Origin of the sequence: Aurantibacter crassamenti, assembly GCF_016811105.1 — a bacterium.
GTDB classification, from domain to species: Bacteria; Bacteroidota; Bacteroidia; order Flavobacteriales; family Flavobacteriaceae; genus Aurantibacter_A; species Aurantibacter_A crassamenti.
This window is the reverse complement of sequence record NZ_JAFBGM010000001.1, coordinates 1,233,154-1,290,824: the sequence shown is the minus strand read 5'-3', so window position 1 is coordinate 1,290,824 and position 57,671 is coordinate 1,233,154. Positions and strand designations below refer to the sequence as shown.

Sequence of the window (57,671 nt, the reverse complement as noted above, 5' to 3'; positions counted from 1 at the left end):
ATCAGGGATCAACAAGATACCCGATTAGAGTCGCTCTTGAGCGAGGTGCATTATGCCGATGTTGCCGAAATAGCAAATGAACTAGATAATGATCAAGCTACTTATCTAATTAAACTATTAGAGAGCGACAAAACCTCTGACGTTCTTACAGAGCTTGATGAAGATGTGCGTGAAGCTATTCTAGCCAATTTCTCATCAAAAGAGATTGCTGAAGAACTAGATGAATTAGATACCGATGATGCCGCAGATATTGTAGCAGAATTACCAGACAATATAGTTCAGCAGGTTATCTCTGAAATAGAAGACCGTGAACATGCCAAAGATATTGTTGACCTTTTACGTTATGATGAAAATTCGGCTGGTGGATTAATGGCGAAAGAGCTCGTTAAGGTTTATGAACATTGGAATGTAACTACCTGTGTTACCGAAATGCGTGCTCAGGCAGAAAATGTGACTCGGGTTCACTCCATTTACGTAGTTGATAATGAAGAAAAACTAATAGGTAGACTTTCGCTTAAAGATTTATTGACCACTTCAGCAAGCTCACATATTCGCGATGTATATATTCCTAAAGTGGATTTTGTTTATGTGAATGATAAACCAGAAGATGTAGCAAAAATAATGTCTAAATATGACCTTGAAGCTATTCCTGTAGTTGACGAAATAGGACGACTCGTTGGTCGAATTACTATTGATGATATTGTTGATGTCATCAAAGAAGAGGCTGAAAAAGATTACCAAATGGCTGCAGGTATCTCACAAGATGTTGAGGCAGATGATACCATTTGGGAACTAACTCGCGCTCGATTACCATGGCTCTTTTTAGGCCTTGTTGGCGGCGTTGGTGCGGCCGTAATTATGGGTGGTTTTGAAGAAATGATTAGCAAACATGCAGTTTTATTCTTTTTCACACCTTTGATTGCTGCAATGGCGGGTAACGTTGGTGTGCAGTCAAGTGCTATTATTGTTCAAGGACTTGCAAATGACGATTTAAAAGGAAGCATTGGCAATAGACTTATCAAAGAAATGTTACTCGCACTTTTAAATGGAGTAATATTAGCCGCAATACTTTTACTTTTTACCTGGGCCTATAAAGGTCATTTCTTAACAGCATTAGCCATTTCGATCTCCTTAATTGTAGTAATCGTAGTAGCAGGTTTCATTGGCACTTTTACTCCTTTGTTTTTAAACAAACGCGGTATAGACCCTGCCATTGCTACGGGTCCTTTTATCACTACGAGCAATGACATTTTTGGTATTCTAATTTATTTTAGCATTGCTAAAATATTATTGGGTATTTAATCCTATTAAAAGCCGCCTCAATAAATTTCTGAAATTAGATCCCTAAAATGGGTGAACCGTTAGAATTAACTAAATTGGGGTTCACTCAAAATTACAATCATAACTTATGAAAGTATTACATGTTGATGTTAATCACCCATTAATTATTGAGCAATTTAATTCCTTCGGATTTGAAAATCACGAAGATTACACTTCTTCAAAAGAAGAAATTGAAAATAAAATTCATGAATATGACGGACTAATTATTCGAAGTCGGTTTTCAATTGATAAAGAATTTCTTGATAAAGCCGTAAACCTAAAATTTATAGGAAGACTTGGCGCGGGGCTTGAAAACATTGACACTAATTATGCGACATCATTAGGTGTTTTTCTAGCTGCAGCACCAGAAGGCAACCGAAACGCAGTAGGTGAACATGCATTAGGCATGTTACTTTCTTTATTCAATAATTTAAATAAGGCTGATCGAGAAGTTCGTTCTGGCAAATGGGATCGCGAAGGTAACCGTGGTTGTGAATTAGATGGCAAAACTGTCGGTATTATTGGTTATGGAAACATGGGTAAAGCTTTTGCTAAAAAACTACGTGGTTTTGATGTAGAAGTTATCTGCTTTGATATTAAAGGTGGCATTGAAGATGAAAATGCGCGGCAAGTAGGTATTATGGAATTCCATCAAAAATCGGATGTTGTAAGCTTACATATTCCGCAAACAGAACTAACAATTGGAATGATTAATTCTGATTTTATTGAAAAATTTCCCAAACCTATTTGGCTACTAAATACTGCTCGCGGAAAAAGCGTGGTCACTAAAGATTTAGTAGATGCCTTAAAATCTGGTAAAATTTTAGGTGCCGGCTTAGATGTGCTTGAATACGAAAAGGCATCATTTGAAAATATGTTTTCTGATAATAAGTTACCCGCTGCTTTCGAATATTTAATCAATGCCGAAAATGTAATTCTTTCACCGCATGTTGCAGGCTGGACAGAAGAAAGCCTTGTAAAATTAGCGCAAACGGTGGTTGACAAAATTAAAGTAGAATTTTGCTAAATTTGAGGTACTATGAACTACAAAGCCAATTCACCTGAAGCCTATATTGAACAATTACCAGACGAACGAAAAAAGGTAATTTCAAAAATTCGTGAAAGTATCAATAGTAATATTCCAAAAGGTTTTGAAGAACAAATGAGTTATGGAATGTTAGGTTGGCTGGTGCCACATTCAATATATCCTGACGGTTATCATTGCGACCCCAAACTACCATTGCCTTTTATCAATTTAGCCTCTCAAAAAAACTATATCGCACTATATCATACTGGTATGTACGCTGATCAAAAATTATACGATTGGTTTGTTGCTGAATATCCAAAACATTGTAGTAGCAAATTAGACATGGGTAAAAGTTGTATTCGTTTCAAAAAAATGGATGACATACCTTATGATCTAATCAAAAAACTCTGCTCTAAAATGACTGTAAAAGATTGGATTGCTTTGTACGAAAAAAACATCAAAAAGAAATAAAATTGCAATACAAGCATTGCTTAATTAATGCATTCAGCTACAGCGAACTAAGTCTTTTTTTTGATATCTAAATAATGATTACTTTTAATTCTCTATAAATAACCAAAACTAAAATACAATGTCAGAAAATAACAAAGATTTAGGCGATATGGCCGATGATGCCATGGACGGTGCTAAAAAAAGCGCTGATAATTTAGGAGATAAAACTAAAGATGCTGTTGATAATGCAAAAGAAGCTGCAGATGAATTTAGCGAAAAGGCTAGTGAAAAATTTGATGATGCTAAAGAAGCTACAAAAGAATTTGCTGAAGATGCCAAAGAGGCTGCAAGTGATTTTGCAGATGAGGCAAAGAAAACAGCCAATGAATTTACAGAAAATGCCAAAGAGGCTTTTAATGAAATTGGTGGCGAAAACAAAAAACTACTCGCTGGTATCATAGCTGTTGTTTTGGGTTCGTTAGGAATACACAAGTTTATTCTTGGATATCAAAAAGAAGGAATAATAATGCTTGTAGTAACTTTATTAGTTGGGGGAATCACCTGCGGTATTGGAGCATCACTAATGGGAATCATCGGTTTAATAGAAGGAATTATCTACTTAACTAAGTCTGATGAAGAGTTCTACCAAACCTATCAAGTAGGTAAGAAAACCTGGTTTTAAGTAATCACCAAAAGTCAAATTTTAACGATTTGGCTTTTTTGTTTTAATTTATTATCGTAATATTGCGATATATAAATATGTTATGGGAATTACCAAATCACAGATATTTTCTAGCAAGCAAAATCAACTGGCTTCTATATTTAAGGTACTAGCCCACCCAGGCCGTATTGCAATTTTGCAGTACATCAGCAGACAAGAAGCTTGTATCTGCAATGATATTGTAGAAGAAATTGGCTTAGCACAACCCACTATTTCACAACATCTTAAAGAATTAAAAAACATTGGTTTAATTCATGGAGAAATAGAAGGAAAAAAAGTTTGTTACTGTATTAATCTCGCAACTTGGAAAGAAGTTCAAGAACTCATGAACTCTTTCTTTAACACTACTAAATTTAATTGCTGTTAAAAACAAAATAATATGAAAACACAAGAATTCTTATCGTTATTAAACGAACACCCAAATAAAGATTTAGTTTTTGAATATGAAAAGGGTAAAACGGTTCAGCCCAATTATCATATTACAGAAGTTAAAAATATCACCATAGATTCAGTTGATTGTGGCGCTGGCACCGATTCTTGGCAAGAAACTATCATTCAACTATGGGAAAGTCCGAGTGAAATAGGTAAAAGAGATTATATCTCAACCTCTAAAGCGCTTTCAATTCTGAATAAGGTTGACAAACTAAAGCCAATGCAGAGAAATGTTGAAGTTAAATTTGAATACAGCAATGCTAACTTTCATACCGCCCAACTTTTCGTAAACGACTTTGAAATTGATTCAGAGAAACTATTTTTCAAACTAGGTGTTGAGAAAACCGATTGCAAGGCTAAAGAAACCTGTGGGGTACCATTAGAGATTATCGGTAGCAAAAATGAAGCTGCTAGTTGCTCACCTGCAAGTGGTTGTTGCTAAAATCGATAAACATTAATCTTTTGTAACTAAAATGTCAGCTAAATCAAATATTTCTATTAGACCAATGGAAACTTCCGACTGGAAAGCTGTAGCTGACATTTACACCAAAGGTATAGCTACTGGGTATGCTACTTTCGAAAAAACTACACCATCATACGAATCTTGGAATGCTGCACACTTAAATACCTGTCGTTTAATAGCAGAACAAGACAATGCTATCTTAGGATGGGCAGCTCTTTCACCTGTATCTAGTAGATGCGTTTATGGTGGTGTTGCTGAAGTCAGCATTTATATTGATGCCAATTTTAGAGGTATGGGTATCGGAAAATTATTGATGCACGCATTAATCAACGCTAGCGAAAAAGAAGCATTATGGACGCTACAATCTGGCATTTTTCCGGAAAACACAAGCAGTATTAAGCTTCATGAAAATTCAGGGTTTAGATATATTGGCAAGCGTGAACATATTGGTAAGTTAGATGGGGTTTGGAAAGACAATCTTCTGTATGAACGAAGAAGTAAAATTATTGGAATTGATTAATAATAACAGTCAAAACAAACTAAATTTTGACTTCCAATAGATATTAAAAAATGAAAAAAATATTAGTACCATGCACCGGAAATTCTTGTAGAAGTCAGATGGCACACGGTTATCTTGAAACACTACAAACTGACAAGGCAAAAATTTATAGCGCAGGTATTGAAACACACGGCTTAAACCCTGGCGCGGTTTCTATTATGAATGAAGATGACATTGATATTACCCAACATACATCAAATAATGTTGGGTAATATTCAGGAATTGAATGGGACTTTATCATTACCGTTTGTGATCATGCCAAAGAAAATTGTCCGTTTATTCCATCTAAAAATGCGAAGCCTATTCATCATAATTTCTTCGACCCCTCAAAAGTTGTTGGCTCAGAAATTGAAAAACATGCAGCATTTGAAAAGGCTAGAAATGAGATTAAAGAATTTTGCAGCACTTTTGTAAGCAACGAATTGTCTTAGCCTTCGTTCTGATTCGATTCAGCGAATTTGCGCTCTAATTCTGCTTGAAATTCTTCCATAACAGGCTTTACAGTGCTTTCTGGTAAATCAGCTATTTTGATATACATTAATCCGTCTACGGCATTATTGAACAATGGATCCACATTAAACGCAATTACTTTTGCATTTTGTTTAATGTATTTTTTTATCAATACTGGCAGTCTTAAATTACCGGGCTCAACTTCATCAATTAATCTATCAAACTTGTTTAAATCAGCTGCAGTTTCATCAAAAACAAAGTCTTTATCTGCATCATTCAACTTAACCTTGAATTCTTTTTTAGGACGAATGTATTGCGCTACATAAGGATCCCAATAGTTAGACTTCATAAACTCAATCATCAAGGACTTCGAAAAATTTGAAAACTGATTGCTAATACTCACACCCCCAATTAAGTATTTATGCTCCGGATGTCTTAAAGTGGTGTGCACAATTCCTTTCCACAACAAAAACAATGGCATTGGCTTTTGTTGATATTCCTTTACAATGTAAGCCCTACCCATTTCAATAGATTGCGACATCATTCCGAACAACTCAGGCTCAAAACGAAAGAGGTCTTGAAGATAAAAACCATCAATACCGTATTTTTTGAATATTTCAGAGCCCAATCCCATACGATAGGCACCTACCAGCGCCTTATTATTTCCATCCCATAGAAAAAGATGATGGTAATACGCATCAAACTTGTCTAAATCAATTGAATTATTAGTACCCTCACCTATCGCTCTAAAAGTAACTTCACGTTGACGACCAATTTCTTTAAGCGTAAATGGCATCTCATTTGCTGGCGCTAAGAAAACCTCATAATTCTTGCTTTGCAATAGACGTCTATCTTTATCACGTAGCTTTTCAATTTCCCCTTCAATAACCTCTATTGGAACAGCTGTTGCTATTTTACGAGGTAACTTAGGAAGTTTTAAAGACGAAGGAAGTTGATCTATCAATCGCTCTTTTTCATATGCATTTGAAAGGATGTATGTTTTTCTACGCAGTAATTCAGTAAAGTCTTCTAATGTTTCTTGCTCACGTTGACTATCTACTGAAATAGGCTGCCCAATTCGAACTTTTATTGGCCTATTTCGTTGCGAATATACTTCTGATGGAATTTTCGCTGTTCTAAAAATATCATTCCATTTAGCCATCCGATAAAAAAGCTTGCTATTCTTGGCATGAAAATATATTGGAACCACGGGCACCTCTGCCTTTCGAATCAATTTCATTGCAGCATCTTCCCAGGCTTTATCTACAATCAGCTTACCCTCTTTTTTAGTAGAAACTTCTCCTGCAGGAAAAATTCCTAAAGGATGACCATCTTTTAAATGCTGTAAGGCCATTTTAAATCCGGCAAGGCTACTTTTAACATCTTTTCTATCTTCAAATGGATTTACCGGAATTATATAAGGCTCGATAGGAACCATTCGTTGCAGCAAAAAATTTGCCATAATTTTATAATCAGAACGCTGCGCATTTAACAACTTAAAAAGGAGAATACCATCAATAGCACCTAACGGATGGTTTGAAATGGTTATAAAAGGGCCTTTTTTTGGTAAACGTCTAAAATCTTCTTCAGGAATCTCAAAGTCGATTTCGAAATGTTTAAGAATAGCATCTGAATATTCGGGTGCCTCAAGATGTTTTATAGTATCATAGTACTTATTAATACTAGAAATTCTTGTGACTTTCATTAGTAACCAACTCATAAAGGTTCCGAAGAACCCATATCTGTTGAGATTAATAGCCTTGGCCACCTCTTTTGCGGTCACTAAACCCATACTAATTGTAAATTTTAGGTAATCGTAAATATAGGAAAATAGAAAGATTAGCCCTTTATTTTAACAATAACCTATCAGATAATCTACAACTACTTCACTACCAACTGAACTGTCTCAGTTCCACGTTGCTCTAGCAATACTTGTCTGCCATTTTGAAGCGAATCAATAGCCTTATCTGTAAAGTGACGAATTGTATATAGCGAAACGCCTTCATAATGAACCACTTTAAACCTACCCTTTAAAAGTGGTAATAATTCATTCAGCCGACCAAATCTATTATCAACACAAACGGAAAAACTAATAGCAGAATTTTGAATCAAATCTACTTTCATTTTATATTCATGAAATAGTTTAAAAAGCTCACTTATACTATCTTCTACTATAAAAGAAAAATCTAAAGAGGAAAGCTTCATTAAGACTTGGTCTTTTTTAACAATAAAACAAGGCACTTCTGGCTCAATGCCTACTCCCTTACCCACAGTAGTTCCTGGGTTTTTTGGATTCATAAATGATTTTACGTGCAACGGAATTTCTTTCTGCTGTAGTGGTTGCAACGTTTTCGGATGAATTACCGAGGCACCATAAAACGCCAATTCAATTGCTTCTCGATATGATATATTGTTCAACAATTGTGTTTCTTTAAAATACCGTGGATCTGCATTTAACACTCCAGGCACATCTTTCCATATTGTAACTGAATTTGCATTTAAACAATAGGCCAAAATTGCAGCGGAATAATCTGAACCTTCACGCCCTAAAGTTGTCGTGAAATTATTATCATCACTTCCTAAAAATCCCTGCGTTATATTTAATTTTTTTTGATCGATGCCTGCTGATACTTTTTGCTGTGTTTTCTCCCAATTCACTGAAACATCACGGTAACTATTATCAGTCTTAATAAAATCACGAACGTCAAGCCAATTGTTTTCAATACCTATTTCATTCAAATAGGCACTAATAATAGTTGTAGAAATTAATTCACCATAACCTACAACTTGATCATAGACAAAATTGTACTTCGGTGATTTGTTCCAAGCTAGAAACCCTAAAACCTCGTCAAACAAAGCTTTTACTTTCTCAAAAATTGGGTGCTGCTCATTATCAAAAAGATTAATAAGAATAGAATTATGATAATCAATTGATTCTTGTATGTTCGATTTTATTTGCTCTTTGTCATCAAAATAGGCGTTTACAATTGCCTCCATGGCATTTGTTGTTTTACCCATAGCAGAAACAACCAAAATTGTATTTTCATGGCCCGTTTCTTTTAAAACACTTACCAAATTTTTCACTGCTTCTGCGTCCTTTACGGATGCACCACCAAATTTAAAAACCCTCATTTGTGATTTCTTTATTGAACTCGTTTATATATTTTTTAAATAATTGTCGATGCCTACTTCATCTAATTGTACTACATCCCAATCACGTAAAACCTTTGCACCTTTTTTCTCATAGAACTTAACTGCCGGCTCATTCCAATCAATAACTTCCCAATTGATGCGCTTCACACCCAATTGTTTTCCGTATTTGACAACTTCATTTAGCAATGCCGTACCTAAACCACTACCGCGCATTCTTTCGGAAACAATTAAATCTTCTAAATGTATAATAGGACCTTTCCAGGTTGAATACCTAGGAAATATCAGAGCAATACCCACAACAGCATCATCTAATTCACCTACGAAACAATGAAACAACTTTTTACTACCAAAGCCATCTCTTACTAAATCATCAACTGTTACCTCTACTGCATCTTCCTCTTTTTCAAAAGTTGCAAGTTCTTGAATTAGCTCTAGAATTTGTGGGCAATCTTTTTGTTGCGCCTCTCGAATTTCAAAATTTTTCATTGTTATAAATAAAACACAAAGTTATAAATCTAAATATTCAAAATAAAACGAATATTAACGAGTTAACAAAATAGGCGATATTTGTAAAAAACACACAAAGCGTAAAAACTATGGTCAAAAAAAACCAAACCCTCGGAGAATTTATTATTGAAAACCAAGACTCGTTTCAATATTCTTCAGGTGAGCTATCTAAACTAATTAATGCTATACGCCTTGCTGCCAAGGTAGTAAATCATGAGGTGAATAAAGCTGGTTTAGTTGATGTGTTAGGTGCTGCAGGTGACACCAATATACAAGGTGAAGACCAACAAAAACTTGATGTTTTTGCAAATGAAAAATTCATACAAACTTTAACGAACCGTGAAATTGTTTGCGGTATAGCCTCTGAAGAAGAAGATGATTTTATTTCAATTAATAGTAATGATGAAAAGCATCAAAATAAATATGTTGTTTTAATAGATCCTTTAGATGGGTCTTCAAATATTGATGTTAATGTTTCGGTGGGCACCATATTCTCAATTTATAGAAGAATTACACCAGTAGGCACACCTGTTACTTTAGCAGACTTCTTGCAACCAGGCCACCAACAAGTCGCTGCTGGCTACATTGTTTACGGCACATCTACCATGTTGGTTTACACAACTGGTGATGGTGTAAACGGTTTTACGCTAAACCCAGCACTAGGTACATTCTATCTTTCACATCCAAACATGCAATTCCCAGAAGAAGGCAAAATATATTCTGTTAATGAAGGAAATTATGTTCACTTTCATCAAGGCGTAAAAGATTACATAAAATACTGTCAACAAGAAGAAGGAGACCGACCTTATACGTCAAGATATATTGGATCACTTGTTTCTGATTTTCATAGAAATATGATAAAAGGCGGAATTTATATGTATCCGAAAAGCAGTGTTACAGAAAGTGGAAAACTTCGTTTGCTGTATGAATGCAACCCAATCGCTTTTATAGCTGAGCAAGCTAATGGATTGGCTGTTGGTGGTAGAAGTAGAATTATGGATATAGAACCTAATGAATTACATCAACGAGTTCCTTTTTTCTGTGGAAGTAAAAAAATGGTAGAAAAACTTCAAGAATTCTTAAACAAATATCATTGAATAGAATATGCAGTTCATAAAAAAAGGAGGCAATTGCCTCCTTTTTTATTATAAATTGAACTGAACTATCTGTTCATATTTTTTATTTCATCAATAAAATTATCTTCATCTACCCCAGCTTGCACCAATTTTAAGGCCTTATCAACCACATACGAAACATTGATGGGATTAAAACCTAACCCAACACCCATACGCTCTAACATTGAAACTTGTCTATCACCAAGTTCATGATCCGCATAAACCATACGAGTTAAATCAAAAAGTCGCTCTAATCGTTGGTCGTAACTTGTTGGCGGATTAATTGGGTGAGTAGCATAATCTTTCAATATCTCCTTATAATCATTCTCTGAAATATCAAGTTTACGAGCTAAACGATCTAAAAAAGCTCGCTCATCATCAGTAATAACTCCATCACTCATTGCTACTCTTACTATCGCTGCAAAATGATCTTGATTTCTTTTTTGAAATCCACTATCAAACAAATCTGAAATTGACATATATAATAAACTTTTATTGGGGCAAAGATAATTTTTTTAAAGGTCATTTTTTGGCTATCCTTCAATTATTTTTAACAAGAAATAGTAACTTCAAATCACCATGAAAACTCCACTTTTAGAGTTCACAAGCAAAGGAATTTATTGCAGTATAGCAAAGGTTTACCTAGACCCATGGAAACCTGTTGATAAAGCTATTATTTCTCATGGCCATGCCGATCATAGTCGCTGGGGACACAAAGCATATATTACACATCACAGAAATGTGCCTATCATTTTGCATCGCCTTGGCGAAATAAATGTTTCTGGCAAAGAATGGGGTGAAACGTTTTTTATAAATAATGTAAAGTTTAGCCTTCATCCTGCAGGCCACATTATAGGATCATCTCAAATACGTGTTGAACACAAAGGTGAAGTCTGGGTTTTTACGGGTGATTATAAAGTTCAAGATGATGGCATTTCAACACCATATGAGCCTATCAAATGCAATACTTTCATTACAGAATGCACTTTCGGTTTACCTGCATTTAAATGGGTCGCTCAAAAAGAGGTTTTTGAAAATATTAACCGGTGGTGGTCCGAAAATAAATCAGAGGGTAAAACCTCCATATTATTTGGCTATTCTCTTGGAAAGGCACAAAGACTACTAAAATATTTAGAAACTGATATTGGCAAAATATATACCCACGGAGCCATAGAGAATATGACACAAGTTTTGCGACCCTTAATTGATTTTCCTAAAACCACCTTAATCACTCGTGATACAAAAAAGGAAGAATTGCTTGGAAATATTGTGCTAGCCCCACCTAGTGCACATGGCAGTACATGGATTCGAAAAATGGTGCCATACGTAACTGCTTCCGCCAGTGGATGGATGACTTTTAGAGGTGCTCGCCGAAGAAGAGCAATAGACAAAGGCTTTGTGCTTAGCGATCATTGTGATTGGCAAGGCTTACTTAATAGTATCGAAGCGACTGGAGCTGAAAAAATTATTTGCACACATGGATATACAGAAATTTTTTCACGCTACCTTCAAGAACAGGGTTATGATGCTCGTACAGAAGAAACTCAATATGAAGGTGAACTGAATGAATTAAATCCGACATCTAAAGAAGAAGTTGAAGCATGAAAAATTTCGCACAACTTATAAAAACACTTGATAGCACAAATAAGACTACTACAAAAGTACAGGCTCTCGCTAATTATTTTTCAGTGGCAACCGACAAAGATAAAGTTTGGACAATAGCTATACTATCACATCGCAGACCACCAAGACCTGTAAATACTACCCTCTTGCGCAAATGGGCTTCTGAATTGGCAAATATTCCATTATGGCTTTTTGAAGAAAGTTATCATATCGTAGGTGATTTAGCTGAAACAATAGCTTTGGTAGTGCCAGCTACAAAATCTTCCACAGAAAAAACACTTACACAGTTTTTAGAGGAAATGATTGCACTGAAAAAGAAAACCGATGAGCAAAAAAAAGCATATCTCTTTGAAAATTGGAAAATACTAGATTACTATGAGCGTTTTGTTTTTACAAAATTAATTACCGGTGGTTTTCGTATTGGGGTTAGTCAAAAATTAATGACTCGTGCATTGGCCAAGTCGACTGCAATTGATCAAGACATATTAGCCTATAAACTTATGGGTAATTGGAACCCTGATAAAATTACATTTCAACAATTGATATTAGAAGAGAATGAAAGTGACTATTTATCTAAACCTTATCCTTTCTATTTAGCCTACCCTATTGAAAACGAAATTGCAAACTTAGGTGATATTAACCTCTGGTCTGCTGAACATAAATGGGACGGTATTCGATCGCAAACCATTATAAGAAATAATGAGCTTTTTATTTGGAGTAGAGGTGAAGAATTAGTCACTGATAAATACCCAGAATTTCAAGCTCTTGTAGATACCATTCCTAATGGAACAGTAATAGATGCCGAAATATTACCGTTTCCTAATGGTCAAATCGGCACATTTAATGACCTGCAAAGTCGAATTGGCAGAAAAACCATCTCCAAAAATTTACTTCAAAAAGTACCTGTAATTCTGAAAGCCTATGATTTGTTAGAATGGAAGGGCGAAGATATACGCAATCGACCTTTTTCATACCGTAGAGACTTACTTGAGAAAGTAGTTAAATCTGCAGCATTAAATGTATTGCAACTCTCCAAAACCATGTATTGTAATTCATGGGAAGAAGTTGCTAAAGAACGAGAACAATCACGAGAAGTGCATAGCGAAGGATTAATGTTAAAACGAAAAGACTCACCATATTTAGTGGGTAGAAAAAAAGGGGATTGGTGGAAATGGAAAGTTGATCCTTTAACGATAGATGGAGTATTAACCTACGCAATGCGAGGTCACGGACGCAGAAGTAATCTCTTCACAGACTACACGTTTGCACTTTGGAAAGAGAATGAAAAAGGAGAAAAAGAATTGGTCACTTTTGCAAAGGCCTATTCCGGACTAACCGATGCTGAATTTAGAAAAATAGATAATTGGATAAAAAAAAACACATTAGAACGTTTTGGCCCTGTACGCTCTGTTACACCGCATCATGTTTTTGAAATTGCATTTGAAGGAATTGCTCTTTCTAGCCGACATAAAAGTGGAGTTGCAACTCGTTTTCCTCGTATATTAAGGTGGCGAAAAGATAAAAGTATTCATGAAGCGAATAGTATTTCTGATTTAAAGCAAATGATAATCTAGCTAGCTTTTATGACTAGAGAAGAACTATACCGAATTGCAGAAACATGGTTTCAACAACAGAATTGGAAACCTTTTAAATTTCAAAAAGAAACGTGGAAAGCATTTTTGCAAGGCAAACATGGCCTTTTAAATGCACCAACTGGTAGCGGAAAAACATACGCACTTTGGTTCCCAATAGTTTTAAACTACATCAAAAAAAATCCTGATTATAAGACCAAACATAAAAAGGGTCTTAAAGCTGTTTGGATTACCCCATTAAGAGCACTTTCCGAAGAAATTAGACAATCGGCTGAACGAGTTACCATTGACTTAGATACACAAATGACCGTTGGTATTCGAACAGGTGACACCTCTGCCAAAGCTAGATTAGCAATGAAAAAACAAATGCCCGATTTATTAATTACAACACCTGAGAGTTTACAATTACTCTTAGCATCAAAAGGCTATGATAAAATTTTCAAGGATTGCACGGCAATTGTAGTAGATGAATGGCATGAGCTTTTAGGTACCAAACGCGGGGTACAAATGGAGCTTGCTATTTCTCGTTTAAAATCTATTTCAAAGCAATTACGCATATGGGGTATTTCTGCAACAATTGGCAATTTAGATCAAGCCAGAAATGTACTTCTCGGCCCGCAAACTAAAGCATTAGAGAACTCCGTAATGATTAAGGCTAACGTTAAAAAGAAAATTACCGTAAAAAGTATAATACCTAAAAAAATGGAAACCTTTCCTTGGCGCGGTCATCTTGGTCTTAGATTACTTGAAGATGTGATTCCTATAATTAAAAATAGTAAAACGACATTGCTTTTTACAAATACCCGAAGTCAATGTGAAATTTGGTTTCAAAAAATTTTAGAGAAGCACCCGGAATTGGCTGGTGAAATTGCAATGCATCATGGAAGCATTAATAAAGAAACCCGGAGTTGGGTAGAACAGGCTATTCGAAATGAAAGCTTAAAAGCCGTAGTATGCACTTCTAGTTTAGATTTGGGCGTTGACTTTGCTCCTGTTGAAACAGTAGTTCAAATTGGTGGACCCAAAGGCGTAGCACGATTTTTACAGCGTGCAGGCCGTAGCGGACATAGACCCGGAAAAGAGAGTGTAATCTACTTTATGCCAACTCACGCAATTGAACTAATAGAAGCCTCCGCGTTACAAAAAGCAGTGAAGCAGAATACTGTAGAAGATCGAATTCCATATTTAAATAGTTGGGATGTACTACTACAGTACATGACCACTTTAGCAATCTCTGACGGATTTTATCCTGATGAAATCTACAAAGAGGTAAGCCAAACCTTTTGTTACCAAACGCTGACTAAAGATCAATGGCAATGGCTACTCAACTTTTTGGTTATGGGCAGCCAAAGTTTACAATCTTATGATGAATATAAAAAATTAACAATTGAAGAAGATGGTAAATTCAAAGTCAACGATCGAGGTGTTGCTATGCGACATCGTTTTCAAATTGGCACAATAGTGGGCGACACAAATTTGACAGTCCGCTATCAAAAAGGTGGCTACATTGGCTCGATAGAAGAATTTTTTATTTCTAAATTGAACAGAGGTGATGTTTTTACTTTTGCCGGAAGGAATTTAGAATTTATTCGCATTAAAGGAATGCAGGTGCATGTTCGAAACTCAACAAAAAAAACGAATCGAATATCAAGTTGGATGGGAAGTCGCTTAACACTATCTGCACAAATGTCTGAATTATTGCGAGTAGAACTATACTCTTCATACAATGACAAGAAAGACCAATCTAAAGAGATTAGATCATTAGCCCATATTTTTGAGCGGCAACGCCGCGAAAGCATTGTACCTAAACCGAATGAATTTTTAATAGAAACTTTTAAAACCCGTGAAGGATATCATCATATTTTTTATCCGTTTGAAGGCCGATTTGTGCATGAAGCCATGGGTAGCTTACTTGGTTATAGAATAAGCCTACTCTCACCGATTACGTTTTCTTTAGCTTTTAATGATTACGGATTTGAACTTCTTTCTGACAAACCAATTAACATGCAACAGGTTATTGATAATGATTTGTTCACAACAGATTATTTATTAGATGATCTTCAAAAAAGTTTAAACGCTACTGAAATGGCTCGACGTAAATTTCGTGATATCGCAATTATTAGCGGAATGGTTTTTACAGGTTATCCGAACAAGGCAATCAAAATGAAACATTTACAAAGTAATTCCCAATTATTATTTGAAGTATTTCGCGACTATGAACCCGAAAATTTACTTTTTCAACAAGCCTTTACTGAAACTTTTCAACACCAACTAGAAGAAGGCAGATTACGATTATCAATGTTACGAATTGCAACACAAGAAATCGTTTGGAAACAATGCCAAAAGGCAACACCTTTTTCATTCCCATTAATTACAGACCGACTAAGTCGTGAAAAATTATCTAGTGAAAAATGGGAAGACAGAATTAAACGTATGGCCGCACTATTGATGAAAAAGTAAATAAATTTGACTTGTATGAGTACCAAATCCATTCAGATTAGAAATCAAAATTTTATAATGCACTACTCTGGTGCACTATATTGGAATGAAAAGTCGTCGCTTCTTATAAGTGATGTTCATCTAGGAAAGATTTCTCACTTTAGAAAATTTGGTGCCGCAGTGCCACAAGCTGCTATTCATAAAAATTTTCAAACGATGGATACCGCCATCGATTTCTTCAAACCAAAAACCTTAATATTTATGGGTGATTTGTTCCATTCTTCTTTAAATAATGAATGGGATATTTTTGAAGATTGGGTTCGCTTAATTGCTGCCGAAATTATCTTAATTAGTGGTAATCATGATATTATATCACCCTTAAAATATGAAGCACTAGGCATAAAGGTTATTTCTGAGTTAATTTTGGACACATTTTTACTCACGCATCACCCCGAAGAACGTGATGAACTATTTAATTTTTCAGGCCACATTCATCCTGCTATACGATTAAGTGGTGTTGGCAGACAGACAGTTCGATTGCCTTGCTTTTATAAAACTAAAAGTCAAATAATTCTTCCTGCTTTTGGCGAATTCACAGGTTCACATACAATGCATCCGATTGAAGAATGTGAGATTTTTGCTTTATTGGGAGATGCTGTTTTACCTGTACCCATAAAAGAAGTAAAACAGAAGCGATATTTTCGAAACAGTTAGTTTAAAACTCAATTGAACACAATAGTCATTCATTATGACGCTAAATTTAATTGTTATGCAGAAAAAACTTTCAATATTAAACTTAGCCTCCGTTATTTTAGTAATTGTAGTGAATTACATATCACAGGCGATTAGAATTAATGAAACTACCATTGGTGAAGTAAGCAACAAATACTATAACTTATTCACGCCTGCGGGCTATGCATTTGCGATATGGGGACTAGTTTTTACAGCACTTATTGCCTATGGAATCTATCAAGTCAGAATTGCTTTTTACAGCGAAAAATCAGAAAAATTAATTAATGAAACAGGTTATTGGCTCATTATTACCAATATTTTAAACTGCGTTTGGGTATTCGTTTTCGCCCATGAGTATACCGGACTATCTGTATTAGTCATGTTAGGAATTCTTTTCTCTCTGATAAAAATAATAATGAATACCAACATGGAAAGAGAAACAGTTTCGCGTTCAACTTATATTTTTGGATGGCTACCAATAGGTATATATTGTGGATGGATAGCAGTGGCAACAATCGCTAACATATCTGCTTATTTATCAAAATTAAATTTTGATGGAGGTTTTCTCTCTGAATCAAATTGGACTATAATAATGATAGCTATTGCGACTTCACTGAATCTAATCATGATTTTAAAGCGAAAAATGTATGAATTTGCCACAGTTGGCATTTGGGCTTTGTTTGCCATTTATATGCGCCATCAAAATGATCATGAAAGCATTGCCCACGTTGCACTTGCAGGTTGTGCTATTATTCTGATTACCATAATTTGGAAGATTTTAAAAACCAAAAAAAAGCTTGAATATAAACTCTACTAATTAGATTTAAATTCATTACTTCAATTTTATTTCTTCTGAGTTTGATTGAACTTAAAGAACAGGCTATCTTTGCATTTCAAAATTCAACGGTTGACCCAAAATAGCATTCAACAACTGTTTACAGAGTCTCCGAAATCTCGGAAACTTAGAGATTTTATTGCCCAATCTCAACCTACCGCCCCTATAAAAGTACATTTAAAAGGACTTTCAGGATCTTCACTATCGTTTGTATTAGCAGATGCCTTTACTAATTCTGACAAACCCTTTTTGTTGATTTTTGATGACAAAGAAGAGGCTGCCTATTATTTGAATGATTTAGAACAATTGGTAAGCTCAAAAGATGTACTCTTCTACCCAGGCAGCTACAGAAGACCTTATCAAATTGAAGAAACTGACAATGCGAATGTTTTACTTCGTGCAGAAGTATTGAATCGTATTAATTCGCGTAAAAAACCAGCAATAATTGTCACTTACCCTGATGCTCTTTTTGAAAAAGTAGTAACACGTAGAGAATTAGAAAAGAATACACTTAAGATTAAAATAGATGACTCACTTTCTTTAGATTTCTTAAATGAAGTTCTTTTCGAGTATCATTTTAAAAGAGTCGATTTTGTTACCGAGCCTGGAGAATTTTCAGTGCGTGGTGGTATTGTAGATGTTTTTTCGTTTTCACATGACGAACCGTATCGAATTGAGTTTTTTGGCGATGAAGTTGATAGTATTCGAACTTTTGATGTTGAAACACAATTGTCAACTGAAAAAGTGAAAAAAATAAGCATTATACCCAATGTGGCAAATAAATTAATGGAAGAAAAACGAGAGAGCTTCCTGAAATATATCGCTTCTGAAACGGTCATTTTTGCTAAAAATACAGACTTTCTTTTCGCACGATTAGATGATTTCTTTGCGAAGGCCGAATTGGCTTTCACAAAACTATCCGAAGACATAAAACACGCAGAGCCAGAAGAACTATTTTTAAATTCAGCCCAGTTTAAGCAACAAATAGCTAAATTTCTTTTACTCGAAACAAAAACCCAGCAAATAGAATCAGAATTCACAATTGAGTTCGCTACAAAACCACAGCCTTCATTCAATAAAAAATTTGACTTACTTATTGAAAATTTAAACGAATACAAAGAATTAGGCTACACCAATCATATTTTCTGCGGAAGCGAGCAACAAGCTAAACGCTTTCATGCAATTTTTGAAGATACAAGTAAAAATGTACACTATGAAACTCTGGTTCTACCTTTGTATCAAGGTTTCATCAATGATGATTTAAAAGTCATTTGTTATACCGATCATCAAATATTTGAGCGCTACCATAAGTTTCAACTTAAAAATGGGTACGCTAAAAAACAAGCAATCACCCTTAAAGAACTTAATAAATTAGAGATTGGTGATTATGTAACACATATTGACCACGGTATTGGAAAATTTGGTGGATTACAGAAAATAGAAGTAGAAGGTAAAAAACAAGAAGCCATAAAACTAATGTATGGTGATCGCGACACCCTTTATGTAAGTATTCATTCATTACATAAAATTTCTAAGTTTAACGGTAAAGATGGTGCACCGCCAAAAATCTATAAATTAGGTTCTGGAGCTTGGAAAAAACTGAAGCAAAAAACAAAATCACGTGTTAAGAAAATCGCTTTTAATCTCATTAAAATCTATGCAAAACGCCGATTAGAGAAAGGTTTTCAATATGACCCTGACAGCTATTTGCAGAACGAACTAGAAGCGTCATTTATTTATGAAGACACTCCTGATCAAAGTAAGTCTACTGAAGATGTAAAGCGTGATATGGAGAGTGAACGCCCAATGGATCGATTGATTTGCGGTGATGTTGGTTTTGGAAAAACAGAAGTAGCAATTCGGGCAGCATTTAAAGCTGTAGACAATGGCAAACAAGTAGCTGTTTTGGTGCCTACCACAATTTTGGCTTTTCAACATCATAAAACCTTTTCAGAACGTTTGAATGAAATGCCGGTTACTGTAGATTATTTGAATCGTTTTCGCAGCACAAAAGAGCGGCGTGAAACTCTTGAAAAGTTAGAATCTGGCAAAGTTGATATTATCATTGGCACACATCAATTGGTAAATAAAAATGTGAAATTCAAAGACCTTGGACTATTAATAGTTGATGAAGAGCAGAAATTTGGAGTTGCTGTAAAAGACAAATTAAAATCAATTAAAGAGAATGTCGATGTTTTAACCTTAACAGCAACACCGATTCCGCGTACACTGCAATTCAGTCTTATGGCAGCTCGTGATTTATCTGTAATTAATACACCACCTGCGAATAGATACCCTATAGAGAGCAGAGTAGTTAGACTTAATGAAGAAGTCATTCGTGATGCTATCAGCTATGAAATACAACGTGGCGGACAGGTGTTTTTCATTCACAATCGAATAGAAAACATTAAAGAAGTTGCTGGCATGATTCAACGACTTGTACCCGACGCTAAAGTGGGTATTGGTCACGGTCAAATGGAAGGTAAAAAATTAGAAAATTTAATGCTTAGTTTTATGAATGGCGAGTTTGACGTACTCGTCTCTACAACTATTATTGAAAGTGGTTTAGATGTAACTAATGCCAATACTATTTTCATAAATAATGCGAATAATTTTGGACTAAGTGATTTACACCAAATGCGAGGGCGAGTAGGGCGAAGTAACAAAAAGGCCTTTTGCTATTTTATCACTCCGCCCTACGAAGTTATGACGCCAGATGCGCGCAAGCGTATTGAGGCACTTGAACAATTTACAGCATTAGGCAGTGGCTTTAACATTGCTATGAAAGATCTGGAAATCAGAGGCGCCGGTGACCTATTAGGCGGCGAACAAAGTGGTTTTATAAATGAAATTGGATTTGAAACGTATCAAAAAATATTAGCCGAAGCAATTGATGAACTTAAAGAAAATGAGTTTAAAGAACTTTATAATGAAGTTGAAGGACATCAAGAAAAGGTTTTTGTAAAAGAAACTCAAATCGACACTGATTTTCAATTACAATTTCCTGATGACTACATAAATAATATTACAGAACGTCTCAACCTATACACTGAACTTAATAAAATTAAGGACGACACTGGTTTACGCAACTATGAAAATCAATTGATTGATCGATTTGGCGAGTTACCTTCTGAGGCAGAAGATTTATTAAATTCTGTTCGAATTAAATGGATTGCCAACAGTATAGGATTAGAAAAAATAGTGCTTAAAAAAGGAAAGCTAATTGGGTATTTTATCAGCGACCAACAGTCTGAATTTTATCAAAGTGCTGCGTTCACAAAAGTGCTGCATTTTGCGCAATCAAACCCGAAAAAATGTAAGTTGAAAGAAAAGCAAACTCGCAACGGATTGCGATTACTATTAGTGTTTGAAGGAATCAACACCATTGAGAAGGCATTGGATGCGCTAACTCCTTTCAACAACAGTTACACCGAGGTTTTAGCATCTTAAAACGGATAATTTTGTGTTTTTCAACCATTATTATGTAACTTCGTTCCTTTCTAAACCCCACAATTAGAAATATGAAAATTTCAACTCTAGGTTTTTCTCTTGTAGAAAAATTTGCTATTGTACAGGCCGTTGATGCAGTAATTGTTGCAGATGGCACTATTCACCAAGGAGAAATCAACGCCTTAAGTCAACTTATGAGGCGCATTGATTTTGAAACCAATTTCATTTTACAAGCTAGAAACATGAGTCTCGATCAAGGTCGTGCTGTTTTGCGTGAAATGTCATATCAAAAGAAACAAGAAATTGCCTCAATTTTAGAGGAAATTGCTCTTTCTGATGGTTTTATTCATGAAACGGAATCTAAATTAATTGCTTCCATTTTTGAATATATTGGTGTGCGTCAAGGTGCTGTAGCTGCCAAGTAATTATTAGTATTCGAATTATTTCAACTAAAATAATTCACTCGCATTTTTGAAAGTATAGGTAGGCATGGGTTTCTTAAAACCCATTTATTCCACTATATTAGTTTGATAAACCTCATTCAGAGGTAACTAATCGAGAATTACAAAGCCTTTTCAAAAATGAAACAAAAGAATTACGCCTTCTTAATCGCTACTTTGCTATTAAGTTTCTACCTAACAGCCCAACCCAGTAAACAATTAGTAAATGTTATTATTAGTCCTGATCATTCTGATTGGACATACAATATTGGTGAACAAGCTGAATTTACTATCAATGTATTACAAAACAATGTTCAGTTAAAAGGCATTGAAATAAACTACAAAATTGAACCTGATTCGGGTTATCGTCAAATCAAAACCTTAAGTGAAGGCACACTTACTTTATCTAATAACACAAAAGTAAAAGCCCCTAAATTCAAACAGGCCGGTTTCTTGCGTTGTACTGCAACTGTTATTGTAGATGGTAAAGAATATTCATCGTATACCACAGTTGGATTTTCTCCTGATAAAATAAAACCAACCACCACATTACCCGATGATTTTGAATCTTTCTGGAAAAATGGAAAAGCTGAATTAGCCGAAGTAGCCATGAAGCCCGTACTTACTTTAATGCCTGAACGCTGTACTGATAAGGTAAATGTGTACCATGTAAAACTTGACAACATTAAAGGAAAGATTTACGGTATTTTAACAACACCAAAAAAAGCAGGAAAATATCCTGCCATACTACATGTTCCTGGTGCTGGTATTAGACCCTATTATGGTGAAATAAATGAAGCCGCTGAAGGATTTGTATCCTTTACCATTGGCATTCACGGAATTCCAGTAAATTTAGACAAAAGTGTTTATGATGATTTAAGAGCCGGCCCACTCAACAATTACCAAACTTTCAATCTTGATGATAAAGATAATATGTACTATCGCCGTGTATATTTAGGATGCATTAGAGCCGTAGATTTCATAGAAAGCTTAGATCAATTTAATGGCGAGGATATTGGCGTTACCGGTGGCAGCCAAGGCGGTGCACTTTCAATAGTTGTTGCTGGACTAGATGAGCGTATTGATTACCTGGCTGCATTTTATCCTGCGCTTTCTGACATGACTGGATTTTTACATGGAAGAGCTGGTGGATGGCCTCAAATTTTTGTAGATGATTTTACAAATAAGCCTGAAAAAATAGAAGTTTCAAAGTACTATGACGTGGTTAACTTTGCAAGATTCGTAAAAGCAGACGGCTGGTACAGTTGGGGGTATAATGACAATGTGTGTTCACCCGTCTCTACTTTTTCCGCTTACAATGTAATTCCTGCAAAAAAAGAGCTTCATGTTTTTCAAGAAACCCAGCATTGGACCTTTCCTGAACAGCGTGAACAACGTAACGTATGGCTATATAATAAGTTAAGACAATAATACTACAATCAACTATTATGAAAAGAAACATTCTTTATTGCGCATTCACGCTATTGATCTTTCTGTCATCTTGTAAAGAACAGAACAGCAAAGCAGACAATAACGCTTCTGAAATCATCACAGACAGTGTAGTAACCCGAATCAACGCTACCTTAAAAGGTTTTGTTGATTCAGGAAATATTGCAGGTGTTTCTGCCTTAGTGTATGAAAATGGGAAAGAAGTATATTACAATGCTTTCGGATATGCTGATCGAGAAACCAAAAAACCAATGGACAGGAATACTATTGTTCAAATTTATTCAATGACGAAGCCGATTACAGGTACGGCCCTGATGACTTTATATGAGCAAGGTAAATTTGAATTAGATGACCCTGTAGAAAAATATGCTCCAGAATTCTCAAACATGACTGTCTATACAGGTGTTGACGACTCAGGAAATATTTTAACTGAACCATTAATTCGGCCCATCACAATTCGCGATTTGACTAGGCACACAGCGGGTTTTCCAAATCGAGGTGAAATTCCAGGTCTAAGTGAGGTTTTAAACAAAGCCAACATCTATGATAGAGAAACTTCACTAACAACATTTGCAGAAAAGTTAGGAAATATTCCACTTTGGTTTCAACCAGGCGCACAATGGGAATATGGCCCTTGTGTAGATGCTCAAGCATTTTTAGTAGAACGAATATCAGGCATACCCTATAATGAGTATGTCAGAAAAAATGTTTTAGACAAACTAGGCATGCACGAGACGCGATATTTTATTCCTGAAAAAGATCGTTCAAGATTTGCTGCTCTTTACAGAAGAACGGGTGAAGGCGTCATAGAACGAGATACAATAACATACAGTAACTACACTAACAAATGGCCCTTTACACGTGGAGGCTCAGGCCTAACCTCAACGCTTGATGATTATATGCGATTTGCCCAAATGTTGGTAAATAAAGGCAGTCTTGATTCAGTTAGCGTTTTAAAACCAGAGACCATAGAACTAATGGCTACAAATCAATTAGCAGATAGTATCACAGAACGAAATTGGTTACCCAACAAAGGGCAAGTTGGTTTTGGAATTGATTTTGCAGTTCGCATAGCACCACCAGCTGATAGTGAAGAAAATAATGGTGTAGTAGGTGAATTCTTTTGGGATGGAGCCGCGAGTACTTTATTTTGGGTAGACCCTGTGAATAAAATCACAGCTGTTCTCTTTGTTCAATTATTCCCATACGATCAAATCGGACTACATAAAGATTTTCGAGATGCCATTTATGGACCTTATACCGGAACTAATTAAACTTGGTTCAATTATTGTTTTTATTAGATTATGAAAAAAACGTTACTATTTATTCTTTGCTTCTTAGGATATTTCTCATATGCGCAACATACTATTTCAGGTACATTTTCACCTGCTGATGAGTACTCATGGATAATTGCTTATCGCCTTACTCCTACTTCACAGGCTTATGTTGCGGATACCTCAATAAAAAAAGGACAGTTTAACTTAGAAATACCAAAAAGTGCCCTGCCAGGAACATACCGAATAGTATATGCTGTGCCGCAAGATGAATTTTATTTTGACATTTTATACAGCGGAAATGAAGACATAATTTTAGACTTTAAATCAGACGAAGTTCTAACTTTTTCGGCATCTAAAGAAAATATACTGTTCAGTACATATTTTAATGAAATTGCAGATTCCGAACAAGGAATAATCAACTATTATTCCGAAGGTAATAAAAATACTAATAAGTATAATAAACTCAATGAAGATCTACTTAATATTCAAAATTCATACGAAAACAAGGCGAATAATTTACTTGTATCGAATTTAATTAAAGCAAATCGTCCTTTTATTTCAACAAAATATCTAACGCCAACACAATATATTGAAAGCAAAAAAAAGAGTTATTTCGAGTATATAGATTTAAATAATTCAATTCTTCAAAGCTCACAATTTATAAAGAATAAGTTGGTGAATTATGTATTTACGGCCTTACCCTTAAAAACACTAACTGATGTTGAGACCGAAAATGAAATTCAACTCAACATTAAACTGATAGCAACTAAAATTCAAGAATTACCTGAAAATTATCAATTTGTTCTTCTTCACGCAGTTTGGGAAAATGCAATAGCTCTACAGTTAAACAATACAGCAGATTTTATTTTAAATGAATACCTAACCTCAAAAGCTAAATCAGAAGAAAATAAAAAGACACTTGAAAAAATTGTAGCTGAGAATCGCTTAAGAATTGGTGCCATAGCGCCAGAAATAGAATGGCAATCAAAAGGTGAAGTGAAAAAACTTAGCACAATAAAAAATACCACTAACTATTTAGTAATCTTCTGGAGCAGTACATGCTCACATTGTTTACATGAATTACCGGCAATGCATAAAGAATTAAAAAAACACCCCAATGTTAAGGTTATTGCTGTTGGTCTTGAAGATGATGAAGTAACCTGGAGATTAGAGTCTGAAAAACTAGCTGATTTTGAACACGCAATAGCTTTAGGAAAATGGGAAAGTAAGTATGCCAAACTATATGATATTCACCAAACACCAACATACTATATTCTTGACAATCAAAAAAGAATTATAGCAAAACCAGAAAGCGATAAAGAGGTTATAAAATTCTTAGAACACTAAAGTGTTTTTAAGTCTTTGATAGTTCTAAAAGCCACATCTACTTGTTCATCATCAACTAATATGGTAAACTCATTGGTAGTTGAAATTACTTCGTAAAGAACAATACCTTCCCATGCTAGTCTCTGAAAAATAAAATAATAAATACCAGGTACTGATACGTTCTCGGCAGGTAACTTAACAGTAATAGATGAAAGGTTCTCTGCTTTTTGGGTACACTTCTCAGCTCTAAATAATTCTTCAACAATATTATCAATGATATTACTTACAACAATATTGATTTCATTTACACCTCTTGATGAAGTGTAAAAAACATCTTGATTGACGTTAACAGCTTCAAGCAATTTAGCTTGTTGATGCAATACCGTATCTGACGCTAGAAATGTATAATCGGTCAAAGATGAGCGCACAGTGATTTCGCCAATATTCTTTAAAACTTTTACAATTTTATGGGTTGCTCGAAACTCAAGGTCATCGGACAATCTTTTAAGAGCCATTACTATAGCCCCATTACGTATTTCCTTTGATAATTCCTCTTGAATTTCAGGCTTAATAATTCTTGAAAGTGAGGTAAGGTTAATGATACCCTGTGCTAAAGCACTTTGCAAAAAGGGTTTTTTCTTGATGTATTCTTCAACTACAGAAGAGATAGTTTTCATGCTTCCTATTGATTTATGCGTAAACATAACAAATTGTTACAAATAAAACAAAAGAAAAAATAAGAAGATTTAACTAAAAATGATAAAAAGCACTTTCTAAGTGTTCAATCTTAAAGATTTTCTTGTTTTTTAAAATTGTTATCACATCAAAACGAGCTTCCACATCTAACTCATTATCAATAATATACTGATGAGCCCCCGCTACTAAAAGTTTGATTTTCTTAGTTGTAATAGTATCAGCAATTGAAATAACCCTGTCATTACTTCTCGCTCGCACCTCAACAACAGCCAAAACATCTTCTTTCTTAGCAAGAATATCAATTTCCGACTTCAAAAAACGATAGTTACGACAAAGAATCTTATACCCATTTTTAATTAAGAAATCAACGGCTATCTGCTCCCCTTCTTTTCCAAATTCATTATGTTTTCCCAAGGCTTTATAAAATTATAATATCAAAATAGTGCATTTCATCGAAAAAACATATGATTGAACGTCTTTAATCAACTAACTAACCGTAAATCATTATGCACGTCGTCGAATTTAGTTTGGCAAACGTACTATACCTAGATTAATCACGTTATTTAGTAGCCCCAAGCACTTTGAACGTCACCTATTAATGCCTACTTGATTATGGAATATTTCATTAATTGTAATACTTCTGGCTTAACGCCGTACACTACCCCATTAGACAAAAATAAAGCTGAACACCTCTATAGAAGACTTGGTTTTAGCGCTTCAGTACAAACCATTAATGCAGCAATTAATCAATCTGCGACTGATGTTGTTAATACTTTAATGAATGAAGCTGCTAATTCTGCACCAATACCAATGCCTACTTGGGCAAATTGGAATAATAGTAATTACCCAGATAATGATGAAGCTAGAAATAACCTTGTAAACTCACAACGAGAAGAATTTAGCCTAGCCTACACAAACGCTTTATTAGATAATAATTTAGCAGATAGAATGAGTTTTTTCTGGAGCAATCATTTTGTAACAGAACTAGATGTATATAATTGTAATGGATTTTTATATCATTATGTTAATTGTCTACAGCGAAATGCTTTAGGTAACTTCAAAACTTTTGTTAGTGAAATTGGCCTTACAAGCGCCATGCTATATTACTTAGATGGTGTATACAATAACGGTAACAACCCAAATGAAAATTACGGAAGAGAACTTTATGAACTTTTCACACTTGGAGAAGGAAACAATTACACGGAACAAGATATTATAGAAACCGCGAGAGCATTATCTGGTTATGTTGAACGAGGTGAACTAGGTTGCGAAACTGTAACTTTTGACCCAGAAAAACACGATGCTGGTTCAAAAACAATTCTAGGTCAAACTGGTAATTGGGGTTATGATGATGTAATTGACATTCTATTTGAGCAACGGCCCAATGAAATAGCGGGATTCATCTGCAAAAAATTATATGAATTTTTTGTACACCCTGATTCGCAAGATGAAGCGGGAAATGCTGAAACTATTATTCAAGGCATGGCCGATACATTTATTGCCAGTCAATTTGAAATAGCCCCTGTACTGTCTGAACTTTTTAAAAGCGAACACTTTTTTGATGATGACGCCATAGGTGTTATTATTAAAAGTCCGTATGATATGTACTTCAACCTTATCAAGGAAACAAACTTCTCGTATGATAATACCGTTTTAAACAGCACTATTAGCGCATGTACTTTATTAAGTCAAGAACTATTTGACCCCTTTGACGTTGCTGGATGGCAGCGTAATCGATCTTGGATTAACACCAACTTTATGATAGGTCGCTGGTTAACATCTGAAATGTTCGTTCAAAATTTCTGGGAAAGCAACAAAGAACAGTTTAGAACTTTTGGTATTGACGCGACTGGACCAAATGGAGCCACCACTAACGATCCTGACGAAGTAGCTAGAGCAATTATTGATAAGATAACTCCAAAAGGATTACTTACTGAGATTCCAGATTACAGCGCAGCGTTTGACGTGTTTAGAGAACCCTATGAAAGTGATATGGTTTACCAAAATGGATCATGGAGTATGATGCTACCAAACGCAGATTCCCAAGTATATCTTTTGCTTTTACACTTAGTAAGACAACCTGAATTTCAACTAAAATAAACCTACAATTATGTGCGATACCCATGACAATACACCTTTCAAGGGCCTACAACATGAAGGTCATGATGAAGAACACAAGAACTGGAGCAGACGTTCTTTTTTACAAGCCTTAGGCATAGCTGGTTCAGGTTCTATGATGTTAGGTAGTAATTTTTTAACTGCTGCTGCCCCTTCCGGATTAACACAAGCAATTGCACAAGCTGAAACCGATAAAATTGTAATCCTTATTCGCCTTTCAGGTGGTAACGATGGTTTAAGCACGGTGATTCCTATTGAACAATATGATGCCTACGCAAATGCAAGGCCTAATATTTATATTCCAGAAAGTAAAATCTTAAAACTGACAGATGAATTTGGGGTACCCACTTATATGAAATCGTTAGAGCCTATGTGGGGTGAAGGTCAGTTTAAAGCTGTTCATGGTGTTGGTTATGCAAGTCAAAGCCTCTCACATTTTACAGGTTCTGACATTTTTGCGAATACCGATATTACATCAACCGGATTCTCTAGCCTAAATACAGGTTGGATGGGAAGGCACTTTGAAAACATATATCCTGATTACTTAATGAATCCACCTGTTGCTCCAGCAGCAGTTCAGATTGGCAACTTCGGTAGTTTGGTATTTCAAGGAGAAGAAACAAATTATGCTTTTGTAGCATCAAATATTGACCAATTAGAAGAAATTGCAGAAACTGGCTTACAATACAATCTTGATCCAGCTCTTTTTGACGATTGTATGTATGGTGATCAACTCGAATTCTTAAGAGGAGTTGCGAACGTTACTTATGAGTATTCTGGTAAAATTCATGAGGCATACGAAAGAGGTCAAAATGAAGTAGAATATCAAGATAATTATTTCGCGCGTCAATTGGCGTTATTAGCGAGATTGATAAAAGGTAATCTTGGAACAAAAGTTTATATGATTACTTTGGGAGGATTTGATACTCACGGTAATCAACCATTAGCACATGAAAGATTGATGTCATATCTATCTATTGCAATTGATAATTTTTATGACGATTTAGCTTTCACGCAGCAAGATGATAAAGTACTTAGTATGACTTTTTCAGAATTCGGAAGACGAATTTTTGAAAACGGGTCTAACGGAACTGATCACGGTAAGGCTGCACCAACGTTATTTTTTGGCTCTGGACTAAACGGTAGTGCTTTTGTGGGTGAACACCCAACTTTAGACAATCCTGATGGCCGAGGTAATTTAGAATATACAATGGATTTTAGAGACCTCTATGCCACAGTAATGGCTGAATGGCTCTGTATTCCGGTACCATTAGTTGAACAACACATTTTAGGGCATACCTACGCACCTGTCAATCTAGGTTTCAATTGTAGTGGTGTTGATTTTCCTGAAATCGCATACAGTGATGGTGAACCCACCATACCAACTGCAGAATCTGGAGAAAATGGTGAGCCGGCAAATCCAACACCGTACGACCCAAGCCTATTAGAAACTATCGTTCATAAACCTTTTTATCCAACGGATAGTGCACCACATATTTATCTAGAAATGCCATTCAGCGCTCACGTAGATATTCAATTGTACAATATTTTAGGTCAAAATATGGGTACAGTAATGAATGAAATGATGTTTGAAGGTTCTAGAGAAATAAACATTAGAGAGAATATGGCACAACAATTAGCTACAGGCAAATACATTTATAGAATTCAAGTACAAAATCATAAGATGAGCAAGTCTGTAATGGTAGCATAGATTTTTCGTCCCCACAACGCGCAAGGCCTTCATTAACATTCTTACAAATGTTTTGGAGGCTTTGCAATTTTACATACTATTCTTTACGAACTGCAGCAACTTGATTTTTTCAAGAATAGCTATCAAAATCTAAGAAGGTTCGCAATATTAAAAATCTTATTTTTGCAGGCTAATTGAATTATGATGTCTGAAATATCTAGGTATACTATTACGGCCGCCTTACCTTATACTAATGGCCCAATTCACATTGGCCATTTAGCAGGAGTATATGTGCCAGCTGACATATATGCGCGCTACTTAAGACTAACAGGTAAAGATGTCCTTTTTGTTTGTGGCAGTGATGAACACGGGGCTGCCATACCAATGAAAGCCAAAAAAGAAGGTGTATCTCCACAAGAAATTATCGATAAATATCATGGCATCATTAAAAATTCTTTTAATGAATTCGGAATAACCTTCGATAATTATTCACGAACATCATTACCAGTTCACCATGATACAGCCTCTGAGTTTTTTAAAAAATTATATAACCAAGGCGATTTTATTGAAGAAACTACAGCGCAGCTTTATGATGAAGAAGCGCAACAATTTTTAGCAGACCGATTTGTTATTGGCACCTGTCCGAAATGCGGTCATGAAGAAGCTTATGGCGATCAATGTGAAAACTGTGGCTCAACACTTAATGCCACGGACTTAATAAATGCGAAGTCAACTATTACAGGTAGTGTTCCTACCACCAAGGAAACTAAACATTGGTTCCTTCCATTAAACAGATATGAAGATTTTCTTAAAGAATGGATTTTAGAAGGTCATAAAAGCGATTGGAAGCCAAACGTATACGGTCAGTGTAAATCTTGGATTGATGGTGGATTAGAACCACGTGCTGTAACTAGAGATTTAGATTGGGGAATTCCTGTACCTGTTGAAGGTGGCGAAGGAAAAGTCTTGTATGTATGGTTTGATGCGCCAATTGGTTACATCTCTTCTTCTAAAGAATGGGGCGCACGCGAAGGAAAAGATTGGGAACCTTATTGGAAAGCAGATGACACCAAACTAGTTCATTTTATCGGTAAGGATAATATTGTTTTCCACTGTATTATTTTCCCGGCTATTCTTAAAGCCCATGGCGATTTTATTTTACCAGAGAATGTGCCAGCGAATGAGTTTTTAAATTTAGAAGGAAATAAATTATCTACCTCAAAAAACTGGGCCGTTTGGCTTCATGAATATTTGGTAGATTTTCCAGATATGCAAGATGTGTTGCGCTACACTTTAACAGCAAATGCACCCGAAACCAAAGACAACGATTTTACTTGGAAAGATTTTCAAACTAGAAATAATAGCGAACTTGTTGCCATTTTTGGCAACTTCATCAACCGCGTTGTTGTTTTGACTAATAAATATTATGACGGGCAGGTTCCTTCTGCAGGAAACTTTTCGCAAGTTGATTCAGAAACATTAGAACAACTCCGTAAATATCCTGAAATCATTTCAAGCTCTTTAGAACGCTATCGTTTTAGAGAGGCAAGTCAAGAATTAATGAACCTTGCGCGATTGGGTAATAAATATTTAGCCGATGAAGAACCTTGGAAGGTTATCAAAGAAGATGAAGAACGAGTAAAAACCATCATGTTTGTTGCACTTCAAATTGCATCCGCACTTGCCGTTTTAAGCGAACCTTTTTTACCTTTCACTTCTACTAAGCTCAAGAAAATATTAAATATTAGCGCTATTGATTCCCAAGAAGTGACAAGTTGGGTAGATGTTGCTACCAAAGAAACACTACTGCCTGCAAAACATCAGATTAGTAAAGCAGAGCTTCTTTTTAGAAAAATAGAAGATGCTGAAATTCAAGCACAGCTAGATAAACTAGAGGCTACTAAAAAGGCCAACGAAAACGAAAACAAAGAGCTCATGCCACAAAAAGACACGATTACTTTCGATGATTTTACAAAATTAGACATGCGTGTTGGAACAATTGTGGCAGCAGAAAAAATGGCAAAAGCCAAAAAACTACTAGTTCTAAAAGTCGACACAGGCCTTGACACACGTACAATTGTTTCTGGTATTGCAGAAAGTTTTACCCCTGAAGAAATTGTAGGTAAAAAAGTTACGGTATTAATCAACCTAGCACCTCGAGCTTTACGCGGTGTAGAAAGTGAAGGCATGATTTTAATGACGGAAAACGCCGAAGGTAAATTAATTTTTGTGAATCCTGATGAAGATGGTGTTGGCAACGGAGAAGGAATTAGCTAATACAATTCCATATAGAGCCAAAATGAATTTACTATCCTACATCACCAAACACACCCAACTTCCAGAAAAGGGTATAAAAAACACGATTGAACTATTAGACCAAGACTGCACCTTACCATTTATATCTCGCTATAGAAAAGAAGCTACTGGTGGTTTAGATGAAGTTCAAGTAGGCTCTATTATTCAATTTAAAGCGCAATTTGAAAGTTTAGATAAACGAAAAATAGCTGTTTTAAAAGCCATTGAAGAGCAAGATGCATTAACAAATGAACTTCGCTCTAAAATTGAACAAGTTGATGACCTTGTTATCCTTGAAGACCTCTACTTACCTTTCAAGAAAAAACGTAAAACTAAAGCGGAAACCGCACGCAAAAACGGATTAGAACCGTTAGCTAAAATCATCATGGCGCAAAACCATGCTGAAATTGAATATGCGGCATCTCAATACTTGAATGATTCAATTCAAAATGAGGATGAAGCTCTTGAAGGCGCACGACATATAATTGCGGAATGGTTGAATGAACGCATATCGATTCGAAATCAAATTCGAAATCAATTGGAGCGTTCTGCTATGCTAACTACCAAAGTTATTGGAACGAAAAAGGATGATGAAAAAGCACAAAAATTTCGTGATTATTTCGACTGGAGTGAAGCGTTAAAACGATGTCCTTCACATCGACTTTTAGCAATTTTACGAGCAGAAAACGAAGGTTTTATTCGTGTAAAAATTGAGATAGACGACCAATATATTCTTACGAAAATAGCGGATCGCGTTATTAAATCGAATAATTCATGTGCTAAACATGTTCAATTAGCATTAGAAGATGCATATAAAAGATTACTCTTTCCTTCCCTTTCGAATGAAATATTAAAATTGGCTAAAGAGAAAGCAGATGATGAGGCCATTAGCGTTTTTTCCAAAAATTTAAAACAACTTTTATTAGGTGCGCCACTAGGTGAAAAACGAATTTTAGCCATTGACCCAGGTTTTAGAACAGGTTGTAAAGTGGTTTGTCTAAGTGCTCAGGGAGAATTAAAGCATAACGAAACTATTTATCCGCATGCGCCACAAAACAAAAGCACTGAAGCCATGAAGAAAATCAGTTCTTTGTGTGACGCCTATAAAATTGAAGCAATAGCCATTGGTAACGGTACCGCATCAAGAGAAACAGAACAATTAATTAAACGTATTCATTTTAAAAACGCCGTTGAAGTATTTGTGGTTAGCGAAGCTGGCGCATCTATATATTCCGCTTCAAAAATTGCACGTGACGAATTCCCAAATTATGATGTAACGGTTCGCGGTTCTGTATCAATTGGTCGCAGATTGGCAGACCCCTTGGCCGAACTAGTTAAAATAGATGCCAAATCAATTGGTGTTGGACAATATCAACACGATGTTGATCAAAGTAAACTACAAACTTCTCTTGATGGTGTTGTGGAAAGCTGTGTAAACTCTGTTGGTGTTAATATTAATACTGCTAGTGTTCCTTTATTAAGTTATGTTTCCGGAATTGGCCCAAAATTGGCCGAAAATATTGTGGCATTTCGTAATGCAAATGGCGCTTTTACTGATAGAAACGCTATTAAAAAAGTAGCTCGGTTAGGCGGAAAAGCTTTTGAACAGGGTGCCGGTTTTCTTCGAATAAAAGACAGTAAAAACCCTTTGGATGATTCCTCAGTGCATCCTGAAAGTTACAGTGTAGTTAAACAAATGGCTAAAGATAAAGGAGTTGCCATTTCTGATTTAATCGGAAATAAAAATGAGCTTGAAAAAATTGATATAAAACAGTACTGCACTGAAACTGTAGGTTTACCTACTTTGAAAGACATCATTGATGAACTTGAAAAACCCGGACTAGACCGTCGTGAAAAAGCCAAAGTTTTCACCTTTGACCAAAATGTACGAAGTATTTCTGATTTACGTGATGAACAATTACTTCCTGGAATCATAAATAATATTACCAATTTTGGTTGCTTTGTAGATATTGGCATTAAGGAAAGTGGACTTATTCATGTCTCTAATCTCTCAGATTCTTTTGTAAAAGATGTAAACGAACATGTACATCTAAATCAGCAGATAATCGTGAAAGTTTTATCCATTGATATTCCTAGAAAACGGATTCAATTGGCACTGCATAAATAATGAAAATAAGGCTCTAAGTGTTATACGTTGTAAACCATTAAAAATCGGGTTATTACTACTAATTTTCTAAATGTATTTTTTGTATTTTTCATCCTCACTCTAACACATAGAAAAAGCTTATGAAACCTAAATTCTTTTTACTGTTAACAATAATTTCGTTTTTCAACATAATTTCCTGTAAGGAAATTAAAAAAGATAACCCTGAAACTAGCACGGAATCTACAGTAGAAAAAAAAGATTCAAGAATTAAGATAATATTTGATAGCGATGCTAATAACGAACTCGATGATCAATTCGCTATTGCATACATGCTACTTAACGGAGATGTATTTGATGTTAAAGGAATTACCGTTAATGCAACAAGAAATGATACTGATATTCAAGGCCATTATGACGAAGCAGAGCGCGTAATGCAATTGTGCAATATGAAAGATTCGCTACCCTTATTGAAAGGGGCTGAAGGCAACTTTAAAGAAATTGCTGAAAATTTTAATCCTTCGGAATATGATGGAAAAGATGGTGTTGATTTTATGTTGGAGCAAACAAAAAAAGATTCAGTAATTATTGTCGCTGTAGGAAAACTGACAAACATTGCATTAGCAATAAAAAAAGACCCATCTTTTACTGAACGCACAAAAATAGTATGGTTGGGCAGTAATTACCCCGAACCTGGTGAATATAATCAGGACAATGACACCATCGCCATGAATTATGTTTTAAACAGTAAAATACCTTTTGAAATGGTTACCGTGCGGTATGGTAAACCTTCAGGCACCAATGCGGTCGCAGTAACAAAAATCGAGGTTGAAGAAAAAATGGCTGGCCTTGGTCCAAAAGCAATACAACCCATAATTGGAAGACATGGTGGCACTTTTAATAATTTTGGCGATTACGCTGCAAACCTCTTCGAACATATTTTTGAACATTTTGGAACAGACAAAGTCACCCCATCTCGTCCACTTTTTGATATGGTTGCACTTTCAGTTTTAAAAAATGCTTCCTGGGGAGAAACTAAAAGTATTCCTTGTCCTATTTTAATAAACAACCAATGGGTTGAACGACCCAATAATACGCGACAAATTACGATTTGGGAGAATTTTAATCGCGACGCTGTTATTGCTGATTTCTACGATACTATGGAAAATCCTATTTTCGTTAAAACTGCCAACTAAAAATTGAACACTACTTGAAATTCTATTTTAGTGATTTTTATGAATAAACTTATCACATTGCTGTTTGTGCTTTCATTTTCAAATATGATTGCCCAAGACTCAATCCATAATAAGTCTGAATCACGATGGAAGATGTTTAAATATGATGCTGGCAACATGTTTAAAAGTGTGGGGCATTCATATATACAACCACTACATTGGAAAGGAAAACAATGGGCACAATTTGGCGGACTTATAGCAGGTACTGGTTTCATTTATTTATCTGACGAAGAAACCTCAAGTATCATGAAAGCTAACAAAGAAGGTGTTCCACTTTTAATACGTGACTATGGTGAGTTTTATGGCAACCCAGAAAACAATTACATGGTAACTTCAGGGGTTTATTTTGCTGGATTAATTACAAAAAACGAAAAACTAAGAAGAACGGGTGTATTATTAATTGCTTCCGCCACGTCTACAGGGTTATTACAACAGATTGTAAAATCTGTTGTGGGTAGAGCCAGACCCGTGGCCGGGTTAGGAAAAGACACTTTTGACCCTTTTGAAAAACACAGAAATTATCATTCTTTTCCTTCTGGGCACGCCTTGATGGCATTCACAAATGCATACGCCATTGGCAAACAATTTAAGAGTCCGTGGGTAAAAGCAGGAATTTATACTGTTGGAGCAATACCGGGAATTTCACGTCTTTGGGATGGACAACACTGGCTAAGTGATGTTGTTTTTTCATGGGCGCTCAGTATTGTTACGGTAGAATGTATTAATCGCTATCTCGACAGAAAATACAATCAAAAATACAATTCAGATTCTAAAAATTTAAGCTGGAATATAAACTTTGGCCCTGGTACATTGGGTGTATCTATGCAGTTTTAAGGTTGAAGGTTTACAAATTCAATCCATTCATTTTTTAGGATTATCGATACTTTTTAAAACCTTACATGGGTTACCTACGGCAACTACATTCGAAGGAATATCTTCAACGATTACACTACCTGAACCAATTACCGAATTCTCACCTATAGTTACCCCAGGATTAATAATTACGCCACCGCCAACCCAGACATTATCACCTATACGTATTGGCTCTGCAGTTTCAATACCTGAATTTCTGGCTTCATATTCTAACGGATGTGTAGAGGTCAAAATTTTTACGCCGGGTGCTAGCATAACATTTTTACCAATATAAACGGGAGCCGCATCTAGTATAATACAATCAAAGTTTGCATATGCATTTTCACCCCAATGAATATTATATCCATAGTCACATATGAAAGGGTTTTCAATATAAAATCTAGCTCCTGTAGTTCCTAAAAGTTCTTTAAAAACATGTCGCCGTTGTTTTTCTTTATCCATAGGAATCTCGGCAATTCTTCGCACCAATTTACGTGCATTTAATCTACCAGCGATAAGCTCCTTATCCAATGGATCATAAGGCAAACCTTGAATCATTTTTTCTCTTTCAGTCATAAATTTTATTATTATTCTATATAAATCACAAAACTGTAAGCATACTTTCTTTTACTATTCAGCTAAAAGTATAAAAATTAAACACCCTACTAAATTAGAATTGTAAATGCTTATCCGCATAAAAACTACCAAGAAATATCATTATTTGTTTCGAATTGAATAACTTCAAAACCATTAATTTACACTTATAAAACCAAACAGATTATGAGAAATATTTTCTTTGTATTCATTTTATTTTTTGCCTCTAATTTTTACGCACAAAAAAGCACAGGTCTTATCGAAGGCAAAGCATCAGAAGCCAACATTTCGCAAGAACGTGTTAACCGTATTGATGCTATGTTGCAAGCTGCAGTTGCAGAAAATGAAGTACCGGGTGTGGTTGCATTAATTGCACGTAATGGCAAAATAGTGTATCATAAAGCATACGGTACAGCAAATGAGAAAGGTGATAAGCTAGAAAAGAATACTATTTTCAGAATAGCTTCGCAGACAAAAGCAATTACTTCAACTGCGGTAATGATGCTGTGGGAAGAAGGTAAATTCAAACTAGACGATCCAATTTCAAAATATATTCCTGAATTTGGTGAAGCACAAATATTAGACACCTACAATGAATCTAATGGCTCGTATACAACCAAACCAGCTGAAAATCAAATTACCATCAGACATCTACTCACTCATACCTCTGGAATAGGATACGGTGTAATAGACGGTGATAAACGTTTTAAAGAAATATATAAAAAAGCAGGAATTACGGATTTATTTACCACAGAAAAAATCACCATAGCAGAAAGTGTCAAAAAACTTGCAAAATTACCGCTACATCACGATCCTGGCACTGCCTATGTTTATAGTGAAGGACTAGATGTTCTTGGCTATTTTATAGAAGTTATTTCGGGTTTGCCTTTTGATGAATTTTTGCGAACTAGAATCTTTGACCCATTAGGCATGAATGATACTTGGTTTTATCTACCAAAAGAAAAACACAATAGACTGGTAAACATTCAACACAAAAAAGATGGTAAGTGGAAAAATTTTCCAACAACATTCTATGACCCTGACCACCCAAAAAAAGGTGCTAAAAGCTTTTTCTCAGGTGGCGCTGGCTTATCAAGTACAGCAAAAGACTATGCTACTTTTCTTCAGATGTATTTAAATAATGGAGAATTGAACGGTACAAGATTGTTAAGCAGAACCACTATTCAAAGTATTTTAAGTAACCAATCTGGCGACCTCTTTGGTGGTGACGCAAAAGATTATGGCCTAGCATTTGGTCTTATCACTAAACGTGGTCAAGATTTAGGCGGCCAAGGCAGTGAAGGCACGTTTGATTGGGGTGGTTATTTCAATACACAATATTTTGCAGATCCTATAGAAAACATAATCGGAGTTCTAATGAAACAAATGCGTGATACCCCTGGAGACGAAACTGGCTGGAAATTTCGCCAAATGATTTTTACAACAATTGATGATTAAATCTGTCACACACAATCAATTCTTGTTCATTACGTTTAAAGTAGGTTAAACAATAAAAAAATAACATGAAAAATTATACTACGCTGGCTCTTCTGTTTCTTTTTACAACTGTAGTAATCGGACAAAAGCTTAAAGTGGAAGAAGGTAATCTTAAAAACCTAAAAGGCATTAAAGTATACAACGTTGAATTCGACTATACAGATGTGCAGATTCCTAAGTTTGATAATGAAGAGGAGTTTTTAAAAGATAAAATGACAAAAAGAGAAGATAAAAAAGCAGGCGATGGTGAGCGCTTCAAAAATTCTTGGTTTGATGACAGACCTAATAGATATCATCCTAAATTCATTGAATCTTTCAATAAAAGATTTGATGATGATGTTGTAAAAGTCCAAGAATCAGAAGCTGAATACACAATGAAGGTACATACCACAAAAATGTATGCCGGATACAATGTTGGTATTGTAAGGCACAATGCTGAAATTGACGCAACAATTACGGTTTTCGAAACGGGCAATGAATCAAATATTTTGTTTTCTGGCAGCTACAAAGACGCACAAGGCGCAGGAGCCTTAGGTAATGACTACGATTCTGGATATCGAATTTCAGAATGTTATGCGAAGCTAGCCAAAACCTTTGCCAAAGATTTAAAAAAGAAAGCGTTGTAACTAGCAGCAATTTCAATAGTTTTTAAAAAATTTTAATAAATTCCAAAATCCAGTTTCCGGATTTTGGAATTTTATTTTTGTGGGAGATTAAAAATGAATTAGATTGCAACCCCACTAATTCAAAACACAATGATTAGGCAACTTTTATTCTTAGTAGCGCTTTTTATTTCTTATTCAGGATTATGCCAAAAATTTGAAACTGAAAAAGGGTCTCTAGAAAATTTATCTACCATAGATCAATACAAAATTGTATTTGAATACCCTGATAATATTGAAATTCACAATTTTGATTCAGAAGCAGATTTTCTCAAAGCACAAGTTGCTAAAAGAGAGAAAAAAGAATCGGGCTCTGGTGAGGAATTCAAAAAATTATGGTTTGAAAATAGGGCAAACAGGTATGAACCTACTTTTATTCAAGAATTTAATGGTTTTATGTTAGAGGATCGCCATGTAACGGTATCTAAACATTATCAAGAGGCCGAATATACAATGGCTGTTAAAATTCATTATATACATCCCGGAAATGATATTGTTCTCTGGCAACAGAAAGCAGAATTAGAGGTTTCATTTGAAATCTATAAATCTGAGAATCCAGAACATATTTTATACGCTTCAAAACCATTACCCATTAGCGGGGTGGCAGTTGGTGATGAGTTTGAAAAAATTACTACTGTGTATGGTTTATTAGGAAGATGGTCCGCAAAATTCTTCTGTAGAAAAACCTGATTTTTATTTACGATTCTCTTTCTCTAAGTCTGTAATGTGCGCCACGGTTTTCACCAAACGGGAATGGTTCTTTACAAACGGATTACTCTTATCCCACACATAACCAGCCAAAACAGCACATATTTGACTTTTTATCACAGGATTTTCAGATTCGCTAAAAAATATTTTTTGAAGATTACCAGTGTACCATTCTTTTACATAAGTAGCAAAAACATGTACACCTTCTAAAATGTATTGCGAATAATCTACCTCCCAATCCACTGCTTCACCTCTTAATTCTTTTGCAATAAGTTGCGCACCTAAATGAGCAGATTCTGTTGCAAAAGTTACTCCCGACGAAAAAACAGGATCTAAAAATTCAGCACTATTTCCTGTAAGTACATACCCTTTGCCGTACAGTTGTTTTACAGATTTAGCTACATTCTTAATCATTCTTGGTTCAAACTCATAAGGCAAACCTTCAAAGCGATCTACGTAATAATTAGAAAGCTTCATCATCTCACGAAGCCGTTCTTCATTAGTGCCTTCAAAAGATTCTAAATATTCAGTTGGCCCAACATATCCAATACTCGTAATTCCGTTTGAAAATGGAATAACCCACAACCAGGTTGATTGACTAACAATATCAAAAGTAATTCGATGACCATCCCAGCCTTCTGGTCTTTTTACATCCTTTACATGGGTGAATATTGATGAGTGTTTACCAATATCTGATGGTTTATCTAAATCTAATAATCTAGGTAAAACTCTTCCGAAACCACTTGAATCTATTATATATTTAGCAGTGACTATTGATTCGTTACCGTTTATATCTTTAATAGTAGTGTGAGATACATCCTCAGAAAAATCAACCGCTACAACCTCTTTTTCAAAATCTACATCAACTCCCCTACGTTGCAATTCGTCAGTTATTGTCTTGTCAAACTCAGCTCTAGGTACTTGATACGTCCAATCCCAACCATCAGTATGTTTTTTGCTAAAATCAAATTCACACACCACTGAACCCTGCATAAATCGAGCTCCTTTTTTAATTTCAAAATTTTTCTCTTTGATACAATCTAGCAAACCCACAGCATCAAAATGATCCATACAACGTGGTATTAAACTTTCTCCGATAACAAATCTTGGAAATTTATTTTTTTCAACTACTTTTATTGAAAATCCCTCATTGTGTAGGTACGCAGCCGCAACAGCGCCAGACGGACCAGCACCAATTATTAAAACGTCGATATTTTTTGACATGTTTATATTTAAACGATAAGCTTCGTCAATCCGCCAATTATCTTAAATTTGCCGATTGATTTACTTTATTTTTCATGACTAAGGTATTGCATATACCTGATAGAATCAACCAATAGATGCCACAAATTAAAGGAAGGTTAGAAATTACAGATTTTTACAGTATTATTTTTGATGAGGAAGAAATTTCTGTTGACGATAAGGTTATAAAAACTGTTCAAGAAAGTTTTGATTTCTTAAAAGAATTTTCAAAAAACAAAGTTATATATGGCGTTAATACGGGTTTCGGCCCTATGGCGCAATACAAAATTAAAGATTCGCAGACCATACAACTGCAATACAATCTTATTAGAAGTCATGCTTCTGGCACTGGAAATCCTATTCCACCGAAGTATGTAAAAGCAGCGATGTTAGCTCGCTTAAACACGCTTAGTTTAGGTAATTCTGGTGTGCATCCTTCAGTAATTGAGGTGATGACAAGCTTGATAAATAAAGATATCACTCCACTTATTTACGAACATGGTGGTGTGGGTGCAAGTGGAGATTTGGTGCAATTAGCGCACTTAGCATTAGTACTAATTGGTGAAGGCGAAGTCTTCTTTAAAGGAGAATTAAAACCAACTAAAGAGATTTTTGCTCAACAAGGCATAACACCTATTGAGGTTAAATTACGTGAAGGCCTTGGTTTAATAAACGGGACTTCAGTAATGACAGGTGTTGGTATTGTAAATGCAATTTACACCCGTAGATTACTTGAATGGGTAATAAGTTGTTCTTCCGCAATTAATGAAATTGTACAGGCTTATGATGACCACCTTTCTTCTGACTTAAACGAAACAAAAAGGCACCATGGTCAACGAGAAATCGCCAGATCAATGCGTAGCCATTTAAAAGACAGCTCACTTACAAGAAAACGCGAACACCATTTATACACTGACACTAATGGCAATGTTTCCGTTTTCGAAGAAAAAGTACAAGAATATTATTCACTTCGCTGTGTACCTCAGATTTTAGGTCCAGTTCTTGACACTCTTAATGGAGTTGAACATGTGTTAATTGAAGAAGTAAATTCAGCAAATGACAACCCTATTGTAAATGTTGAAAAGAAACACGTGTACCACGGCGGTAATTTTCATGGCGACTACGTTTCACTAGAAATGGATAAATTAAAAATTGTAGTTACAAAAATGAGTATGCTTGCTGAAAGACAACTCAACTATCTATTGAATTCGAAATTAAATGACATTTTACCACCATTTGTAAACCTTGGCACGCTAGGTTTAAATTTTGGAATGCAAGGCGTTCAGTTTACCGCAACATCTACTACGGCAGAAAACCAAATGCTTTCAAACCCTATGTATGTGCATAGTATACCGAATAACAATGACAATCAAGACATTGTTAGCATGGGTACAAACGCAGCGTTAATTACTAAAAAAGTTATTGAGAATGCATTTGAAGTGGTTGCCATAGAAATGATTACAGTTGTTCAAGCAATTGAATATTTACAAGTACAAGATTTGGTTTCTACAAAAACCAAAAACATGTATGATGCGGTTCGAAAAATTGTTCCCCCTTTCAAAGAAGACACAATAATGTATCCTTATGTTAACCAAGTGAAAGAATTTATCACTAACCATAAGAACAATTAAAACAATTATTATGAAAGCGAGATTTATTTTTATTCTGAGTTTAATGATGTGTATGGGGGCTACCCATGCACAAGATATTTCATTAGTTTTTGAGGATGGAAAAGTTGGTTATATAGACACCTCAGGCAAATATGTTTTACAAACAGATTTCAAAAAGGCTGCTAGCTTTTCTAACGGATTAGCTGCTGCTTTAGAAGATAAAAAATGGGGTTTTATAGACCTAACTGGCAAATGGGCCATTCAACCGGAATACGACAGAGTTAATGCTTTTAATTCTGGCCTAGCACTGGTGCAAAAAGAAGACAAATGGCAATACATCAATACTACAGGTGAAGTTCTTAAAGTTGAAGAAACGGAAAAATATTACGATTTTAATGATGGAGTTGCACTCTTTAAAAAAGGGGAACAAGTAGGATTACTTGGCACTGATGGCAAATTGGTTGTAGAACCAAAATTTGAAACAATTAAAAAGTTTTGGAACGGTCATGCGAAATTCAAAAAAGGAGAACTTTGGGGACTTATTAATACGAAAGGCGAAATTATAGTTCCCGCAGAATATAATGCAGTAGGTACTTATAGTGAAAATGGAATTTGGGCCAAAAAAGGAACCGAGATTGGCGTCTTAGTTGATGGCAAGTACACACCAATACCTGAGGCAACAAAAATTTGGGATTTTACTTCAGACTCTAAACTAACATACGCCAAAAAGGGTGAAAAAATTGGGTTTGTAAACAAAATAGGCGAATGGATTATTGATCCTACTTTCGACAAAGTAAGAGGCTTTTCAAATGGATTGGCTCCAGTAATGCAAAACAAAAAATGGGGTTATATAAATGAGAAAGGCGAAAATGTAATTGATTATCAGTTTAAAGATGCCGAAACCTTTTCAGCTGATGGTCTTGCGCCCGTAAAAGAAAAACTATGGGGCTTTATCGACAAATCAGGTAAATTGGTAATTCCAATGGAATATGATATTTCAGCAGGTTTTTCTTTTCTTCAAAAGAACGCCCAAAAAGGATTCAATAATGGCCTAGCCAGAGTGAAAACAAAAAAAGGTTGGGGCTTCATCAATACTAAAGGAGAATTATTAGGTGACAAATGGTTTAAAAATGCCGAGAATTTTGCACCAGCCAAATAGTTTGTTTGAGAATGAAAGAAAAGAAAGCAGAAAAAGAAAAATACGCATTGGTAACTGGTGGATCTCGTGGAATTGGCCGTGCAGTATGTATTCAGTTGGCAAAAGATTTAGAATACAAACTTTTAATAAACTACAATAGTAATAAACAAGCCGCCGAAGAAACTTTAAAACTAGTTGAAGAGGCCGGTGGTTCAGGCGAATTATTACAGTTTAATGTGGTTGAATCTGAGGTTGTTATAGCCACGCTTGATTCTTGGCAAAGCGAAAATGAAAATGCTATTATTGAAGTTATTGTAAACAACGCAGGTATTACAAAAGATGGACTTTTCATGTGGATGCCTAAAGAAGATTGGTCGAAAGTAATAGACACAAGTCTTAACGGATTTTTCAATGTAACCAATGCCTTAATTCAAAAACTTCTCGTCAATAAATACGGCAGAATAATTAACATGGTTTCCGTTTCTGGACTAAAGGGCACTCCTGGTCAAACAAACTATTCCGCGGCTAAAGGAGCTGTAATTGGGGCTACCAAGGCTCTTGCACAAGAAGTTGCCAAAAGAAACGTTACTGTAAATGCAGTTGCGCCAGGTTTTATCAAAAGCGACATGACTGCTGAACTTGACGAAAAAGAATTAAAAAAAATGATTCCTGCAAACAGGTTTGGAACAACTGAAGAAGTGGCTCATGTGGTTTCTTTTTTAGCATCTAACAAATCAGGTTATATTACTGGTGAAGTAATAAACATCAACGGAGGCATTTATTCTTAAAGACTTTTCTTAAATTTAGTTGTAGTTCCCTAACTTTTATAGAAGAATGAGACGAGTAGTAATTACAGGCATGGGCATATATTCGTGCATCGGCCAAAATCTTAGCGAAGTAAAAGACGCTTTATATGCTGGTAAATCAGGTATCGTTTTTGACCAAGTCAGAGCAGATTTCGGCTTTCGATCTCCACTTACCGGTATGGTTCCTGAGCCTGATTTAAAATCTTTACTTTCAAGAAGACAACGCATTAGCATGGGGCAAGAAGCTCAGTATGCTTTTATGGCCACCCATGAAGCGTTACAAAACGCTAAAATAGACCAAGACTATCTCGATAAAAATGAAGTTGGAATTCTTTATGGAAATGATAGTACAGCAAAATCTACAGTTGAAGCAATTGACATTATAAAAGAAAAAGGTGACACAACGCTTGTTGGCTCAGGATCCATTTTCAAAGGAATGAATTCAACTGTTACAATGAATCTCGCTACTATTTACAAATTGAAAGGCGTTAATTTCACTATTAGTGCAGCCTGTGCAAGTGGCTCACATTCTATTGGTATGGCCTATCATTTAATTAAAAGCGGAATGCAAGATTGTATAATTGCTGGTGGGGCACAAGAAATAAATCATTTTGCCATGGGTAGTTTTGATGGCCTCGGTGTATTTGCTGTCAACACTGAAAATCCTGAAAAAGCTTCAAGACCTTTTGATAAAGACAGAAATGGACTCATACCTAGTGGTGGCGGTGCAACTGTAATTTTAGAGAGTTATGAATCTGCTATAAAAAGAGGAGCACCAATTTATGGTGAAGTTGTCGGTTATGGTTTCTCATCAAATGGTGAACATATTTCTACGCCAAATGTTGAAGGTCCATCACGGGCAATGAAAAAAGCACTAATGGATGCTGAAATGGATGCTTCAAATATTGATTATGTAAATGCTCATGCCACTTCAACTCCGGTTGGTGATGCAAATGAAGCTAGAGCAATTTTTGAGGTATTTGGCAAAAGCAATCCACCTGTAAGCTCTACAAAATCAATGACTGGCCATGAATGTTGGATGGCTGGCGCTAGTGAAGTTGTATATTCAATGTTGATGATGCAACATTCTTTTGTTGCACCAAATATCAATCTTGAAAATCCTGATGAAGATTCAGCCAAATTAAACATCGTTCGTAAAACTGTAGAAAAAAAAATTGATGTATTTTTGTCCAATTCGTTTGGGTTTGGAGGTACAAACTCAGCACTTATCATTAAAAAATGCTAGCTTATAATGACTAAAGAAGTTATTGTTGAAAAAATAAACGATTTTCTGGTAGACGAATTTGAAGTTGATGAAGAGGAAATGTCCCCTGAAGCAGATCTTAAAGATGCTTTAGAATTAGACAGCCTAGACTTCGTAGATTTAGTCGTTGCAGTTGAAAGTAATTTTGGCGTTAAATTAGTTGGCGAAGATTTTGTTTCTGTTAAAACGCTACAAGATTTTTATGATTTGATAGAGCGAAAACTTGCCTAATCAACAACACCACTTTTAAATGGCTAATGAATGGGAAGGAAAATCCAAAGGCACTCTATTAGGTTATAAAATCTATATTTTTATTCTCAAAACTTTTGGAGTAAACGGCGCATATTTTCTACTACACTTCATTGTACTTTACTATTTCTTATTTTCATGGAATGGCTCTAAAGCTATTTATCAATACTTTAGAAAAAGACTAGGTTATTCTTGGCCAAAAAGTATTATTAGTATTTATAAAAACTACTACAAGCTAGGCCAAACACTTTCTGATCGTGTTACGGTTTCTACCGGATTTAGAGATGTATTCAAATACACACATGACGGAATTGAAAAAATAGATGATCTTTTAAAAAGAAAGCAGGGCGGAATATTGATTAGCGGTCATGTAGGAAATTTTGAAATCTCACATTACTTTTTAGAGAACAGGTATTCCATAAATAAAATCAGCATGGTAACAACTGAAGCTGAACAAAAAAATATTCAAGAATACTTAGCTCAAATGAGCATGGATACCGCACTTGAACTCATACTTGTAAAAGACGACATGTCTCATATTTTTGAAATTCATGCCGCGCTAGACAAAGGTGGTTTAGTGGTCATTACTGGAGATCGATTTTTGCCGGGCACAAAATACCTTACAGAAAACTTCATGGGCGCACCAGCAAAATTTCCACTGGGGCCGTTTAGATTAGCCTCTCGATTACAAGTGCCTGTACTCTTTGTATATGTGATGAAGGGTAAAAATAGAAATTACCAACTTTACGCAAGGCAAGCCGAAGCAAAAAGTAGAGATGCACAAGCCTTATTAAAAGAATATACCGAAAGCATGGAATGGGTTCTTGAAAAATACCCCATTCAATGGTTTAACTATTTTGATTTCTGGGAAGATTATAGCTAATTATGAAAAAAGAAGTACTCGTAATTTATTACACCCAATCCGGACAGTTGTTTGACATCTTAGAGAACATCACAAGCTCTTTAAAAAATGACAGCACTAATATTTCGTATCTAAAAATTGAGACGAATCCAGAATTTGAATTTCCTTGGAAACAAAAGAATTTTTACGATGTATTCCCAGAATCGTTTCTTCAAATTCCTTGTGAAATTCATCCGCCTGAAGAAGACATTTTAAACAAAAAATACGATTTAGTCATTTTTGGGTATCAGGTTTGGTTTTTAACGCCATCCATCCCCATAAATTCATTTTTAAAATCAAAATACGCCAAATTACTTTTAAAAGATACTCCTGTTGTCACTGTAGTAGCTTGCAGAAATATGTGGCTACAGGCACAAGAAAAGGTAAAACGTCTTTTAAAGTCAGCTGAGGCTAACTTAGTAGGTCATATTGCATTAGTAGACAGAAACATTAACCACATTAGCGTTATAACAATTGCCCATTGGATGTTCTCAGGTAAAAAAGACCGCTATTTAGGCATCTTTCCAAAACCAGGTGTTTCAGATAAAGATATTAATGCAGCAGCAAGATTTGGTTCACCCATAAAAAGGGCGCTAGAAATAGGTGATTTTACAAAACTTCAAGAAAAATTAGTAGCCTTAAAAAGCGTTTATATAAATCCGTTTTTAATTCAAACTGATGAACGTGGCAATATAATATTTACAAAATGGGCCAACCACCTCATCAAAAAAGGTGACGTAAACCAACCCAATCGCATAAAATGGACACGTATTTTTGAATATTATTTACAATTTGCGGTATGGGCCATAACACCAATAGTTTTTGTTGTATTTTTGCTCACTTATTTACCCATGAGCGCTAAGAGGAATAGGGATAAAGCCTACTATTCTTCAGTAGAATTAAAGGATATTTAATGAAGGAAGTATACATAACGAGAATAGCGAAATTTCTACCCAACAACCCTGTTGGAAATGATGAAATGGAAGAAAAACTCGGCGCTATTGATGGTAAAACATCAAAAGCTAGACGCATTGTATTGCGCAACAACAGAATTAAAACTCGTTATTACGCTATTGATCAAAATGGCGATGTCACGCACAACAATGCACAGTTAACAAAAGAAGCTGTTGAGTTACTTTGTGACGAAAATTTCACAACAAAAGATATTGAATTATTATCTTGTGGTACTTCTAGCCCAGATCAACTATTGCCTTCGCATGCAGCAATGGTTCATGGTTTTTTAAAGAATGGCAATATGGAAATCAACTCGCCTTCTGGGGCTTGTTGTTCAGGTATGAATGCTTTAAAATTTGGATACCTCTCAGTTGCTACTGGTCAAAAAAATAATGCTGTTTGTACTGGCTCTGAACGTACTTCGTCATGGATGCGATCAGATGTTTTTGAAAATGAAGTTGACCACTTAAAACAATTAGAAGAAAATCCCATTTTAGCTTTCGAAAAAGAATTTTTAAGATGGATGTTATCTGATGGCTCAGGTGCTGTATTATTAGAAAGCGAGCCGAAAGGAAATACACCACTAAAAATAGAATGGATGGAAGGCTACTCATACGCCTTTGAAATGGAAACTTGCATGTATGCTGGTGGTGACAAGCTTGAAAATGGACATTTAAAACCATGGAGTGAATACCCTTCAGACCAATGGGGTAAAAAATCTCTTTTTGCAATGAAACAAGATGTAAAATTACTTTCTGGTAATATTCTTGTTAAAGGTGTTCATAGTCTTAAAGACGCTATGAAAAAGCATGACATTACAACGGATGACTTTGATTATTATTTACCACATATTTCTTCTCATTATTTCAAAGAGCGATTATATGAAGAATTGAAAGAACAAGGTGTTGAAATACCTTGGGAAAAATGGTTTCTGAATCTTGAAAATGTGGGAAATATTGGTGCAGCATCAATCTATGTTATGATTGATGATTTAATAGCATCAGGGAAACTTCAAAAAGGTCAAAAAATCTTATGCCACGTGCCAGAAAGCGCACGTTTTTCTTATACTTACGCATATTTAACTGTATGCTAAATGAATTTGATTGAAACACCATTGAAAGACAAAGCTTTTATTAGGAATTTAATTCCTCAGAAAAAGCCTTTTGTGATGGTTGATTCGCTGCATTATTTTTCAGATGACAAAATAGTCTCAGGTTTTACAATAGAATCAGAGAATCTATTTACTAAAAACAATCAATTTCAAGAACCTGGTTTAATTGAAAACATGGCTCAGACTATAGCCTTACATAAAGGTTATACTTTTCATCTCAATAAACTTTCAGCTCCGGTAGGATATATTGGTGCTATTAAAAAAGTTGAGATATTCAAACTACCAACAATAAATCAAGAGCTGACAACCACCATAAATATTCTTCATGAAATTATGGATGTCACATTGGTTTCTGCCACCATTGAATGTGAAGGAACTTTAATCGCGCAAGCAGAAATTAAAACCGCATTGGCCAAATAAAATGGAAAGACCACAGGGCAAAATAGATATCAAAAAATTTCTGCCTCACAGGCCACCTGTGCTTTTGGTCACTAACATGCCTTTTATTGATAATGAATCTGTCATCACTGAATTTGAGATTTCAGACGATTGTATTTTTGTTAAAGACGGCTTTTTTTCAGAAACTGGTATCATTGAAAACGCTGCTCAAACCTCATCTGCTATTGTTGGCCAAAGCTATTATGATACCGATGATTACGAAGGCGTCAGTAATAATTTAATAGGCTATATCAGCGCTATTAAAAAAGCAGTAATTCATCAATTGCCTAAAGTTGGCGATACACTTACCAGTAAAGCAAAGTTAGTTTCTCGTTATGACAGTGATGACTTGAGCATCTGCACCATAAATTGCTCTTCTTTTAGAAATGATGATTTAATTGTAGATTGTACTATGAACTTTTTGATTCATGAAGTCAGATGAAAAAAGACGAAGTACCACAAGACGAAAGCAATTTAGCTTCTGCTAACATAAAAGACATGGTGTATGCTGTTGATGAAAATGGCGAATATACTACAGAACTTAGCACAGGCTGGGCTCCAAAAACTATTGCGCTTGACAATGCCATTCAAATAATTGAAGAACGCATTGCTGATGCAAAAAAACGTGTTCTTGAAAACAAAACTAGCCCCATTGAATATTATATGGAAGTTCATAAAATGGACTTACAAATTTTAGCTAGTTATGTTGGTTTTTGGAAATGGCGCGTAAAAAGACATTTTAAACCTTCTGTTTTCAAAAAATTGAACAACAAAAAACTTCAGAAATATGCAGATCTTTTTGAAATTACTATTGACCAACTAAAAAACATAGATGCCTGATAGCATAAAAATTGACTTTTCGCATAAGCAATCTGCTCATTGCGAAAATGGTGTAGTATCAAATCTAATGCGTCATAACGGTTTTGAGGTAAGTGAACCTATGGTTTTCGGTATTGGATCAGGACTACTTTTCAGCTACTTGCCATTTATAAAAGTAAATTTTGCTCCTGTTTTTACCTATCGTGTAATGCCCGGACTTATTTTCAACCGTTTTGCCAAGCGTGTAGGAATGAAGATTAAACGTGAGAAATTTTCAAATCCGCAGACTGCAAAAGAACGTTTAGATAGTAATTTAAAAAATAATAATCCAGTTGGGTTGCAGGTTGGCGTATACCAATTACCATACTTTCCTGAAGAATATCGTTTTCATTTCAATGCCCATAATATGGTGGTCTACGGAAAAGAAAATGACAATTATCTTATCAGCGATCCAGTAATGGAAGGTGTAACAACATTAACTGAAAAAGAACTTGAAAAAGTGCGCTTTGCAAAAGGTGCCTTTGCCCCTAAAGGTCATATGTATTACCCAATTGAGTTTCCGAAGAAGCTAGAACTTGAAACTGCAATTATAAAAGGCATCAAACAAACTTGTCGTGACATGACAGCACCTGTTCCGCTCGTTGGTGTAAAAGCTATTAAATTAGTTTCGAAAAAAATTCGAAAATGGCCTAAAAAAATCGGACCTAAAAAAGCGAATCACTATTTAGGTCAAATTGTTCGAATGCAAGAAGAAATTGGTACTGGCGGTGGCGGATTTCGTTATATCTATGGTGCTTTTCTGCAAGAAGCATCTAAAGTTTTAAACAATCCAGCACTTTTTGACCTTTCAAAAGAGATGACTCAAATTGGTGACCAATGGCGAGATTTTGCTGTTGACGCTTCTCGAATTTACAAGAATAGAAGTGGGCAAGCAGATGGCTATAATAAAATAGCAGATCAGCTCGAAGCTATTGCCAACAAAGAAGAAGCATTCTTTAAAAAATTAAAGAAGGCGCTTTAAGCTGCATCTTAAATTAACAATAAAAAGGCAATGATTCAAATCAATAACCTTTCTAAAAAGTACAAAAACACCGATTATTATTCGGTGAAAGATTTGAATTTAACTATTTCTGAAGGTGAAATATTTGGCTTACTTGGCCCGAACGGAGCTGGTAAAACTACTTTAATTTCAATGTTAAGTTCGCTATTAAGGCCAACTGCAGGTTCTTTCTCAATTGCCAATCTAAATTATTCAGAAAATCAAAAAGAACTTAAACAACTAATTGGTACCGTACCTCAAGAATATGCCCTCTATCCTAGTTTAACGGCACTTGAAAATCTAATGTATTTCGGAAGCATGTATGGTATAAAAAAACCTGCTTTAAAAAATGACATTACTTCGCATCTTGAAACATTAGGACTTTCAAAATTCGCTAATCAGAAAATAAAAACGTTTTCTGGCGGCATGAAAAGACGTATTAATCTTATTGCAGGAATATTACACAAACCAAAAGTTTTGTTTCTAGACGAGCCTACTGTAGGCGTTGATGTACAATCAAGAAATGCTATTATAGACCATCTTAAAGAATTAAATAAAAACGGCACTACTATAATTTATACATCGCATCATATGAACGAGGCGGAGGAATTTTGCACCCGTGTTGCGATTATAGACCATGGTAGTATCGTAGTAAAGGGTGAACCCAAAAAATTGATTAACGAACAACAAGGGGCACAACATTTAGAAGATGTTTTTCTAGCAATAACCGGTAAAGCTCTTAGAGATTATGCATAAACTTTTAGCAAGTGCATATAAAGAATTTTTATTGCTGACCCGTGATATTGGGGGCTTGGCAGTATTGTTTTTCATGCCATTATTATTAGTTATAGTTATTACTACAGTTCAAGACGGCACTTTCAAAACCATCAAGCAGAATAAGGTTTCTATAATTTTAGTCGACAACGATAAAGGTGAAGTCTCAAAAACTATTTTAGAAAATCTAAAGACATCAGAAATGTTTAACATATCTGAACAGTCAAATGAAAATCAAGCCCAAGAACTTATTCAAAATGGAAAATATCAATTAGCAATTGTCATACCTGAAAATCTTTCTGATGATTTAAACCTAAAAATAGCTGAAAATGTATCAGGTATTTTAGAAAAGTTTGGTGTAGACGAAGGTGAACTATCCGCTGAAAAATCAAATATAAAAGCGAAAGAGGTCAAACTTTATTTTGACCCTGCAACACAATTCTCTTTTAGAAATTCTATTAAAAGTGGCATTAACCAAATGGTTTCAAAAATTGAAACTAAAACCATCTATAAAGCCTTTCAAGAAGAAATATCAGAAGACCCTTATGAAGAAATATTTGACACAGAAAGCTTTATAAGTTTTAAAGAAATTATACCCAATTCTGGCAAGCAAGCTATGATTCCTAATTCAACACAACATAATATTCCAGCTTGGTCATTATTCGCAATTTTTTTTATTATTCTACCGCTTTCAATAAACATGGTAAAAGAAAAAAACCAAGGCACATTTGTACGCTTACGAACGCATCCTGTGGCCTACGCAACGGTTTTAGGCGGCAAAGCATTGGTCTTTTTAGTTGTCTCATTAGTTCAGTTCGCTTTGATGTTATTGGTAGGCATTTACTTATTTCCTCTAATTGGATTACCACAACTTGATGTCTCAGGTCGATTACCCTTACTTTTCGTAGTTGCTTTTTTTGCAGGATTAGCAGCGGTTGGTCTTGGTTTACTTTTAGGCACAATAGCCAAAAGTCAAGAACAAACCGCACCATTCGGCGCTACTTTTGTGGTTATTCTAGCTGCAATTGGAGGTGTATGGGTACCTGTATTTGCTATGCCTAAATTAATGCAAACCCTTTCAAATCTATCACCAATGAATTGGGGCCTAAATGCCTTTTATGATGTATTTTTGAGAAACGTGGGGTTTGTTGAAATTCTACCTGAAATAGGGCTTTTAACACTGTTTTTTATTGCAACTACCCTAATTGCCATTATTTATTACAAACGAAAAAATGCCGTCTAAAGTCAAAAAAGAAATCAGTTTTACAAGTGACGTTCGGGTTCGGTTTACCGAATGCGACCCTCTTGGTATTGTCTGGCACGGAAATTATATTCAGTATTTTGAAGATGGCCGAGAAGCTTTTGGCCGGCATCATGGTATTTCATACCTCGACCAGAAAACTCATAATTTCAGCACACCAATAGTAAAATCATCTTGCGAACACAAGTTACCTTTACGCTATGGCGATGTTGCTAAAATTAAGACCACTTATATAGATAGTGCCGCTGCTAAAATGATTTTTAAATATGAAATCATGAATCCTGAGGGGCAAGTAGTTTGCACCGGTCAAACCGTACAAGTTTTTGTAGAATTAGATGGAGATTTATCACTTGTCATTCCTGAATTTTTTATGGAATGGAAACAAAAAGTAAGGTTGTTAGATGAGTGAAATTTATCTGTCACATAATACAATTGTTTCTTCCTACGGATTTGATAGCGCAGCAGCTGTTTCTCAAATACAAAATGAAATATCAAGCCTTGAATTGGTTGATGATGACAGCATACTACCAACACCATTTTATTCATCAAAAATAAATAGAGATAAATTAGAAGTTGCGTTTCAAAAATTAAACCCCAAAGAAGCATATACCCCTCTTGAAAAAATATTAATCACATCACTTGCCAACACCATTAAAAACTCGAATGTTGCATTAAATAATCGCGTAGGTCTGATTATTTCAACAACAAAAGGTAATATTGATGTTCTTGAAAAGAATAGTGAGTTTTCAGAAGAAAGGGCTTACCTATCTACTTTAGGTGAAAAAATCGCATCGTTTTTTGGCTTCAAAAATGACGCTATAGTACTTTCTAACGCCTGCGTTTCAGGGGTTCTTGCCTCAGCAGTAGCAAAAAGATTCATCAAACAAGGCACTTATGACCATGTATTTATTGCTGCCGGAGATTTAGTAACTCAATTTATACTAACAGGATTTCAATCTTTTCAAGCATTAAGCGCAGCACCCTGTCGACCCTATTGTAAAACTCGATCTGGTATTAACATTGGCGAAATTGGGGCAAGTATTTTTGTAACTGCAGACCCAAACAACCTACCCAAAGAAGCAGTGCAAATACTAGGTGAGGCTTCCTGTAATGATGCAAATCACATTTCTGGACCGTCACGAACCGGCGAAGGACTGTATCGGAGTGTCACTTCAGCTTTAAACCAAGCTAATTTATCCGCAGATAAAATCGATTACATATCAGCACATGGTACTGCAACTATTTTCAATGATGAAATGGAAGCCATCGCATTTAATCGTGCCGATTTACAAAATGCGCCATTAAATAGTCTTAAAGGTTATTTTGGACACACCCTAGGTGCATCTGGCTTATTAGAAACAATTATCGGCATGCATTCTTTACAGAAAAACACATTGTTTGCCTCATTAGGTTTTCAAGAATTAGGAGTATCAAAACCACTTAATATTATAAAAAAAACAAAAGCGAAAAAACTCAACACCTTTTTAAAAACAGCATCAGGTTTTGGCGGTTGTAATACTGCTGCTATTTTTCAAAAAGTGACTCAATAAGGCTAAATAAAAATTGTAGTTGTTAAATTTGCTCGCTTAGTTCGGTATAACCAAAACAGAATATGTCAAAAAAAACCATTAGGGCAGTAGATGCCTTGCAAGAAGCGCAAAAAATAGCATTCGCCCCTTTCGTTTTTCAAACTTCGGTTACCCTTAAAAATTTAGGCGTTTTAGATTATATTTTCGATTCTAAATGTGCCGTATCACAAAGTGAAATTTGTGAAGCTTTATCTATTAGTGAATACGGATTAAGTGTACTTCTTGAAATAGCTGAAAGCTCAGAGATTGTAACAAAAGATGAAGATGAAAAGTATGAATTATCTAAAATTGGATACTTTTTAAACTACCATAAAATGACCGAAGTCAATCTTAACTTCACCCAAGATGTATGTTATCAAGGACTCTTTCATTTAGAAGACACTATAAAAACTGGAAAACCACAAGGCTTAAAAGAATTAGGTGATTGGAGCACCATTTACGAGGGTCTTTCTCAATTACCACCTCACATACAAAAATCTTGGTTTGATTTTGACCACTTCTATTCCGATGAAATTTTTGTTGATGCCTTAAATATCATTTTTAAAAGTTCACCTAAAACAATTTTTGACATTGGGGGTAACACAGGAAAATTTGCTATTCAATGTTGCGAGTTTAATAACGACATTCAGGTAAAAATATATGACCTGCCAGGACAATTAAAAAAGGCTTTGGCAAATGCGGAAGCCAAAGGACACGGTGATAGAGTTTCTGGAGAAGAAATTGATTGGCTTTCTGAAAATCCAAAAGTCCAAGAAGGCGCAGATATAATTTGGATGAGTCAATTTTTAGATTGTTTTTCAAAAGAAGAAATTCTAAAAATATTGAGCACAAGTGTAAAGGCTATGAATGCTGATACTGAGTTAATTATAATTGAAACATATACAGATCGTCAGAAATTTGGCAATGCCAAATTTATTTTAGAAGCAACATCTTTATATTTTACAGCGCTTGCCAACGGAAATAGTAAAATGTATAAAGCTACCGAACTTATTGATTTGGCCGACAAAGCCGGTCTAACTATTAAAGAAGATATTAGTCTTGGCGAATATCACACAATGTTTATTTGTAAAAAGAAATAACAACTGAACACAGCACTTCACATACAGAGCTATTGTCACATCAGAAATGGTGAAGTACTTGTAGATGGCAAATGCATTTACAAGCAAGAATCAACAGATTTTAAAGACTTTATAAAGGCGGCTTACAAACATTTTGAGATTGACCATTCTAAGTTTTTCAAGATGGACAGTCTTAGTAAATTAACATTTATAGCATCAGAGGTTTTATTAAAAGATGAATCTGAAAAAGATATTGCTTTGGTTTTATCAAACCGTGCATCAAGTTTAGACACGGATCGTAAACACCAAAATGCTATCGAAAATGGTTTTGCCAGCCCCGCCGTATTTGTCTATACATTACCCAACATTTGTTTGGGTGAAATAAGTATTCGTCATCAATTATTTTCAGAAAATGGATTTTTCGTTTTTGACCGTTTTACTCCCGATATACTCTTTGATTATAGCGAAAACTTAATCTCAGAAGAAAAAGCCAAAAAAGTTCTTTGCGGCTGGGTAGACTTCGATAATGGAAAATATGACGCATTCTTGTACATTGTTGCCAATAACGGTACTTTTGTACATTCTATTAGCGAAATAACCAGATTATATTAGACCCAATGAGCGCATTGAAATTAGAATTGAAAGAAAAAATAATAGAGCAGTTGAATCTTGAAGACCTGTCTGTGGAAGAAATTTCAGATAGCGAGCCTCTTTTTGGTGAAGGTTTAGGGCTTGACTCTATTGATGCTTTAGAGCTTATCGTAATGCTTGACAAGGATTACGGCATTAAGTTAGCGGATCCAAAAGAAGGTCGAAAAATCTTCGAGTCAATTGACACAATGGCGGCTTACATTGAAGCTAACAAAAGCTAAGTACTACCCCCAAAATACAGATAAGGCGTATTCAAAATATCTCTATACTTAAAATGGGATATTTGTACTTTTACGTGAACTTGTTTCGCATACCATAAACAGTCAATGAGTCAAGGAGTCGCTATAACAGGAATTGGTATTATTTCAGCAATTGGCAACAATGTAGCTGAAAATTATGCATCTCTGATTTCAGGCAAAATAGGCATTTCAAAAATCACCCAAATTGAAACAGTTCATAAGAACGAAATTATGGTGGGTGAAATAGCCGCTCAAAATGACACTCTTGAAAAATTATTAAACCTTGATGCTGATGCGTACTCTCGCACACCAATGATAGGCATAATTGCAGCACAAGAGGCTATTGCTAATGCCAAAATATCAAACATCAACGATTGTACTACTGGTTTAATATCTGGTACCACAGTTGGTGGTATGGATAAAACTGAACAGTATTTCTATGATTTTTACGAAAATGATTTGCATTGGAATCACATTACCGGACTAGGTGCTGGTGACACCACCAAGAAGATTGCAAATTTCATAGGTTTAAAAGAAAGTTTTGTCACCACTATAAGCACCGCTTGTTCTTCTGCCGCTAATGCAATTATGCTCGGCGCAAGAATGATTAAATCTGGTCAATTGGATCGTGTAATAGTTGGTGGCACCGATGCCATGTCAAAATTCACACTTAACGGCTTCAAAACTTTAATGATTCAATCTGACACCTTTAACGCC

At 35.2% G+C, this 57,671-nt stretch carries 56 protein-coding genes (2 of these 56 only partly in view); 48 read left to right on the top strand and 8 right to left on the bottom strand.

Annotated elements, in window-relative coordinates; genetic code table 11:
* From mgtE to JQC67_RS19175, 8 genes are all read left to right on the top strand, one after another.
* Window positions 1-1,302 carry the 3' portion of a magnesium transporter gene (gene mgtE / locus JQC67_RS05390; protein WP_203251825.1) on the top strand. It extends 51 nt beyond the left edge of the window, so the window shows 1,302 of its 1,353 coding nt (coding positions 52-1,353); the start codon falls outside the window, past its left edge; it ends in the stop codon at window positions 1,300-1,302.
* 106 nt (window positions 1,303-1,408) lie between these two features.
* The gene (locus tag JQC67_RS05385) at window positions 1,409-2,347 is read left to right on the top strand and encodes a 2-hydroxyacid dehydrogenase (RefSeq protein WP_203251824.1); all 939 of its coding nucleotides are present in this window, start codon (window positions 1,409-1,411) and stop codon (window positions 2,345-2,347) included.
* Between the two features lie 12 nt (window positions 2,348-2,359).
* Window positions 2,360-2,818 carry a DUF1801 domain-containing protein gene (locus JQC67_RS05380; RefSeq protein WP_203251823.1) on the top strand — a complete coding sequence of 153 codons (459 nt, stop codon included), beginning with the start codon at window positions 2,360-2,362 and terminating at the stop codon, window positions 2,816-2,818.
* Window positions 2,819-2,936: 118 nt separating this feature from the next.
* Window positions 2,937-3,479, top strand: a complete 543-nt coding sequence (locus tag JQC67_RS05375) for an NINE protein (protein ID WP_203251822.1) — start codon at window positions 2,937-2,939, stop codon at window positions 3,477-3,479.
* A gap of 82 nt (window positions 3,480-3,561) precedes the next feature.
* Window positions 3,562-3,885: an ArsR/SmtB family transcription factor gene (locus tag JQC67_RS05370; protein ID WP_203251821.1), complete on the top strand. Its 324-nt coding sequence runs from the start codon at window positions 3,562-3,564 to the stop codon at window positions 3,883-3,885.
* A 12-nt stretch (window positions 3,886-3,897) separates the two neighbouring features.
* On the top strand, window positions 3,898-4,392 hold the full coding sequence (locus JQC67_RS05365) for a DUF6428 family protein (protein WP_203251820.1): 495 nt from the start codon (window positions 3,898-3,900) through the stop codon (window positions 4,390-4,392).
* Window positions 4,393-4,423: 31 nt separating this feature from the next.
* Window positions 4,424-4,933 (top strand): GNAT family N-acetyltransferase, encoded by a 510-nt coding sequence (locus JQC67_RS05360; RefSeq protein ID WP_238934490.1) that lies wholly within the window; start codon window positions 4,424-4,426, stop codon window positions 4,931-4,933.
* Window positions 4,934-4,983: 50 nt separating this feature from the next.
* Complete coding sequence (locus JQC67_RS19175; RefSeq protein WP_317198357.1) at window positions 4,984-5,184, top strand: arsenate reductase/protein-tyrosine-phosphatase family protein; 201 nt, start codon at window positions 4,984-4,986, stop codon at window positions 5,182-5,184.
* A 215-nt stretch (window positions 5,185-5,399) separates the two neighbouring features.
* On the opposite strand, the gene JQC67_RS05350 is transcribed toward JQC67_RS19175, so the two are convergent.
* From JQC67_RS05350 to JQC67_RS05340, 3 genes are all read right to left on the bottom strand, one after another.
* Window positions 5,400-7,214 carry a GNAT family N-acyltransferase gene (locus JQC67_RS05350; protein ID WP_203251819.1) on the bottom strand — a complete coding sequence of 605 codons (1,815 nt, stop codon included), beginning with the start codon at window positions 7,212-7,214 and terminating at the stop codon, window positions 5,400-5,402.
* An 89-nt stretch (window positions 7,215-7,303) separates the two neighbouring features.
* The gene (locus tag JQC67_RS05345; RefSeq protein ID WP_203251818.1) at window positions 7,304-8,554 is read right to left on the bottom strand and encodes an aspartate kinase; all 1,251 of its coding nucleotides are present in this window, start codon (window positions 8,552-8,554) and stop codon (window positions 7,304-7,306) included.
* 24 nt (window positions 8,555-8,578) lie between these two features.
* A complete protein-coding gene (locus JQC67_RS05340) occupies window positions 8,579-9,061 on the bottom strand; it encodes a GNAT family N-acetyltransferase (protein WP_203251817.1) in 483 nt (160 codons plus the stop codon).
* A 110-nt stretch (window positions 9,062-9,171) separates the two neighbouring features.
* Between JQC67_RS05340 and fbp the strand changes: the two genes are divergently transcribed.
* Window positions 9,172-10,179: a class 1 fructose-bisphosphatase gene (gene fbp, locus JQC67_RS05335; protein WP_203251816.1), complete on the top strand. Its 1,008-nt coding sequence runs from the start codon at window positions 9,172-9,174 to the stop codon at window positions 10,177-10,179.
* A 65-nt stretch (window positions 10,180-10,244) separates the two neighbouring features.
* Here fbp and JQC67_RS05330 read toward each other — a convergent pair whose 3' ends face one another.
* A complete protein-coding gene (locus JQC67_RS05330; RefSeq protein WP_203251815.1) occupies window positions 10,245-10,676 on the bottom strand; it encodes a tellurite resistance TerB family protein in 432 nt (143 codons plus the stop codon).
* 100 nt (window positions 10,677-10,776) lie between these two features.
* On the opposite strand from JQC67_RS05330, the gene JQC67_RS05325 reads away from it, so the two are divergent.
* The 10 genes from JQC67_RS05325 to JQC67_RS05280 all read left to right on the top strand — a co-directional run bounded on the left by JQC67_RS05325 (window position 10,777) and on the right by JQC67_RS05280 (window position 25,381).
* Window positions 10,777-11,802, top strand: coding sequence for a ligase-associated DNA damage response exonuclease (locus tag JQC67_RS05325; protein WP_203251814.1), 1,026 nt, complete (start codon window positions 10,777-10,779; stop codon window positions 11,800-11,802).
* Window positions 11,799-13,394, top strand: a complete 1,596-nt coding sequence (locus JQC67_RS05320; protein ID WP_203251813.1) for an ATP-dependent DNA ligase — start codon at window positions 11,799-11,801, stop codon at window positions 13,392-13,394. Before JQC67_RS05325 ends, JQC67_RS05320 begins: the two co-directional genes overlap by 4 nt.
* 9 nt (window positions 13,395-13,403) lie before the next feature.
* On the top strand, window positions 13,404-15,872 hold the full coding sequence (locus tag JQC67_RS05315; protein ID WP_203251812.1) for a ligase-associated DNA damage response DEXH box helicase: 2,469 nt from the start codon (window positions 13,404-13,406) through the stop codon (window positions 15,870-15,872).
* 15 nt (window positions 15,873-15,887) lie between these two features.
* Window positions 15,888-16,565: a ligase-associated DNA damage response endonuclease PdeM gene (pdeM, locus tag JQC67_RS05310; RefSeq protein WP_203251811.1), complete on the top strand. Its 678-nt coding sequence runs from the start codon at window positions 15,888-15,890 to the stop codon at window positions 16,563-16,565.
* Between the two features lie 55 nt (window positions 16,566-16,620).
* A complete protein-coding gene (locus tag JQC67_RS05305; protein WP_203251810.1) occupies window positions 16,621-17,400 on the top strand; it encodes a tryptophan-rich sensory protein in 780 nt (259 codons plus the stop codon).
* Window positions 17,401-17,490: 90 nt separating this feature from the next.
* Window positions 17,491-20,868 (top strand): transcription-repair coupling factor, encoded by a 3,378-nt coding sequence (gene mfd / locus JQC67_RS05300; protein WP_203251809.1) that lies wholly within the window; start codon window positions 17,491-17,493, stop codon window positions 20,866-20,868.
* Between the two features lie 71 nt (window positions 20,869-20,939).
* Window positions 20,940-21,293, top strand: a complete 354-nt coding sequence (locus JQC67_RS05295) for a TerB family tellurite resistance protein (RefSeq protein WP_203251808.1) — start codon at window positions 20,940-20,942, stop codon at window positions 21,291-21,293.
* 156 nt (window positions 21,294-21,449) lie between these two features.
* Window positions 21,450-22,739: an acetylxylan esterase gene (locus JQC67_RS05290; RefSeq protein ID WP_203251807.1), complete on the top strand. Its 1,290-nt coding sequence runs from the start codon at window positions 21,450-21,452 to the stop codon at window positions 22,737-22,739.
* 17 nt (window positions 22,740-22,756) lie between these two features.
* On the top strand, window positions 22,757-24,031 hold the full coding sequence (locus JQC67_RS05285) for a serine hydrolase domain-containing protein (RefSeq protein ID WP_203251806.1): 1,275 nt from the start codon (window positions 22,757-22,759) through the stop codon (window positions 24,029-24,031).
* A gap of 30 nt (window positions 24,032-24,061) precedes the next feature.
* The gene (locus tag JQC67_RS05280; protein ID WP_203251805.1) at window positions 24,062-25,381 is read left to right on the top strand and encodes a TlpA family protein disulfide reductase; all 1,320 of its coding nucleotides are present in this window, start codon (window positions 24,062-24,064) and stop codon (window positions 25,379-25,381) included.
* Here the strand turns inward: JQC67_RS05280 and JQC67_RS05275 are convergent.
* Together JQC67_RS05275 and JQC67_RS05270 are read right to left on the bottom strand one after the other, a co-directional pair.
* Window positions 25,378-26,037, bottom strand: a complete 660-nt coding sequence (locus JQC67_RS05275) for an aspartate kinase (protein WP_203251804.1) — start codon at window positions 26,035-26,037, stop codon at window positions 25,378-25,380. The genes JQC67_RS05280 and JQC67_RS05275 overlap by 4 nt on opposite strands.
* Window positions 26,038-26,110: 73 nt before the next feature.
* A complete protein-coding gene (locus JQC67_RS05270) occupies window positions 26,111-26,470 on the bottom strand; it encodes a YraN family protein (protein ID WP_203251803.1) in 360 nt (119 codons plus the stop codon).
* 198 nt (window positions 26,471-26,668) lie between these two features.
* Here JQC67_RS05270 and JQC67_RS05265 point away from each other — a divergent pair, with 198 nt between their 5' ends.
* The 6 genes from JQC67_RS05265 to JQC67_RS05240 all read left to right on the top strand — a co-directional run bounded on the left by JQC67_RS05265 (window position 26,669) and on the right by JQC67_RS05240 (window position 36,332).
* On the top strand, window positions 26,669-28,156 hold the full coding sequence (locus tag JQC67_RS05265; protein WP_203251802.1) for a DUF1800 domain-containing protein: 1,488 nt from the start codon (window positions 26,669-26,671) through the stop codon (window positions 28,154-28,156).
* A gap of 10 nt (window positions 28,157-28,166) precedes the next feature.
* A complete protein-coding gene (locus JQC67_RS05260; protein ID WP_203251801.1) occupies window positions 28,167-29,885 on the top strand; it encodes a DUF1501 domain-containing protein in 1,719 nt (572 codons plus the stop codon).
* A gap of 183 nt (window positions 29,886-30,068) precedes the next feature.
* A complete protein-coding gene (gene metG / locus JQC67_RS05255; protein ID WP_203251800.1) occupies window positions 30,069-32,141 on the top strand; it encodes a methionine--tRNA ligase in 2,073 nt (690 codons plus the stop codon).
* A gap of 22 nt (window positions 32,142-32,163) precedes the next feature.
* Window positions 32,164-34,287 (top strand): Tex family protein, encoded by a 2,124-nt coding sequence (locus JQC67_RS05250; protein ID WP_203251799.1) that lies wholly within the window; start codon window positions 32,164-32,166, stop codon window positions 34,285-34,287.
* Between the two features lie 119 nt (window positions 34,288-34,406).
* Window positions 34,407-35,459 (top strand): nucleoside hydrolase, encoded by a 1,053-nt coding sequence (locus tag JQC67_RS05245; protein WP_203251798.1) that lies wholly within the window; start codon window positions 34,407-34,409, stop codon window positions 35,457-35,459.
* Between the two features lie 39 nt (window positions 35,460-35,498).
* Entirely contained in the window at window positions 35,499-36,332 is an 834-nt protein-coding gene (locus tag JQC67_RS05240; protein ID WP_203251797.1) for a phosphatase PAP2 family protein, read from the top strand.
* Window positions 36,333-36,359: 27 nt separating this feature from the next.
* Here the strand turns inward: JQC67_RS05240 and JQC67_RS05235 are convergent, their stop codons facing one another.
* The gene (locus tag JQC67_RS05235; protein ID WP_203251796.1) at window positions 36,360-36,926 is read right to left on the bottom strand and encodes a sugar O-acetyltransferase; all 567 of its coding nucleotides are present in this window, start codon (window positions 36,924-36,926) and stop codon (window positions 36,360-36,362) included.
* A 204-nt stretch (window positions 36,927-37,130) separates the two neighbouring features.
* Between JQC67_RS05235 and JQC67_RS05230 the strand changes: the two genes are divergently transcribed.
* From JQC67_RS05230 to JQC67_RS05220, 3 genes are all read left to right on the top strand, one after another.
* Window positions 37,131-38,402: a serine hydrolase domain-containing protein gene (locus tag JQC67_RS05230; protein ID WP_203251795.1), complete on the top strand. Its 1,272-nt coding sequence runs from the start codon at window positions 37,131-37,133 to the stop codon at window positions 38,400-38,402.
* Window positions 38,403-38,467: 65 nt separating this feature from the next.
* Window positions 38,468-39,067 (top strand): hypothetical protein, encoded by a 600-nt coding sequence (locus JQC67_RS05225; RefSeq protein ID WP_203251794.1) that lies wholly within the window; start codon window positions 38,468-38,470, stop codon window positions 39,065-39,067.
* A 129-nt stretch (window positions 39,068-39,196) separates the two neighbouring features.
* The gene (locus JQC67_RS05220; RefSeq protein ID WP_203251793.1) at window positions 39,197-39,793 is read left to right on the top strand and encodes a hypothetical protein; all 597 of its coding nucleotides are present in this window, start codon (window positions 39,197-39,199) and stop codon (window positions 39,791-39,793) included.
* A gap of 3 nt (window positions 39,794-39,796) precedes the next feature.
* On the opposite strand, the gene JQC67_RS05215 is transcribed toward JQC67_RS05220, so the two are convergent.
* The gene (locus tag JQC67_RS05215; RefSeq protein WP_203251792.1) at window positions 39,797-41,035 is read right to left on the bottom strand and encodes an NAD(P)/FAD-dependent oxidoreductase; all 1,239 of its coding nucleotides are present in this window, start codon (window positions 41,033-41,035) and stop codon (window positions 39,797-39,799) included.
* A gap of 116 nt (window positions 41,036-41,151) precedes the next feature.
* On the opposite strand from JQC67_RS05215, the gene JQC67_RS05210 reads away from it, so the two are divergent.
* From JQC67_RS05210 to JQC67_RS05115, 20 genes are all read left to right on the top strand, one after another.
* Window positions 41,152-42,684 carry an HAL/PAL/TAL family ammonia-lyase gene (locus tag JQC67_RS05210; protein WP_203251791.1) on the top strand — a complete coding sequence of 511 codons (1,533 nt, stop codon included), beginning with the start codon at window positions 41,152-41,154 and terminating at the stop codon, window positions 42,682-42,684.
* Window positions 42,685-42,694: 10 nt separating this feature from the next.
* Window positions 42,695-43,822 carry a WG repeat-containing protein gene (locus JQC67_RS05205; protein ID WP_203251790.1) on the top strand — a complete coding sequence of 376 codons (1,128 nt, stop codon included), beginning with the start codon at window positions 42,695-42,697 and terminating at the stop codon, window positions 43,820-43,822.
* An 11-nt stretch (window positions 43,823-43,833) separates the two neighbouring features.
* The gene (fabG, locus tag JQC67_RS05200) at window positions 43,834-44,589 is read left to right on the top strand and encodes a 3-oxoacyl-ACP reductase FabG (protein WP_203251789.1); all 756 of its coding nucleotides are present in this window, start codon (window positions 43,834-43,836) and stop codon (window positions 44,587-44,589) included.
* A gap of 46 nt (window positions 44,590-44,635) precedes the next feature.
* On the top strand, window positions 44,636-45,853 hold the full coding sequence (locus JQC67_RS05195; RefSeq protein WP_203251788.1) for a beta-ketoacyl-[acyl-carrier-protein] synthase family protein: 1,218 nt from the start codon (window positions 44,636-44,638) through the stop codon (window positions 45,851-45,853).
* Between the two features lie 6 nt (window positions 45,854-45,859).
* Complete coding sequence (locus tag JQC67_RS05190; RefSeq protein WP_203251787.1) at window positions 45,860-46,102, top strand: acyl carrier protein; 243 nt, start codon at window positions 45,860-45,862, stop codon at window positions 46,100-46,102.
* A 19-nt stretch (window positions 46,103-46,121) separates the two neighbouring features.
* Window positions 46,122-47,003 carry an LpxL/LpxP family acyltransferase gene (locus JQC67_RS05185; protein WP_203251786.1) on the top strand — a complete coding sequence of 294 codons (882 nt, stop codon included), beginning with the start codon at window positions 46,122-46,124 and terminating at the stop codon, window positions 47,001-47,003.
* Window positions 47,004-47,005: 2 nt separating this feature from the next.
* Window positions 47,006-47,935, top strand: coding sequence for a dialkylrecorsinol condensing enzyme DarA (locus tag JQC67_RS05180; RefSeq protein WP_203251785.1), 930 nt, complete (start codon window positions 47,006-47,008; stop codon window positions 47,933-47,935).
* Entirely contained in the window at window positions 47,935-49,068 is a 1,134-nt protein-coding gene (locus JQC67_RS05175) for a beta-ketoacyl-ACP synthase III (protein WP_203251784.1), read from the top strand. Before JQC67_RS05180 ends, JQC67_RS05175 begins: the two co-directional genes overlap by 1 nt.
* Window positions 49,069-49,506 (top strand): hypothetical protein, encoded by a 438-nt coding sequence (locus JQC67_RS05170; RefSeq protein ID WP_203251783.1) that lies wholly within the window; start codon window positions 49,069-49,071, stop codon window positions 49,504-49,506.
* Between the two features lies 1 nt (window position 49,507).
* On the top strand, window positions 49,508-49,966 hold the full coding sequence (locus JQC67_RS05165; RefSeq protein ID WP_203251782.1) for an ABC transporter permease: 459 nt from the start codon (window positions 49,508-49,510) through the stop codon (window positions 49,964-49,966).
* Window positions 49,963-50,364 carry a hypothetical protein gene (locus tag JQC67_RS05160; RefSeq protein WP_203251781.1) on the top strand — a complete coding sequence of 134 codons (402 nt, stop codon included), beginning with the start codon at window positions 49,963-49,965 and terminating at the stop codon, window positions 50,362-50,364. Before JQC67_RS05165 ends, JQC67_RS05160 begins: the two co-directional genes overlap by 4 nt.
* 4 nt (window positions 50,365-50,368) lie before the next feature.
* Complete coding sequence (locus JQC67_RS05155) at window positions 50,369-51,364, top strand: BtrH N-terminal domain-containing protein (protein ID WP_203253195.1); 996 nt, start codon at window positions 50,369-50,371, stop codon at window positions 51,362-51,364.
* A 30-nt stretch (window positions 51,365-51,394) separates the two neighbouring features.
* Window positions 51,395-52,138, top strand: coding sequence for an ABC transporter ATP-binding protein (locus tag JQC67_RS05150; protein ID WP_203251780.1), 744 nt, complete (start codon window positions 51,395-51,397; stop codon window positions 52,136-52,138).
* The gene (locus tag JQC67_RS05145; protein ID WP_203251779.1) at window positions 52,131-53,399 is read left to right on the top strand and encodes an ABC transporter permease; all 1,269 of its coding nucleotides are present in this window, start codon (window positions 52,131-52,133) and stop codon (window positions 53,397-53,399) included. The genes JQC67_RS05150 and JQC67_RS05145 overlap by 8 nt, the downstream gene beginning before the upstream one ends.
* Entirely contained in the window at window positions 53,389-53,826 is a 438-nt protein-coding gene (locus JQC67_RS05140) for an acyl-CoA thioesterase (protein ID WP_203251778.1), read from the top strand. The genes JQC67_RS05145 and JQC67_RS05140 overlap by 11 nt, the downstream gene beginning before the upstream one ends.
* Window positions 53,819-54,967: a beta-ketoacyl-[acyl-carrier-protein] synthase family protein gene (locus JQC67_RS05135; RefSeq protein WP_203251777.1), complete on the top strand. Its 1,149-nt coding sequence runs from the start codon at window positions 53,819-53,821 to the stop codon at window positions 54,965-54,967. The genes JQC67_RS05140 and JQC67_RS05135 overlap by 8 nt, the downstream gene beginning before the upstream one ends.
* Window positions 54,968-55,029: 62 nt before the next feature.
* Window positions 55,030-56,085, top strand: coding sequence for a methyltransferase (locus JQC67_RS05130; RefSeq protein WP_203251776.1), 1,056 nt, complete (start codon window positions 55,030-55,032; stop codon window positions 56,083-56,085).
* Window positions 56,086-56,247: 162 nt separating this feature from the next.
* Window positions 56,248-56,676, top strand: coding sequence for a hypothetical protein (locus JQC67_RS05125; RefSeq protein WP_317198356.1), 429 nt, complete (start codon window positions 56,248-56,250; stop codon window positions 56,674-56,676).
* A gap of 5 nt (window positions 56,677-56,681) precedes the next feature.
* Window positions 56,682-56,936, top strand: a complete 255-nt coding sequence (locus JQC67_RS05120; protein WP_203251775.1) for a phosphopantetheine-binding protein — start codon at window positions 56,682-56,684, stop codon at window positions 56,934-56,936.
* 105 nt (window positions 56,937-57,041) lie between these two features.
* Window positions 57,042-57,671, top strand: partial view of a beta-ketoacyl-[acyl-carrier-protein] synthase family protein gene (locus tag JQC67_RS05115; protein ID WP_203251774.1) — the 5' portion only. It continues 570 nt past the right edge of the window; only the first 630 of its 1,200 coding nucleotides appear in the window; it begins with the start codon at window positions 57,042-57,044; the stop codon falls past the right edge of the window.

Coding starts and splice junctions, on each gene's coding strand:
- JQC67_RS05290 (WP_203251807.1), top strand. CDS start 21,450: ATGAAACAAAAGAATTACGCCTTCTTAATCGCTACTTTGCTATTAAGT.
- JQC67_RS05240 (WP_203251797.1), top strand. CDS start 35,499: ATGAATAAACTTATCACATTGCTGTTTGTGCTTTCATTTTCAAATATG.
- JQC67_RS05320 (WP_203251813.1), top strand. CDS start 11,799: ATGAAAAATTTCGCACAACTTATAAAAACACTTGATAGCACAAATAAG.
- JQC67_RS05230 (WP_203251795.1), top strand. CDS start 37,131: ATGAGAAATATTTTCTTTGTATTCATTTTATTTTTTGCCTCTAATTTT.
- JQC67_RS05285 (WP_203251806.1), top strand. CDS start 22,757: ATGAAAAGAAACATTCTTTATTGCGCATTCACGCTATTGATCTTTCTG.
- JQC67_RS05365 (WP_203251820.1), top strand. CDS start 3,898: ATGAAAACACAAGAATTCTTATCGTTATTAAACGAACACCCAAATAAA.
- JQC67_RS05225 (WP_203251794.1), top strand. CDS start 38,468: ATGAAAAATTATACTACGCTGGCTCTTCTGTTTCTTTTTACAACTGTA.
- JQC67_RS05345 (WP_203251818.1), bottom strand. CDS start 8,554: ATGAGGGTTTTTAAATTTGGTGGTGCATCCGTAAAGGACGCAGAAGCA.
- JQC67_RS05265 (WP_203251802.1), top strand. CDS start 26,669: ATGGAATATTTCATTAATTGTAATACTTCTGGCTTAACGCCGTACACT.
- JQC67_RS05360 (WP_238934490.1), top strand. CDS start 4,424: ATGTCAGCTAAATCAAATATTTCTATTAGACCAATGGAAACTTCCGAC.
- JQC67_RS05180 (WP_203251785.1), top strand. CDS start 47,006: ATGAAAAAAGAAGTACTCGTAATTTATTACACCCAATCCGGACAGTTG.
- JQC67_RS05145 (WP_203251779.1), top strand. CDS start 52,131: ATGCATAAACTTTTAGCAAGTGCATATAAAGAATTTTTATTGCTGACC.
- JQC67_RS05250 (WP_203251799.1), top strand. CDS start 32,164: ATGAATTTACTATCCTACATCACCAAACACACCCAACTTCCAGAAAAG.
- JQC67_RS05260 (WP_203251801.1), top strand. CDS start 28,167: ATGTGCGATACCCATGACAATACACCTTTCAAGGGCCTACAACATGAA.
- fbp (WP_203251816.1), top strand. CDS start 9,172: ATGGTCAAAAAAAACCAAACCCTCGGAGAATTTATTATTGAAAACCAA.
- pdeM (WP_203251811.1), top strand. CDS start 15,888: ATGAGTACCAAATCCATTCAGATTAGAAATCAAAATTTTATAATGCAC.
- JQC67_RS05330 (WP_203251815.1), bottom strand. CDS start 10,676: ATGTCAATTTCAGATTTGTTTGATAGTGGATTTCAAAAAAGAAATCAA.
- JQC67_RS05140 (WP_203251778.1), top strand. CDS start 53,389: ATGCCGTCTAAAGTCAAAAAAGAAATCAGTTTTACAAGTGACGTTCGG.
- JQC67_RS05165 (WP_203251782.1), top strand. CDS start 49,508: ATGGAAAGACCACAGGGCAAAATAGATATCAAAAAATTTCTGCCTCAC.
- JQC67_RS05190 (WP_203251787.1), top strand. CDS start 45,860: ATGACTAAAGAAGTTATTGTTGAAAAAATAAACGATTTTCTGGTAGAC.
- JQC67_RS05205 (WP_203251790.1), top strand. CDS start 42,695: ATGAAAGCGAGATTTATTTTTATTCTGAGTTTAATGATGTGTATGGGG.
- JQC67_RS05350 (WP_203251819.1), bottom strand. CDS start 7,214: ATGGGTTTAGTGACCGCAAAAGAGGTGGCCAAGGCTATTAATCTCAAC.
- JQC67_RS05170 (WP_203251783.1), top strand. CDS start 49,069: ATGAATTTGATTGAAACACCATTGAAAGACAAAGCTTTTATTAGGAAT.
- JQC67_RS05215 (WP_203251792.1), bottom strand. CDS start 41,035: ATGTCAAAAAATATCGACGTTTTAATAATTGGTGCTGGTCCGTCTGGC.
- JQC67_RS05235 (WP_203251796.1), bottom strand. CDS start 36,926: ATGACTGAAAGAGAAAAAATGATTCAAGGTTTGCCTTATGATCCATTG.
- JQC67_RS19175 (WP_317198357.1), top strand. CDS start 4,984: ATGAAAAAAATATTAGTACCATGCACCGGAAATTCTTGTAGAAGTCAG.
- JQC67_RS05295 (WP_203251808.1), top strand. CDS start 20,940: ATGAAAATTTCAACTCTAGGTTTTTCTCTTGTAGAAAAATTTGCTATT.
- JQC67_RS05120 (WP_203251775.1), top strand. CDS start 56,682: ATGAGCGCATTGAAATTAGAATTGAAAGAAAAAATAATAGAGCAGTTG.
- fabG (WP_203251789.1), top strand. CDS start 43,834: ATGAAAGAAAAGAAAGCAGAAAAAGAAAAATACGCATTGGTAACTGGT.
- JQC67_RS05280 (WP_203251805.1), top strand. CDS start 24,062: ATGAAAAAAACGTTACTATTTATTCTTTGCTTCTTAGGATATTTCTCA.
- JQC67_RS05370 (WP_203251821.1), top strand. CDS start 3,562: ATGGGAATTACCAAATCACAGATATTTTCTAGCAAGCAAAATCAACTG.
- JQC67_RS05315 (WP_203251812.1), top strand. CDS start 13,404: ATGACTAGAGAAGAACTATACCGAATTGCAGAAACATGGTTTCAACAA.
- JQC67_RS05210 (WP_203251791.1), top strand. CDS start 41,152: ATGCCACAAATTAAAGGAAGGTTAGAAATTACAGATTTTTACAGTATT.
- JQC67_RS05150 (WP_203251780.1), top strand. CDS start 51,395: ATGATTCAAATCAATAACCTTTCTAAAAAGTACAAAAACACCGATTAT.
- JQC67_RS05125 (WP_317198356.1), top strand. CDS start 56,248: ATGGACAGTCTTAGTAAATTAACATTTATAGCATCAGAGGTTTTATTA.
- JQC67_RS05375 (WP_203251822.1), top strand. CDS start 2,937: ATGTCAGAAAATAACAAAGATTTAGGCGATATGGCCGATGATGCCATG.
- JQC67_RS05340 (WP_203251817.1), bottom strand. CDS start 9,061: ATGAAAAATTTTGAAATTCGAGAGGCGCAACAAAAAGATTGCCCACAA.
- JQC67_RS05175 (WP_203251784.1), top strand. CDS start 47,935: ATGAAGGAAGTATACATAACGAGAATAGCGAAATTTCTACCCAACAAC.
- JQC67_RS05220 (WP_203251793.1), top strand. CDS start 39,197: ATGATTAGGCAACTTTTATTCTTAGTAGCGCTTTTTATTTCTTATTCA.
- JQC67_RS05245 (WP_203251798.1), top strand. CDS start 34,407: ATGAAACCTAAATTCTTTTTACTGTTAACAATAATTTCGTTTTTCAAC.
- JQC67_RS05160 (WP_203251781.1), top strand. CDS start 49,963: ATGAAAAAAGACGAAGTACCACAAGACGAAAGCAATTTAGCTTCTGCT.
- JQC67_RS05275 (WP_203251804.1), bottom strand. CDS start 26,037: ATGAAAACTATCTCTTCTGTAGTTGAAGAATACATCAAGAAAAAACCC.
- JQC67_RS05195 (WP_203251788.1), top strand. CDS start 44,636: ATGAGACGAGTAGTAATTACAGGCATGGGCATATATTCGTGCATCGGC.
- JQC67_RS05305 (WP_203251810.1), top strand. CDS start 16,621: ATGCAGAAAAAACTTTCAATATTAAACTTAGCCTCCGTTATTTTAGTA.
- metG (WP_203251800.1), top strand. CDS start 30,069: ATGTCTGAAATATCTAGGTATACTATTACGGCCGCCTTACCTTATACT.
- JQC67_RS05380 (WP_203251823.1), top strand. CDS start 2,360: ATGAACTACAAAGCCAATTCACCTGAAGCCTATATTGAACAATTACCA.
- JQC67_RS05185 (WP_203251786.1), top strand. CDS start 46,122: ATGGCTAATGAATGGGAAGGAAAATCCAAAGGCACTCTATTAGGTTAT.
- JQC67_RS05130 (WP_203251776.1), top strand. CDS start 55,030: ATGTCAAAAAAAACCATTAGGGCAGTAGATGCCTTGCAAGAAGCGCAA.
- JQC67_RS05135 (WP_203251777.1), top strand. CDS start 53,819: ATGAGTGAAATTTATCTGTCACATAATACAATTGTTTCTTCCTACGGA.
- JQC67_RS05325 (WP_203251814.1), top strand. CDS start 10,777: ATGAAAACTCCACTTTTAGAGTTCACAAGCAAAGGAATTTATTGCAGT.
- JQC67_RS05385 (WP_203251824.1), top strand. CDS start 1,409: ATGAAAGTATTACATGTTGATGTTAATCACCCATTAATTATTGAGCAA.